The organism is Paenibacillus sp. Y859, from assembly GCF_056786405.1.
Genome location: NZ_JBXCIZ010000001.1, coordinates 288358 through 346028 on the forward strand (window position 1 = coordinate 288358; position 57671 = coordinate 346028).

The 57671-nt window shown below is 42.4% G+C and carries 48 protein-coding genes, 1 pseudogene and 1 other annotated feature (2 of these 50 only partly in view); of the genes and pseudogenes, 7 read left to right on the forward strand and 42 right to left on the reverse strand.

From position 1 onward, the window contains the following. Both AC1TO8_RS01440 and AC1TO8_RS01445 read left to right on the forward strand, forming a co-directional pair. Nucleotides 1-269, forward strand: the 3' end of a protein-coding gene (locus AC1TO8_RS01440; protein ID WP_482053841.1) for a DUF4097 family beta strand repeat-containing protein. Its footprint begins 577 nt before the window's first position; 269 of the gene's 846 nt are visible here — the last part of the coding sequence; its start codon lies beyond the left edge, outside the window; its stop codon occupies nucleotides 267-269. Between the two features lie 136 nt (nucleotides 270-405). Further along, complete coding sequence (locus tag AC1TO8_RS01445) at nucleotides 406-1050, forward strand: FMN-dependent NADH-azoreductase (protein ID WP_482053842.1); 645 nt, start codon at nucleotides 406-408, stop codon at nucleotides 1048-1050. A gap of 137 nt (nucleotides 1051-1187) precedes the next feature. On the opposite strand, the gene AC1TO8_RS01450 is transcribed toward AC1TO8_RS01445, so the two are convergent. After that, nucleotides 1188-1862, reverse strand: coding sequence for an HAD family hydrolase (locus AC1TO8_RS01450; protein ID WP_482053843.1), 675 nt, complete (start codon nucleotides 1860-1862; stop codon nucleotides 1188-1190). 171 nt (nucleotides 1863-2033) lie between these two features. Between AC1TO8_RS01450 and AC1TO8_RS01455 the strand changes: the two genes are divergently transcribed. Further along, nucleotides 2034-3017 carry a YpdA family putative bacillithiol disulfide reductase gene (locus AC1TO8_RS01455; RefSeq protein ID WP_482054473.1) on the forward strand — a complete coding sequence of 328 codons (984 nt, stop codon included), beginning with the start codon at nucleotides 2034-2036 and terminating at the stop codon, nucleotides 3015-3017. A 21-nt stretch (nucleotides 3018-3038) separates the two neighbouring features. Further along, entirely contained in the window at nucleotides 3039-3482 is a 444-nt protein-coding gene (locus AC1TO8_RS01460) for a DUF441 domain-containing protein (RefSeq protein ID WP_482053844.1), read from the forward strand. Nucleotides 3483-3576: 94 nt separating this feature from the next. Here the strand turns inward: AC1TO8_RS01460 and AC1TO8_RS01465 are convergent, their stop codons facing one another. Next, nucleotides 3577-5328: an ABC transporter ATP-binding protein gene (locus tag AC1TO8_RS01465; RefSeq protein ID WP_482053845.1), complete on the reverse strand. Its 1752-nt coding sequence runs from the start codon at nucleotides 5326-5328 to the stop codon at nucleotides 3577-3579. Between the two features lie 142 nt (nucleotides 5329-5470). Then, nucleotides 5471-5770, reverse strand: a complete 300-nt coding sequence (locus AC1TO8_RS01470) for a HesB/YadR/YfhF family protein (RefSeq protein ID WP_482053846.1) — start codon at nucleotides 5768-5770, stop codon at nucleotides 5471-5473. Between the two features lie 494 nt (nucleotides 5771-6264). Between AC1TO8_RS01470 and AC1TO8_RS01475 the strand changes: the two genes are divergently transcribed. The 3 genes from AC1TO8_RS01475 to AC1TO8_RS01485 all read left to right on the forward strand — a co-directional run bounded on the left by AC1TO8_RS01475 (nucleotide 6265) and on the right by AC1TO8_RS01485 (nucleotide 10942). Next, on the forward strand, nucleotides 6265-8022 hold the full coding sequence (locus tag AC1TO8_RS01475) for an ABC transporter ATP-binding protein (RefSeq protein WP_482053847.1): 1758 nt from the start codon (nucleotides 6265-6267) through the stop codon (nucleotides 8020-8022). 48 nt (nucleotides 8023-8070) lie between these two features. Next, nucleotides 8071-10104: an ABC transporter ATP-binding protein gene (locus tag AC1TO8_RS01480; RefSeq protein ID WP_482054474.1), complete on the forward strand. Its 2034-nt coding sequence runs from the start codon at nucleotides 8071-8073 to the stop codon at nucleotides 10102-10104. A gap of 568 nt (nucleotides 10105-10672) precedes the next feature. Continuing rightward, the gene (locus AC1TO8_RS01485; RefSeq protein ID WP_482053848.1) at nucleotides 10673-10942 is read left to right on the forward strand and encodes a hypothetical protein; all 270 of its coding nucleotides are present in this window, start codon (nucleotides 10673-10675) and stop codon (nucleotides 10940-10942) included. 184 nt (nucleotides 10943-11126) lie between these two features. Here AC1TO8_RS01485 and AC1TO8_RS01490 read toward each other — a convergent pair whose 3' ends face one another. The 39 genes and pseudogenes from AC1TO8_RS01490 to AC1TO8_RS01680 form a co-directional block, all read right to left on the reverse strand. Then, nucleotides 11127-17690 (reverse strand): beta strand repeat-containing protein, encoded by a 6564-nt coding sequence (locus AC1TO8_RS01490; protein WP_482053849.1) that lies wholly within the window; start codon nucleotides 17688-17690, stop codon nucleotides 11127-11129. 589 nt (nucleotides 17691-18279) lie between these two features. Beyond that, the gene (locus AC1TO8_RS01495; RefSeq protein ID WP_482053850.1) at nucleotides 18280-18666 is read right to left on the reverse strand and encodes a hypothetical protein; all 387 of its coding nucleotides are present in this window, start codon (nucleotides 18664-18666) and stop codon (nucleotides 18280-18282) included. A 128-nt stretch (nucleotides 18667-18794) separates the two neighbouring features. After that, nucleotides 18795-19097 carry a hypothetical protein gene (locus AC1TO8_RS01500; RefSeq protein WP_482053851.1) on the reverse strand — a complete coding sequence of 101 codons (303 nt, stop codon included), beginning with the start codon at nucleotides 19095-19097 and terminating at the stop codon, nucleotides 18795-18797. Nucleotides 19098-19992: 895 nt separating this feature from the next. Further along, entirely contained in the window at nucleotides 19993-20472 is a 480-nt protein-coding gene (locus AC1TO8_RS01505) for a hypothetical protein (protein WP_482053852.1), read from the reverse strand. A 130-nt stretch (nucleotides 20473-20602) separates the two neighbouring features. Then, nucleotides 20603-22309: an arginine--tRNA ligase gene (argS, locus tag AC1TO8_RS01510; RefSeq protein ID WP_482053853.1), complete on the reverse strand. Its 1707-nt coding sequence runs from the start codon at nucleotides 22307-22309 to the stop codon at nucleotides 20603-20605. Between the two features lie 69 nt (nucleotides 22310-22378). Then, nucleotides 22379-22657, reverse strand: a binding site (T-box leader). Between the two features lie 80 nt (nucleotides 22658-22737). Beyond that, nucleotides 22738-23745, reverse strand: a complete 1008-nt coding sequence (locus AC1TO8_RS01515) for a CobW family GTP-binding protein (protein ID WP_482053854.1) — start codon at nucleotides 23743-23745, stop codon at nucleotides 22738-22740. Nucleotides 23746-23880: 135 nt separating this feature from the next. Next, nucleotides 23881-24837: a copper amine oxidase N-terminal domain-containing protein gene (locus AC1TO8_RS01520; protein ID WP_482053855.1), complete on the reverse strand. Its 957-nt coding sequence runs from the start codon at nucleotides 24835-24837 to the stop codon at nucleotides 23881-23883. Nucleotides 24838-25097: 260 nt separating this feature from the next. After that, nucleotides 25098-26072, reverse strand: a complete 975-nt coding sequence (locus AC1TO8_RS01525) for an acrylyl-CoA reductase family protein (RefSeq protein ID WP_482053856.1) — start codon at nucleotides 26070-26072, stop codon at nucleotides 25098-25100. A 162-nt stretch (nucleotides 26073-26234) separates the two neighbouring features. Continuing rightward, nucleotides 26235-28544, reverse strand: coding sequence for a thiamine pyrophosphate-dependent enzyme (locus AC1TO8_RS01530; RefSeq protein ID WP_482053857.1), 2310 nt, complete (start codon nucleotides 28542-28544; stop codon nucleotides 26235-26237). A 27-nt stretch (nucleotides 28545-28571) separates the two neighbouring features. Further along, nucleotides 28572-29573, reverse strand: a complete 1002-nt coding sequence (locus tag AC1TO8_RS01535) for a 2-oxoacid:acceptor oxidoreductase family protein (RefSeq protein ID WP_482053858.1) — start codon at nucleotides 29571-29573, stop codon at nucleotides 28572-28574. Between the two features lie 440 nt (nucleotides 29574-30013). Further along, nucleotides 30014-31468 (reverse strand): nicotinate phosphoribosyltransferase, encoded by a 1455-nt coding sequence (locus tag AC1TO8_RS01540; protein ID WP_482053859.1) that lies wholly within the window; start codon nucleotides 31466-31468, stop codon nucleotides 30014-30016. 60 nt (nucleotides 31469-31528) lie between these two features. Next, nucleotides 31529-32074 carry a cysteine hydrolase family protein gene (locus AC1TO8_RS01545; RefSeq protein ID WP_482054475.1) on the reverse strand — a complete coding sequence of 182 codons (546 nt, stop codon included), beginning with the start codon at nucleotides 32072-32074 and terminating at the stop codon, nucleotides 31529-31531. Between the two features lie 32 nt (nucleotides 32075-32106). Then, entirely contained in the window at nucleotides 32107-32889 is a 783-nt protein-coding gene (locus AC1TO8_RS01550) for an NUDIX domain-containing protein (protein WP_482053860.1), read from the reverse strand. Nucleotides 32890-32967: 78 nt separating this feature from the next. Continuing rightward, nucleotides 32968-33372: a PaaI family thioesterase gene (locus tag AC1TO8_RS01555; RefSeq protein ID WP_482053861.1), complete on the reverse strand. Its 405-nt coding sequence runs from the start codon at nucleotides 33370-33372 to the stop codon at nucleotides 32968-32970. 196 nt (nucleotides 33373-33568) lie between these two features. Then, nucleotides 33569-33982 carry a YlbF/YmcA family competence regulator gene (locus AC1TO8_RS01560; RefSeq protein ID WP_482054476.1) on the reverse strand — a complete coding sequence of 138 codons (414 nt, stop codon included), beginning with the start codon at nucleotides 33980-33982 and terminating at the stop codon, nucleotides 33569-33571. A 52-nt stretch (nucleotides 33983-34034) separates the two neighbouring features. Continuing rightward, on the reverse strand, nucleotides 34035-35624 hold the full coding sequence (miaB, locus tag AC1TO8_RS01565; RefSeq protein WP_482053862.1) for a tRNA (N6-isopentenyl adenosine(37)-C2)-methylthiotransferase MiaB: 1590 nt from the start codon (nucleotides 35622-35624) through the stop codon (nucleotides 34035-34037). A gap of 83 nt (nucleotides 35625-35707) precedes the next feature. Next, on the reverse strand, nucleotides 35708-35908 hold the full coding sequence (locus tag AC1TO8_RS01570; protein WP_482053863.1) for a hypothetical protein: 201 nt from the start codon (nucleotides 35906-35908) through the stop codon (nucleotides 35708-35710). A gap of 235 nt (nucleotides 35909-36143) precedes the next feature. Further along, on the reverse strand, nucleotides 36144-36716 hold the full coding sequence (pduL, locus tag AC1TO8_RS01575; protein WP_482053864.1) for a phosphate propanoyltransferase: 573 nt from the start codon (nucleotides 36714-36716) through the stop codon (nucleotides 36144-36146). Nucleotides 36717-36907: 191 nt separating this feature from the next. Continuing rightward, the gene (locus AC1TO8_RS01580; protein ID WP_482053865.1) at nucleotides 36908-37861 is read right to left on the reverse strand and encodes a dipeptidase; all 954 of its coding nucleotides are present in this window, start codon (nucleotides 37859-37861) and stop codon (nucleotides 36908-36910) included. Nucleotides 37862-37984: 123 nt separating this feature from the next. Next, entirely contained in the window at nucleotides 37985-38245 is a 261-nt protein-coding gene (locus tag AC1TO8_RS01585) for a stage V sporulation protein S (RefSeq protein WP_068655598.1), read from the reverse strand. A 95-nt stretch (nucleotides 38246-38340) separates the two neighbouring features. Continuing rightward, complete coding sequence (locus tag AC1TO8_RS01590; protein WP_482054477.1) at nucleotides 38341-39135, reverse strand: TIGR00282 family metallophosphoesterase; 795 nt, start codon at nucleotides 39133-39135, stop codon at nucleotides 38341-38343. Between the two features lie 70 nt (nucleotides 39136-39205). After that, nucleotides 39206-40750, reverse strand: coding sequence for a ribonuclease Y (rny, locus tag AC1TO8_RS01595; RefSeq protein ID WP_482053866.1), 1545 nt, complete (start codon nucleotides 40748-40750; stop codon nucleotides 39206-39208). A 311-nt stretch (nucleotides 40751-41061) separates the two neighbouring features. Continuing rightward, a complete protein-coding gene (locus AC1TO8_RS01600; protein ID WP_482053867.1) occupies nucleotides 41062-41796 on the reverse strand; it encodes a regulatory protein RecX in 735 nt (244 codons plus the stop codon). 121 nt (nucleotides 41797-41917) lie between these two features. Beyond that, nucleotides 41918-42979 carry a recombinase RecA gene (gene recA / locus AC1TO8_RS01605; RefSeq protein WP_482053868.1) on the reverse strand — a complete coding sequence of 354 codons (1062 nt, stop codon included), beginning with the start codon at nucleotides 42977-42979 and terminating at the stop codon, nucleotides 41918-41920. Nucleotides 42980-43195: 216 nt separating this feature from the next. Further along, complete coding sequence (locus AC1TO8_RS01610) at nucleotides 43196-44470, reverse strand: competence/damage-inducible protein A (protein ID WP_482053869.1); 1275 nt, start codon at nucleotides 44468-44470, stop codon at nucleotides 43196-43198. A 115-nt stretch (nucleotides 44471-44585) separates the two neighbouring features. Then, nucleotides 44586-45173 (reverse strand): CDP-diacylglycerol--glycerol-3-phosphate 3-phosphatidyltransferase, encoded by a 588-nt coding sequence (gene pgsA, locus AC1TO8_RS01615; RefSeq protein ID WP_482053870.1) that lies wholly within the window; start codon nucleotides 45171-45173, stop codon nucleotides 44586-44588. A gap of 179 nt (nucleotides 45174-45352) precedes the next feature. Continuing rightward, complete coding sequence (locus AC1TO8_RS01620; RefSeq protein WP_482054478.1) at nucleotides 45353-45844, reverse strand: YajQ family cyclic di-GMP-binding protein; 492 nt, start codon at nucleotides 45842-45844, stop codon at nucleotides 45353-45355. A 159-nt stretch (nucleotides 45845-46003) separates the two neighbouring features. Beyond that, a complete protein-coding gene (locus tag AC1TO8_RS01625; RefSeq protein ID WP_482053871.1) occupies nucleotides 46004-46165 on the reverse strand; it encodes a hypothetical protein in 162 nt (53 codons plus the stop codon). Nucleotides 46166-46244: 79 nt separating this feature from the next. Further along, nucleotides 46245-47198, reverse strand: a complete 954-nt coding sequence (locus AC1TO8_RS01630) for a helix-turn-helix domain-containing protein (RefSeq protein WP_482054479.1) — start codon at nucleotides 47196-47198, stop codon at nucleotides 46245-46247. A gap of 95 nt (nucleotides 47199-47293) precedes the next feature. Next, a pseudogene (locus AC1TO8_RS01635) lies at nucleotides 47294-47578 on the reverse strand (DUF3388 domain-containing protein); the annotation flags it as partial. Between the two features lie 212 nt (nucleotides 47579-47790). Then, the gene (locus AC1TO8_RS01640) at nucleotides 47791-48048 is read right to left on the reverse strand and encodes a DUF3243 domain-containing protein (RefSeq protein ID WP_438350202.1); all 258 of its coding nucleotides are present in this window, start codon (nucleotides 48046-48048) and stop codon (nucleotides 47791-47793) included. Nucleotides 48049-48149: 101 nt separating this feature from the next. Continuing rightward, nucleotides 48150-48911 carry an elongation factor P 5-aminopentanone reductase gene (gene ymfI, locus AC1TO8_RS01645; protein WP_482053872.1) on the reverse strand — a complete coding sequence of 254 codons (762 nt, stop codon included), beginning with the start codon at nucleotides 48909-48911 and terminating at the stop codon, nucleotides 48150-48152. Between the two features lie 8 nt (nucleotides 48912-48919). Further along, on the reverse strand, nucleotides 48920-50200 hold the full coding sequence (gene yfmH / locus AC1TO8_RS01650) for an EF-P 5-aminopentanol modification-associated protein YfmH (RefSeq protein ID WP_482053873.1): 1281 nt from the start codon (nucleotides 50198-50200) through the stop codon (nucleotides 48920-48922). A 3-nt stretch (nucleotides 50201-50203) separates the two neighbouring features. Continuing rightward, the gene (gene yfmF, locus AC1TO8_RS01655; RefSeq protein ID WP_482054480.1) at nucleotides 50204-51475 is read right to left on the reverse strand and encodes an EF-P 5-aminopentanol modification-associated protein YfmF; all 1272 of its coding nucleotides are present in this window, start codon (nucleotides 51473-51475) and stop codon (nucleotides 50204-50206) included. A gap of 171 nt (nucleotides 51476-51646) precedes the next feature. After that, nucleotides 51647-52459: a spore cortex-lytic enzyme gene (gene sleB / locus AC1TO8_RS01660; RefSeq protein WP_482053874.1), complete on the reverse strand. Its 813-nt coding sequence runs from the start codon at nucleotides 52457-52459 to the stop codon at nucleotides 51647-51649. 393 nt (nucleotides 52460-52852) lie between these two features. Next, the gene (locus AC1TO8_RS01665) at nucleotides 52853-55516 is read right to left on the reverse strand and encodes an FtsK/SpoIIIE family DNA translocase (protein WP_482053875.1); all 2664 of its coding nucleotides are present in this window, start codon (nucleotides 55514-55516) and stop codon (nucleotides 52853-52855) included. Between the two features lie 73 nt (nucleotides 55517-55589). Continuing rightward, nucleotides 55590-55817, reverse strand: a complete 228-nt coding sequence (locus AC1TO8_RS01670; RefSeq protein ID WP_482053876.1) for a YlzJ-like family protein — start codon at nucleotides 55815-55817, stop codon at nucleotides 55590-55592. Next, nucleotides 55817-56590, reverse strand: coding sequence for a ClpP family protease (locus AC1TO8_RS01675; protein WP_482053877.1), 774 nt, complete (start codon nucleotides 56588-56590; stop codon nucleotides 55817-55819). Before AC1TO8_RS01675 ends, AC1TO8_RS01670 begins: the two co-directional genes overlap by 1 nt. 189 nt (nucleotides 56591-56779) lie before the next feature. Next, on the reverse strand, nucleotides 56780-57671 hold the 3' portion of the coding sequence (locus AC1TO8_RS01680; protein WP_482053878.1) for a ribonuclease J. 788 nt of this gene lie beyond the right edge of the window; 892 of the gene's 1680 nt are visible here — the last part of the coding sequence; its start codon lies beyond the right edge, outside the window — the gene reads right to left on this strand; its stop codon occupies nucleotides 56780-56782.

The following is a 57671-nucleotide window of genomic DNA, read 5'->3' on the forward strand; positions in this document are numbered from 1 at the left end:
TTAAATCAGGAAATATTAATATAACTGATTACTCGGGCATAGGTACATTCAGTGCCCGATCTGGCAATATTAAGTTAACGCAAAAGGGTTCTTCATCATTAGATATCTCAGCTAATTCAGGTAATGTAACGTTAACGGTAGATCCTGATTTCAAAGGTTCCTATGATCTAAATGCTAGATCAGGTAATATTAAATCGCCAGAATCGCTAAGATTGTCTGATGACCTCATCAAGGTTCGTACTTCCTCTGGCAATATCCGAATCGAGTAACTTAAATCTGCGGATCATGCAAGAAACTTTGACAACCTATAAATAGTATAGTACTATATTAAAGAAAGTAAGTAGTATATATAGAGTGGATAGGAATTAAAAAAACCATAAACAGATATAGAGGAGAGTTTACAAAATGAACGTATTAGTAGTTAAAGCAAACAACCGCCCAGCGACAGAGGCCATTTCAAGTAAAATGTATGAAACCTTCATGGCAGGATTAGAAGGGAAAAACGTAAATGTAACAATTTACGATGTTTTTGAAGAAGATACACCTTACTTCGGTCAAGATCTATTCAACGCTTTCGGTAAAGTACAGAACGGTGGCGAATTAACAGACGTTGAATCACGCCTTTTAGCTGCAAAGCAAAAAGCAATGGACGTTATCTCAGCTGCAGACGTAATCGTATTCGCGTTCCCATTATGGAACTTAACAATCCCAGCTAAATTACAAACATTCATCGATTATGTATACGCTGCTGGATTCGCATTCAAATATGACGCTTCAGGTAACATGGTTCAACTCATGACAGATAAGAAGGCAATCTTCTTAAGCGCTCGTGGCGGTTTTTACTCTGCACCCGAAGCAGCTCCAATGGAAATGGCTGTTAACTACATGCGCAACGTATTCGCGGGCGTATTCGGTATGCAAATCATTGATGAAGTTATCATTGAAGGTCACAATGCAGCTCCTGATAAAGCACAAGAGATCATTTCTGCAGGTATGGAAGAAGTTAAAGCTTCTGCACAACGTGTAGTAGATCTAGCTGTTAAAGCTTAATTGTTGTCCTAATCATACGTTATCAAATAGAGACGCCCCTATTTCACAGATTTCACTGGAAATAGGGGCGTTTCTTATTTACCGGAGTTTGATCCTTCTTATCCAGCGTTGTTCAGTGAGTAGAACGCACTTCATGTTCAAATGATCTCCATCAACTCATTCAATTGATCAATCGTCTTCCATGGCTTCATTCCAAGCGAGTCATCCCATAGGTGGTTCCGCCGCAACCAAATCCCACGAATCCCTGCCTGATTGGCTCCCCAAATATCATTTACAGGATGGTCTCCAACAAACACCGTATGCTCTGCTGGCATTTGAAGCTCATCTAATGCCATTTGGTAAATTCGTTGATCTGGTTTCTTCATACCCGCATCTTCAGATACAATCACCGTATGGAATAACTCCCGGAGTTGTAAAACATCTATCTTCTTATACTGATTATGGTGTGGACCATTCGTCATGATCCCCATGCGATAACCACGATACTTACAATATGCCAATACTTCCTCTACATAATCCATTCGACATGCGTGCGTCATATAGTGTTTGTTATAATATGCTTCAATTTCATGTGCTGTAACTGGATCCTTCCAAGGAAGAACCTCCACCATTTCTGCGAAAAAACCTTGTTTATCCCGATATCCATCTGCATCTCTTACTTTAAGATCTATTATTATTTCATCCTGTAGGTGACCATTCAAGTGCCCCAAATGCTCACCTACAAATTGTTCTGTGAATTTACGAAATGTCATATCTCGGTCCATTAATGTATTATCCAAATCAAAAATAACAGCTTTTATATGCAAAACCATTCTCTCCCCTCGCTATCAAAAGCATATCATATACCCCAAACCACTTCTATGTTGTTCACAAACTATGATGACATTCTGTTCGATTCCTTTGAGTTTCTGGCATTCAACTTGCTTTTAGGGTAGGATTATAATGTTTGAACTACACATATCGCTACATTACTAAGGAGGTTCATTATGCAAGACGTCATCATTATTGGAGCTGGTCCCTGCGGGCTGTCGGCAGCGATAGAATGCAACCGCCGTGGACTATCCACACATATTATTGAGAAACACCATATTGTTCGTTCTATATTTCTATATCCTACATATATGCAATTCTTCAGTACAGCTGAAATGCTGGAGATTGGGGATATTCCTTTTACTACACCGAATGATAAACCTTACCGTCACGAGGCCCTATCCTATTATCGTAGGGTAGCCTCTCATTTCGAACTAAATATTACGTCTTATGAGGAAGCTATTTCCATTGAACGACATGAGAATGGATATTTCACAGTTCATACGAAAGACCGACGCGGGCAAGAGAAGCATCATCAAGGGAAGCATGTCGTTATTGCAACAGGTTATTTCGATCATCCTAACTATATTGGTATTCCAGGAGAAGACCTACCCAAAGTAACTCACTATTTCCGCGAGGCTCATCCTTATACAGGTACAAAAGTAGCTATTATTGGGGGAAGTAACTCTGCCGTAGATGCAGCGTTGGAACTCAGCCGTGTAGGTGCTGAAGTGACTGTTGTATATCGTGGAGAGACGATTTCTAACAATATCAAACCTTGGGTTCGCCCCCTATTTGAAGGACTTATTCAGAAAGGCAGCGTTACTCTTCACATGAATTCGAAAGTGACTGAAATTCGAGAAGATGCTGTCGTTATTACAACAAATGATGGAGAGCAATTTATCGTAGATAATCACTTTGTACTTGCGCTAACAGGGTTTCATCCCGACCGGAAGTTACTTGCTTCCTCAGGCGTACAATTAGGTGGAGATATGGAGAAGCCTGTCTTTAACCCTAATACGATGGAAAGTTCAGTGCCTGGACTTTATGTCGCTGGCGTCATTGCATCTGGAAGCAATGCAAACGAAGTATTTATTGAGACGGGTCGTGTGCACGGACGATTAATTGCTGAACATATCCGTCCCACTCACAATTAATATGAAAGTAGGGATCGATTCATGGATGTCACATCACTCATCTTATTGGGAATGGCTGGCTTAGGAATAGTAAGTAACAATACATCCATATCCGTAGCCATGGTCGTCTTGCTTCTGATTCGGGTTACTCGACTTACACAAGTATTTCCTTGGTTAGAGAAATATGGATTAACCATCGGGATTATTATTCTAACTATTGGCGTTATGTCACCTTTGGCTAGCGGAACGATCAGCATCTCTACCATTACTTCATCTTTTCTACACTGGCAATCGCTACTGGCGATATCCATTGGCATTCTAGTCGCTTATCTCGGTGGCCGTGGTGTTACCCTCATGGGTAATAACCCAACCATTGTAGCAGGATTGCTTGTAGGCACTGTATTGGGCGTTGCTCTATTTCGCGGCGTCCCTGTCGGACCGCTTATTGCCGCTGGCATTCTGTCTTTGTTGATTGGTAAAGGCTAGAGCATGATAGAAACTTGTATTTGAACAAAAAAAAAAAGACGCTTTAGCTTATATAAGCTAAAGCGCCTTTTTTTCATATCAATCAACTATTCAGTCAAACATCCAAATGCTGCACGTTATACAATCGAGCATAACTTCCATCCAGCTCCATCAATTCTTGATGACTTCCGCTCTCGGTGATGCTTCCGTTCTCAAGAACAACGATTGTATCTGCATGCGTGATGGTCGACAATCGATGAGCCACAATTAACGTCGTACGGTTCGAAGATAAGGACTGTAAAGACTGCTGAATAAGATGCTCAGATTCCAAATCCAAAGCCGAAGTCGCCTCATCCAGTATCAGAATATCAGGGTCCTTCAGAAAGACACGGGCGATAGCTAAACGTTGCTTCTGCCCACCCGATAATTTAACTCCGCGTTCTCCAACCTCTGTATCATAACCTTTTGGCAAATTCATAATAAACTCATGAGCATTCGCTGCAATCGATGCTGCTACAATATCATCGTATCCCGCATCTGGATTGCCTAATAGAATATTCTCCTTCACAGACCCGCTGAATAAGAAGTTATCTTGAAGTACCATTCCGATTTTACTTCGCAGACTTTCCTGGGTAAGATCCTGAATATTCTGACCATTAACCAATATTCCGCCTTTTTGAATATCGTAGAATCGAGCAATCAAGCTAATCAGTGAAGATTTCCCTCCACCGCTCATCCCAACGAAAGCCACGGTCTCTCCCGCTTTAATATCTAGATTTATATCTTGTAGAACCCAATCATTCTTCTCATTATATTTAAACCATACATGGTCAAAAGTAATCTGTTGAGCCTGACCTTTCAATTTCTTAGCATGTGGGGCATCCACGATATCATAAGGCTCGTCCATCAATTCCATCACTCTTTCTAAAGAGGCAGATGCTTGAGTGAGCACCGTAGATGAACTGATTAAACGTCTCAACGGGGCATACAAACGGTCTAAGTAACCAAAGAATGCTACAAAGGTACCTAATGTCAGATTCCCTTGAATCACTTGGTATCCACCATATCCAATGACCAGAATCGGTGAAATATCCGTTATCGTATTAATGACTGCGAATGTGATCGCATTCCAACGTGTCTGTGCCAAAGCCTTATTAAGAAAGTTACCATTGATACCTTCAAATTTATTCTGATCGTATTTCTCTAGAGTGAAGCTTCGTATAACAGAGATCCCATGAATTCTTTCGTGTAGATAGGATTGAATACCTGCTAATGCTTGTGAACGATCCTTTGTAAGACTTTTCAATCTTTTATAAAGAATCTTTACAGCGATAGCGTACAGGGGTAGCATCGAAATGGCGACTAAAGCCAACATAGGGTCCAGATAGAATATGACAACTAATACGAATACAAGCGTAAACATGTCCAACCATATATTCATCATCCCGACTTCTACAATGTTCTTCGTCTGCTCCACATCGTTAATGAAACGCGATATGACTTCGCCCGCTTTCGTATTCTGATAATACCGAAGCGATAACTTTTGTAAGTGTGAGTACAAACGATTTCGTAAATCAAATAAAACCTTATTCGTAATAAGTTGGGCGAAATACTGACGTAAATACTCAACAGGCCCTCTAATAATAACGAATAGTATTAATGCTCCACCAAGAACCTTCATCAATTGTGACACTTTTTCTTGCATCGAAAGTGGTGAATTTCCTGTCAATAAATCATCGACTACATATTTCATGATCATCGGTAAAGTTAATGGAATACTGAACTTAATCATCCCAATAATCAGCGTAATAATAATTAATTTCATATACGGCTTTATAAATTTAAAATAGGCTTTCCATTGCTCCAATGATTATACTTCCCCTTTCGAAAGGATCACGATATCTCGTTATTATCCCTTCACTTCTCTAATAAAATACAACTTACCATTTAAACACAACCAAAAACTCCTTTCCTTGTCGAAAAGGAGTTCTTTATATAAATTCCAAATACTATTGTTTAATCTCTTCATACACATAGTCAATATCATCATGAGGCTCTACATAATTAACGACTAGATCATAACCTTTAAGGTACCATAAATCCCGCTCTTCCAAATAAAAGCGAATTCCTTCTACATCTTGATATAACGTACCATTAGTCGGTTTCTCTACAGAGATGCCCAGTGAGAATCCTGGATGTAGTCCTCCTCCGGAACTATAACGCGGAAAAAACCTTACGGAATCACCGATGTTTAAATTTAACTCTCTCACATACCAACGCGCTGCATCTGCACTCATTACAATGTTCATGAAATCCAACTCCTTTACGTTCTGTATTCCAATGTGTGTCTCTCTATCATACCTGAAGCCGCATCAAAAATACATACACCCCCTCTACCTCGTAATAAATACGAACAGACACTCTCCTTAAAATAAAAATTGACAAATTTGATGACATGATGATAGAATTCTTGCGATACGAGATCTACAAAAATTTACAAAGGAAGGGTGAGTAACATGTTCAATCAGATGATTAGAGCTTTTCAACACAATACGGCTTATAAACTACAATTGAATATTGGAGTAACCCTGCTGGTGGATTAATTCTAAAGAAGTCATGTGTGCTTCTTAGAATTTCTGAATTAAATATTCTACGTTGGCGGCGGTTGCTCAATCAACCGTACGCATGATAACTTTAGCATTTCAAAAGACATATCGTCCGTTCACGGATGGTATGTCTTTTTTTGTGTCCAACTTGGGTGTTAAATTCATCAGCAGTTTCAACTTGAGAGGAAGTGATTGTTTTGTTTTCTGTTTTAAAAAAGCTAGGTTGGTTTTTCCGCCAAGAAAAAAAGCGCTATATCATTGGTTTAATTACGCTGATCTTATGTGGAGTAGGTGAGTTGTTACCACCTCGTTTACTTGGAAATGCGATTGATGATATCGTTACAGGCTCTATTACAGGTCCTTCACTTTTTCGCTATATCGCATTGATTATTATCATTCTAATTGCTATCTACCTGATCACTTACATATGGATGCATAGATTGTTTGGTGGTGCTAACCTTGTCGAGCGGATTCTCCGTACGCGGTATATGAATCATTTACTTGGTATGACCCCGGCTTTCTTCGAACGAAATCGTACAGGTGATTTGATGGCTAGAGCAACGAACGACCTTCGTTCCGTCGCTTCAACAGCTGGTTTCGGAATATTAGTCATGGCAGATTCAACCGTATATTTATTCGTTATTCTGTTCGCCATGGGATTCCTCATTAGCTGGCAGTTAACGTTAGCAGCGATTATCCCGCTTCCCTTTATCGCTCTTGCGATGAAGATTTATGGAAAAATCGTACATGAACGTTACTCTTTAGCACAGGATGCCTTTGGAGATATGAATGACCAAGTTCTCGAATCTGTTGCCGGAGTGCGCGTTATTCGTGCTTATGTTCAAGAAAGATCAGACCAACAACATTTTCAGAGCATCACGGATGATGTGTATCGCAAAAATATGAGTGTAGCTAAAGTGGATGCCTTTTTTGAGCCTACGATTCGACTGTGTGTCGGTCTAAGCTATGTGATTGGTCTTACTTATGGGATTTATCTTGTGTTCAGAAATCAGATTACCCTTGGGGATCTTGTGTCATTTAATATGTACCTTGGGATGATGATCTGGCCAATGTTCGCCATTGGTGAATTAATTAATATTATGCAACGGGGTAGCGCCTCTCTCGATCGTGTCGATGAAATTCTATCCGTCACACCGGATGTGGATGACGTTGCTCATCCTACGACTGTTGGTGATCCACAGCGTATTGAGCTCCGGGATATTACTTTCCGTTATCCTACTTCAACGGTAGATAATTTGAAGAATATTCAGTTAACACTCCAAAAGGGGCAGACACTTGGCGTAGTTGGACGTACCGGAAGTGGTAAATCCACTTTACTGAAGCAGTTTCTTCATGAATACCCTGCAGGCGACGGAGAGCTTCTTATCTCCGATATCCCTATACAACAAATCGCTAAGCACGAACTTCATAGCTGGATCGGATATGTACCGCAGGAACAAATATTGTTCTCTAGATCTGTACGTGAGAACATTCAATACGGCTTACAAGACGCAAGTGATTCCTTCATTATGGATGCCATCGCAACCGCTGCCTTCGAGAATGATCTGACTACCCTTTCAGATGGTCTAGATACCCTTGTAGGTGAGAAAGGGGTCGCCCTTTCTGGGGGACAGAAGCAACGTGTCGCGTTAGCAAGAGCATTTATTGGAAATCCTGAGATTCTCATTCTAGATGACGCACTTTCTGCCGTTGATGCAAGAACAGAAGCACGAATTATTGAGAATATCAGACTCAAACGCGCTGGCAAAACAACGCTCATATCCACTCACCGCTTATCCGCTGTGGAGCATGCTGACTGGATTGTCGTGCTTGAGGAAGGTAACATTATCGAAGAAGGGACTCACGAAGAGCTGTTAGCTCTAAGGGGTTGGTATCTTGAACAATTTGAACGTCAACAAGTAGAGAACAAACTAGGCACTGAGGAGGTGACTTAATTGAACATAGGAAAACGGTTGTTCCAGTACGCTCTTACGGCTAAAGTAATGTTCATAGCCGCTATATTCACATTATGTACAGGCGTTGCCGCAGAGCTTGCGGGACCTTTTATAGCTAAAGCGATGATCGATGACCATATGCTCGGTATTGAACAGCCATTCTTTGAGACGGATTCGCCTACATCAGAAGGAGCCGTTCTATATGAAGGTCATTATTACAAGCGCGGCGATCGATTCGCCGAGAATGAGAATAAAGGTCAAGAAGTCCGTATTCTCCAGAAAGGTAAGACTTTCTATTTTATCAATCAAGCAGTAGAAGTTGCTAATGGAAAAAGAGTCGTTATCGATGGGCAGATGACCATTTCAAATGGATCTCTAGAGTCCACTTATCCAGTCAAGGCATTAACAGCCGACCAACTTTTCACCTTTTACAAACCAGAAATACCTGGCATTATGAAGCTCGTTGGATTATATCTCTTACTACTATTGGTCACCATCTTCACGGAGTTTGGTAAGACGTACTGGCTACAGTCTTCAGCTAACAAAGTGATTCAGAAATTGCGGACAGATGTATACGCCCATATTCAACGACTTCCAGTCCATTTCTTCGATAACTTACCTGCTGGAAAGGTCGTTTCTAGAATTACCAACGATACCGAAGCTGTAAAAGATTTATTCGTAGCTGTACTTGCCAACTTCAGCTCGGGTATCGTCTATATTACAGGCGTGTATATTGCTCTATTCATACTTGATGTGCGACTTGGGCTTGTATGCCTATTCGTCATTCCGATCTTAATCGTGTGGATTATTCTGTATCGCAAATATGCAACTAAATTCAATACAATCATTCGCTCACGCCTAAGTGAGATCAATGCGATCATCAATGAGTCTATTCAAGGGATGTCCATCATTCGTATATTCCGACGCCAGCAACAAACGAAGGATGAATTCGAGACACTGAATCAAGATTACATGAAATATCAGAACAAAATGCTGAACCTTAATGCATTTACAACCCATAATTTGGTCAATGTATTACGCAGCTTCTCATTTGCCGTATTGCTAGCGTATTTCGGATTCGGCTCACTCAGTGGTACCAATGTTGTATCGCTTGGTGTTCTATATGCCTTCGTTGATGTTCTCGGTCGGTTATTCCAACCCATCACGGGCATGGTGAACCAACTTGCTGCGCTTGATTCTTCTATGGTATCTGCAGGGAGAGTGTTCGAGCTAATGGATGAGCCAGGGGAAGAGGTTACAGATGGTACTATGCCACGCTACAAAGGAAATGTAGAATTCAAGGATGTCTCCTTCGCTTATAAAAAAGATTATGTTCTCAAAAATATTTCCTTTGAAGCGAAGCAAGGTCAGACGGTTGCGCTGGTAGGTCATACTGGTTCAGGGAAAAGTTCCATCATTAATCTATTATTCCGCTTCTATGATCCACAGAAAGGAAGCATAACGATTGATGGTCAGGAAGTGACTGATATCCCTAAACAATGGCTACGCCATCATATGGGAATTGTATTGCAGGATCCTTATCTCTTCACTGGTACGGTTGCATCGAATGTCAGCCTAGGTGACGAGAAAATATCCCGTGAACAAATCGAGAAGGCCTTGTGTGATGTGGGTGCTGAGCGTATACTTGCCCACTTACCTAAAGGATTCGATGAGCCCGTTGTGGAGAAAGGAAGTACATTATCCGCTGGGCAGCGCCAACTGATCTCCTTCGCACGCGCACTTGCATTCGATCCAGCGATCCTTATTCTTGATGAAGCTACCGCCAACATTGATACCGAGACGGAAAGCCTCATTCAGTCGGCCCTTGAGGTCCTGAAGAGAGGTCGCACAACATTCATTATCGCTCACCGTCTCTCTACCATCCGCAGTGCAGACCAGATTCTCGTATTGCACCGTGGAGAGATCGTTGAACGAGGTAGTCATGACGAACTCTTAGCACTTGGCGGTCGTTACTTCCAATTGTATCAACTACAACTGGGAAGCATCTTACCACAACCTACTGGATCTGAGCATGTAGAAGAATCTTCTAGGCAACCTGTTCAATCCGTGCCTAGTATATAAAATAACAGATGACCTGACAACAAGGTATTACTCCTTTTAAAGAATCGCTCTGTTAAAGTTCAATGTTGATATTAGACATAGAAGTAGAAATAGATCTTCCATAAAATAGGGAGTTCTATTTCTATTTCTTAGCTGATTAAACTAACGGTTAGCAATAGGTAAGCGTTTGAAGTGATCTCCAGCTTTTCCCCTGCTCCACACGGAGCGTGCGAGTTTCCCCGCACTCCGCGTTCCCTCTAACGGAACGTACTAGATCATAAGTTCCATGTTACTTAAAGATATAGGATGTTAAATAACCCCAGTATCGTTAAGCTTGCACTGTGGCATCCCTTCTTTATGAAGAGATGTTCCCACATTCTTACCCGACCGGTGCAATTCACGTTTGGAAAATGATCGTTCTTTTCTATTAGTCTGGGGGCGTGCCTTGCTTTCCAAATCCCTTACAACCTAGCTTTTCGCTCTGGACTTAGGTGCTTCCTCAAGGCCAGTGAGCTGGATGCCACCTTAGTTAGGCATAACGTATTTCATAGGGAAAATTTTTACTTTACGCCACTCACCCCATCGTTGGATGGTACATAAGTTTCCATATGTTCTAAATTTAGACCTGTACATTCGGAAGTTCGTCAGTTCCTTCACGGAACAATTCTCACCATATCCAGCTTTTCAGCCGAGCGGCATATCCGTTGGCATACCTTTTCTGTCTGGATGGTTCCAGCCTTCGTTCTGCCGAATCTACCTGTACTTCAAACCCCATGACCTGTTAGTCATGACGCATGCAGGAGTATTGGCGAGATGGTTTCAGGATACATGGTTCCGTCATTCCCATCCTCGGTTGTAAAGTTAGATTTCATTTCATGAAATCTCTGTTTTTCGCGCTGTAAAGCGCTTATACAGAACTTGTCATACTGTCCCGTTAGCTTAACACTAGCATCTAATTCAAATATTCCGTAGATGTTTATCTTTTGAGTTTGAAATTAAATTACCATCTAAATAATATTCAATATGCTGATCATAAAGGGTTTTTAAGGCTGTATTAACGCCCCAGTAAAAGTGATTGCTCCGGTTGCAATCGCCGTACCACCAAGAGTTAATGCGGTTAACGAATACGTAACATTACCCGTTCCAGGGGTTAAATCAACGTGGTCGACACTCGTAGCACCAAATTGGTTATTCGCATTCAAACTTTGATTAATGCTAAAAATAATGGTCACTCCGCGGAGAATTTGTAATTGGAGTATTGTATTACCAATCGTAGCTTGCGAACCAACTATCCCAGTCAACCATATACGACTACTAGCAGGAATGCTAGTCATTGTGATTGTTTTTAATATAGTCGGCACAGCGCCTATTGCTATTGCTGAACTGCCAGTTGTATTTGGAGTATTTTCGGATACCTGAAATTGCTGAAAAATCCCTGTTGCTCCTGTAACTCCTGTTGCACCAGTTGCTCCTGTTGTTCCTGTTGCACCCGTTGCTCCTGTTGCTCCTGTTGCTCCTGTTGTTCCTGTTGCACCCGTTACTCCTGTTGCTCCTGTTGCTCCTGTTGCTCCTGTTGCTCCTGTTGTTCCTGTTGCACCCGTTACTCCTGTTGCTCCTGTTGCTCCTGTTGCTCCTGTTGCTCCTATTGTTCCCGTTGCTCCTGTTGCTCCGGTTGCTCCTGTAACACCAGTGGATCCCGTTGCACCCGTTACTCCTATTTCTCCTGTTGCTCCCGTTGCTCCTATTGCACCAGTTTCACCTGTTGCTCCTGTAACACCAGTGGATCCCGTTGCTCCTGTTGCTCCTGTTACACCCGTTACTCCTGTAACTCCTGTTGCACCACTTACTCCTGTTGCTCCTGTTGTTCCTGTTACACCCGTTACTCCTATTGCACCAGTTTCACCTGTCGCTCCTGTAACACCAGTGGAACCCGTTGCTCCTGTTGCTCCTGTTGCACCACTTACTCCTGTTGCTCCTGTTGCTCCTGTTGCTCCTGTTGCTCCTGTTGCTCCTGTTGCTCCTGTTGCACCACTTACTCCTGTTGCTCCAATTTCACCAGTTGCTCCCGTAGCTCCTGTTGCCCCGGTTACTCCTGCTACTCCTGCTACTCCTGTTGTTCCTGTTGCTCCTGTAACACCAGTTTCACCTGTCGCTCCTGTAACACCAGTGGATCCCGTTGCACCAGTTGCTCCTGTAACTCCTGTAACTCCTGTTGCACCAGTTTCACCTGTCGCTCCTGTTTCTCCTGTTTCTCCTGTTTCTCCTGTTGCACCAGTTGCTCCTGTTGCTCCTGTAACACCAGTGGATCCCGTTGCTCCTGTTGCTCCTGTTGTTCCTGTTGCTCCTGTAACACCAGTGGATCCCGTTGCACCACTTACTCCTGTTGCTCCTGTTGCTCCTGTTTCTCCTGTTGCACCAGTTGCACCAGTTGCTCCTGTTGCACCTGTTACTCCTGTTGCTCCTATTGTTCCCGTTGCTCCTGTAACTCCTGTTGCTCCTGTAACTCCTGTTGCACCAGTTGCTCCTGTTGCTCCTGTCGCTCCTGTCGCTCCTGTTGCTCCCGTTACTCCTATTTCTCCTGTTGCTCCCGTTGCTCCTGTAATTCCTGTTGCACCAGTTGCTCCTGTAACTCCTGTTGCACCGGTTACTCCTGCTACTCCAGTTGTTCCTGTTGCTCCTGTTGCTCCAGTTTCACCTATCGCTCCTGTAACACCAGTGGATCCCGTTGCACCACTTACTCCTGTTGCTCCTGTTGCTCCTGTAACACCAGTGGATCCCGTTGCACCAGTTGCTCCCGTAGATCCTGTTGCTCCGGTTGACCCAGCTGCCCCTGTTGCTCCAATTTCACCAGTTGCTCCCGTAGCTCCTGTTGCCCCGGTTACTCCTGCTACTCCAGTTGTTCCTGTTGTTCCTGTTGCTCCTGTAACACCAGTGGATCCCGTTGCACCACTTACTCCTGTTGCTCCTGTTGCTCCTGTTTCTCCTGTTTCTCCTGTTTCTCCTGTTTCTCCTGTTGCACCAGTTGCTCCTGTTGTTCCTGTTGCACCTGTTACTCCTGTTGCTCCTATTGTTCCCGTTGCTCCTGTTGCTCCAATTTCACCAGTTGCTCCTGTTGCACCGGTTACTCCAGTTGTTCCTGTTGTTCCTGTTGCTCCTGTAACACCAGTTTCACCTGTCGCTCCTGTAACACCAGTGGATCCCGTTGCACCACTTACTCCTGTTGCACCAGTTGCTCCTGTAACTCCTGTAACTCCTGTTGCACCAGTTTCACCAGTTGCTCCCGTAGCTCCTGTTGCCCCGGTTACTCCTGCTACTCCAGTTGCACCAGTGGATCCTGTTGCTCCTGTTGCTCCCATTAATCCCGTTGCACCCGTTACTCCTATTGCTCCTGTTGTTCCTGTTGCACCCGTTACTCCTATTGCACCAGTTTCACCTGTCGCTCCTGTTGCTCCTGTTGCTCCCGTTGCTCCCGTTGCTCCTGTAACTCCTGTTGCTCCTGTAACTCCTGTTGCACCAGTTGCTCCTGTTGTTCCCGTTGCTCCTGTTGCACCACTTACTCCTGCTACTCCAGTTGTTCCTGTTGCTCCTGTAACACCAGTGGATCCCGTTGCTCCTGTTGCTCCTGTAACACCAGTGGATCCCGTTGCTCCTGTTGCACCCGTTACTCCTATTGCACCAGTTTCACCTGTCGCTCCTGTAACACCAGTGGATCCCGTTGCACCACTTACTCCTGTTGCACCCGTTACTCCTGCTACTCCAGTAGCCCCTGTTGCTCCTGTTGCTCCGGTTGTTCCTCTTGTTCCTGTTACACCCGTTACTCCTATTGCACCAGTTTCACCTGTCGCTCCTGTAACACCAGTGGATCCTGTTGCTCCAATTTCACCAGTTGCTCCCGTAGCTCCTGTTGCACCGGTTATTCCTACTACTCCTGTTGCTCCTGTTGCTCCTGTTGCACCCGTTACTCCTGTTTCTCCTGTTTCTCCTGTTTCTCCTGTTGCTCCTGTTGCTCCTGTTGCTCCTGTTGCTCCCGTTGCTCCTGTTGCTCCCGTTGCTCCCGTTGCTCCTGTTGCCCCGGTTACTCCTGCTACTCCAGTTGCACCAGTAGCTCCTGTTGTTCCTGTTGCACCCGTTAATCCTATTGCACCAGTTTCACCTGTTGCTCCTGTTGCACCAGTGGATCCCGATGCTCCTGTTGCTCCTGCAACTCCTGCTACTCCTGTTGCACCTGTTGCTCCTGTTTCTCCTGTAACACCAGTGGATCCCGTTGCTCCCGTTGCTCCCGTTGCTCCTGTTGCTCCTGTTGCCCCGGTTACTCCTGCTACTCCAGTTGCACCAGTAGCTCCTGTTGTTCCTGTTGCACCAGTGGATCCCGTTGCTCCTGTTTCTCCTGTTTCTCCTGTTTCTCCTGTTGCTCCTGTTGCACCTGTTGCTCCCGTAGCTCCTGTTGCCCCGGTTGTTCCTGCTACTCCAGTTGCACCAGTGGATCCTGTTGCTCCTGTTGCTCCTGTTGCACCTGTTGCTCCTGCTACTCCAGTTGTTCCTGTTGTTCCGGTTGCTCCTGTAACACCAGTGGATCCCGTTGCACCAGTTGCTCCCGTAGATCCTGTTGTTCCTTTTGCCCCGGTTACTCCTGCTACTCCAGTTGCACCAGTGGATCCTGTTGCTCCGGTTGCTCCCATTAATCCCGTTGCACCCGTTACTCCTATTTCTCCTATTGCACCAGTTTCACCTGTCGCTCCTGTAACACCAGTGGATCCCGTTGCACCCGTTACTCCTGTAACACCAGTGGATCCCGTTGCTCCTGTAACTCCTGTTGCACCAGTTGCTCCTGTTGCTCCTGTCGCTCCTGTTGCTCCCGTTACTCCCGTTACTCCTATTTCTCCTGTTGCTCCCGTTGCTCCTGTAATTCCTGTTGCACCAGTTGCTCCTGTAACTCCTGTTGCACCAGTTTCACCAGTTTCACCAGTTTCACCAGTTGCTCCTGTAACACCAGTGGATCCCGTTGCTCCTGTAACTCCTGTTGTTCCTGTTGCACCGGTTACTCCTGCTACTCCAGTTGTTCCTGTTGCTCCTGTAACACCAGTGGATCCCGTTGCACCACTTAATCCTGTTGCTCCAATTTCACCAGTTGCTCCCGTAGCTCCTGTTGCCCCGGTTATTCCTGCTACTCCAGTTATTCCTGCTACTCCAGTTGTTCCTGTTGCTCCTGTAACTCCTGTTGCACCAGTTTCACCAGTTGCTCCTGTTGTTCCTGTTGTTCCTGTTGCACCCGTTACTCCTATTGCACCAGTTTCACCTGTCGCTCCTGTAACACCAGTGGATCCTGTTGCACCACTTACTCCTGTTGCTCCTGTTGCACCCGTTACTCCTATTGCACCAGATTCACCTGTCGCTCCTGTAACACCAGTGGATCCCGTTGCACCACTTACTCCTGTTGCACCAGTGGATCCTGTTGCTCCGGTTGACCCAGCTGCCCCTGTTGCTCCTGTTGCTCCTGTTGTTCCTGTTGCTCCCGTAGCTCCTGTTGCCCCGGTTACTCCTGCTACTCCAGTAGCCCCTGTTGCTCCCATTAATCCCGTTGTTCCTGTCGCTCCTGTAACTCCTGTTGCACCAGTTGCTCCTGTTGTTCCTGTTGTTCCTGTTGTTCCTGTTGTTCCTGTTACACCCGTTACTCCTATTGCACCAGTTTCACCTGTCGCTCCTGTTGCTCCTGTCGCTCCTGTTGCTCCTGTTGCTCCCGTTGCTCCCGTTACTCCTATTGCACCAGTTTCACCTGTCGCTCCTGTTGTTCCTATTGTTCCCGTTGCTCCTGTTGCACCACTTACTCCTGTTGCTCCAATTTCACCAGTTGCTCCCGTAGCTCCTGTTGCCCCGGTTACTCCCGCTACTCCAGTTGTTCCTGTTGTTCCTGTTGTTCCTGTTGTTCCTGTTGCCCCGGTTACTCCTACTACTCCAGTTGCACCAGTGGATCCTGTTGCTCCTGTTTCTCCTGTCGCTCCTGTTTCTCCTATTGCTCCTGTTGCTCCTGTTGCTCCTGTAACTCCTGTTGCTCCTGTTGCTCCTGTTGTTCCTGTTGCTCCGGTTGTTCCGGTTGTTCCTGTTGTTCCTGTTGCTCCGGTTACTCCTGCTACTCCAGTTGCACCAGTGGATCCCGTTGCACCCGTTACTCCTATTTCTCCTGTTGCTCCTGTTGCTCCTATTGTTCCCGTAGCTCCTGTTGCCCCGGTTACTCCTGTTACTCCAGTTGTTCCTGTTGTTCCTGTTGCACCCGTTACTCCTGTTGCTCCTGCTACTCCTGCTACTCCTGTTGCACCAGTTGCACCAGTTGCTCCTGTTGCTCCTGTAACACCAGTGGATCCCGTTGCACCACTTACTCCTGTTGCTCCGGTTGACCCAGCTGCCCCTGTTGCTCCTATTTCTCCTGTTGCTCCCGTTGCTCCTGTAATTCCTGTTGCACCAGTTGCTCCTGTTGTTCCTGTTGCACCCGTTACTCCTATTGCACCAGTTTCACCTATCGCTCCTGTAACACCAGTGGATCCCGTTGCACCACTTACTCCTGTTGCTCCAATTTCACCAGTTGCTCCCGTAGCTCCTGTTGCTCCCATTAATCCCGTTGCTCCTGTAATTCCTGTTGCACCCGTTACTCCTGTTGCCCCGGTTGTTCCTGCTACTCCAGTTGCACCAGTGGATCCTGTTGCTCCGGTTGCACCTGTTGCTCCTGCTACTCCAGTTGTTCCTGTTGTTCCGGTTGCTCCTGTAACACCAGTGGATCCCGTTGCACCACTTACTCCTGTTGCTCCGGTTGACCCTGTTGCTCCTGTTGCTCCTGCTACTCCAGTTGTTCCTGTTGTTCCGGTTGCTCCTGTAACACCAGTGGATCCCGTTGCACCACTTACTCCTGTTGCTCCGGTTGACCCTGTTGCTCCTGTTGCTCCTGTTGCCCCGGTTATTCCTGCTACTCCTGTTGCTCCTGTTGCTCCCGTAGCTCCTGTTGCCCCGGTTACTCCTGCTACTCCAGTTGCACCAGTGGATCCTGTTGCTCCGGTTGCTCCCATTAATCCCGTTGCACCCGTTACTCCTATTGCACCAGTTTCACCTGTCGCTCCTGTAACTCCTGTTGCACCAGTTTCACCTGTCGCTCCTGTAACACCAGTGGATCCCGTTGCACCACTTAATCCTGTTGCTCCAATTTCACCAGTTGCTCCCGTAGCTCCTGTTGCCCCGGTTATTCCTGCTACTCCAGTTATTCCTGCTACTCCAGTTGTTCCTGTTGTTCCTGTTGCGCCAATTTCACCACTTGCTCCCGTTTCTCCAGTGGATCCTGTTGATCCCGTTATTCCTGTTGATCCAGTGACTCCGGTGGCTCCCGCAACCCCAATGGCTCCTGTAGCTCCTCTAGATCCTGTTACTCCTGAAGACCCAGTGACTCCCGTTGCTCCTGTTACTCCTGAAGATCCAGTGACTCCCGTTTTACCCTGTAACCCACGAGGTCCCTTTACACTTCTTGGTCCCCTTTTACAACACTTATTTAAGCGCTTCTTTTTCCATTTGCATTTCCATAGTATCTCAGGGCATTTCATATACTTTTTACATGTTTTTTTTTTCAACTTATGACAATGAGGTGTTTTTCTTTTTCCATGCTTTTCTTTATTAAGTTTGGATTTTCGGCATTTGATTTCTTTTTTTGAGAATCGATGTTCTATAGATTTATGTTTTTCTTTTTTACAGGAAACAGTCAACGTTTGTCACCTCCACATAAATAACATATGAGGGTCGACGTAGACAGGTATAGGCGCTCATTCATGAGGAAATTAAAAATGTGGCTTACCGTTACTTCTTATGTCCTATACGTGTTATGTTCTAAATAATATTTACAATTGAGGGTACGTCTTATTTATGTCCGAAACACGTTACAGAAAACATTTCATACGCATCTGCCATCCTCAAAAGTTAGGGTGATCTCGACCCAATTCCACTCGTCTGAAGGACCTTTAACTTCATCACCAAATTTCCAGTAAAGTAATTTCATTCCATGCCCCATTTTACTTTTCTACAGCTAAAGTTTATAAACCAATTTTATCATGGCTTTGTTGAATTAAACTGCATTAAAAACGGCAGTCATGAATACGGCTGCCGTTTCTTCGTGTTTATTGAACTATTGTTACCCGTTAACGCAAAGAAAAACTGTTCCTTGGCTCACTTCTTTACACTTATATACTGACGTTCTTTCCACTCGAACTCATTCTCCAATCGAAATGTGGATAGTTCAATCACGAGATCGAGTTCCTTTTTAGGAGCGTCCGAGAAACTCTCCTGTCCGTACGCCCAGCAGGAATAGAGCTCTAAGTCTTCACCTATTTCCATATTACGGCGCAAATATTCAAATAGCTCTATTAAGCACTTCTTGCTTGTCTGGTATGAAATGAGATGAGACTGTTTAATTTCGTCATTGATCTTGAAGGAACCGCCTTCGGGGTTGACTTGGTAAACAAATGGATGACGGAACATATGCGAGGATTGTCTGGTTATGGGCCCGGTTATATATAAACCGGCTGCATCCTCTTCCGTCTCGTAGACATCCATTAGCTTTTCCCCTGCTCCACACGGAGCGTGCTAGTTTCCCAGCACTCCGCGTTCCCTCTAAAAGAATGTACTAGATCATAAGTTCCTCGTTACTCATAGATTCGGGAAAATCAGACTGGTTCAAGTCCTTATTTATCACCATACTGATTGATCCAGATTTTCATTAAGTTTGTGATAGCTAGTCTATTTATGAGTACTTCAATCGTCTCTTTGTGAGTATGGTGGATGAGTTGAAATACCTCTTTATGGAGAATGCACATGTTATTGAATTTATCGCTTCCGCCGAGATATAATGGCATATAGTGGTGGCAGTAAACGTCAGGTGCAAAAAGGTACATTCCTGTAATTTCGCATTTCCCCATCTTCATGCTGTACCGACTTATCCGATTACCCATGTATTCCACATTCTCGTTCGGGATGCTGGATGCCATCAAAGAAATAATTTCTTGACGTATATCCGGATGAAGCTTTTTTTATATTTGCTGTATGTTGGCGGTGGGTTAGTTGGATGTTCGTATTTCCCGAATACCTACGTGAACACCTGAAATGTTTCCGGGGGAAACATCCTTCGAAAGCATATGCTAGGACCGGCTGAATTCAATCTTCGACGTCGAGTAGTCCTCTTGATATACTTCGTGATCAAAAGATGACTTTTGAACAACCTCTCTAATATTCAGGTCTTTCAAAGTGACTTCATTTCTCTGATGCTGAATACTTTCCTATGTAAGCCTTTAGATGTATTCCGCGTAAATAGCGGGGGAAGGAAGACCCACGAGAACGGAATAAGAGCCTAAACAACACTTACATTAGCAGTAAAGGCTAGATTGTGAGAATTAAGTGCCTAGATGACAGTTGAAATCGGGAGAAACGCGGAAAATTGGGTTTTCCGAATAATTAGATGTTGTTTGGGCAGCTAAAGTGGTGGAAAGAGGAATGGCAATGGATTTAGAGGTCAAATTTGCAACTAACTACGTGATACCCTCGCTATAGCAATAGAAATATAAGATAACAAGTGCGAGTAGTTGCAGAAATCAGTACTTACAGAAAACAATGGATGTTGTATGAAGTAGCGAAGATGACGGAATTATCCTGAAGAAGCGGTAGCGCTCGCCTACAAGCTTTCCGTAGGAAAGCTACTCCGGAAGCATATGCTTTGCCCTAGGATTTCTACCGCTAAGCGGTATACAATCAAGAAATTGGAGGGCAACAGCGACCATAAGGATAATCCGTCATCGCAGCGGCATCCTACACCAATATATGTGGACTTTTTTCAGAGACCCTTTCAGAACAACTCCACCCTATTCAAGCATCCTTGTTCATAAACTATCATTTATCGGAATTAGAAGCATGAGAATCATTATCCAGACCAAGCGTGCGATATAATTCCCGAGAATAACCTTGGAGCTTCTTCTCTAACATTTGTGCTTGATCACTAAATTTCGTAAGCTCACGAATCATACGGGAACGACCTCCAGGACTGAACGTCTCTTGGATTCGTTCTTTGAAGTAATCATGGACAATATAATTACGTTGCTTCCATATTCTTGTCAATTGAATTGTTTCTTCTTTCGTGAAAGGGAAATGATGCTGAATTTCCTGCACTAATTGGCCTAACGAACTACTTAACTTACGTTGATAAATTTCAGTGAAGTCTTCTTCTGTTGGAATCTTGCCCTCTGATAGCTTCATGAGCATCAATAAGTTAACCAGTTGCTGCTCCAAAGATTGTGAAGAATATACGGCAAGTCCAAAATAGGTAAAGACATCTCTTGAATGATCACTATCGAGCAATCTCTCTTTTACCATACTTCCGCTCCATTCACTATCAACACATTTACGCGATGTGCTAGTTGATCTACTTTGCTATTCCTAATGTTAAAGGAATCCGCAAAATCTATCAACATGAGATTGTTAAATGGATCTATTACGTCCCTTTTTACATACGGGCTGGGGTAGCCAAACCAAGAATATGCATTGTTCTTTGTAAAGATTGCCCTGTCAGTGTCGTTAGAGACACTCGAATTTTTCTTACCCCATCTTCTTCACACAGTATTCTTTCCTGGTTGTAGAAGTGATTGAACGCCTGCGCTATATCTAGAACATATCTAGCTAATACGGAAGGTTCATTGTTCTGTATCCCACGTTTCAACTGTACAGGGAACGTAATAAGCAGTTTAAGGAGTGCCCATCCTGAATCACCTAATGCTTCAGCATATTGATCCTGCTGCATTCCTTGAGAATCTTCCGTGTGTACTTGTTCTAACATCATACTTTTAGAAAGAATGCTTTGGGTTCTTGTATATGTGTACTGCAAATAAGGACCTGTCTCCCCTTCGAAATTCAACGCATCATCCAGTGAGAAATCCACTTCGTTAGTCCGATTATTCTTGAGATCCCCAAAAATAACAGCTCCAATTCCTACGTCCTGTGCCACCTTATATTTGTCCGGTAACTCTGGATTCTTCTGTTCAATGACCGTGAGCGCTCTTGCAACAGCTTCATCTAACACATCGTCAAGATACACAATTTTACCGCGACGGGTGGACATCTTCTTACCCTCGAATTTCATTAATCCAAAGTGTACATGACTGCAATCTTGTACCCACTCGGCCCCCATTTTATGCAATACAGCAAATACTTGTTGGAAATGTAACTTCTGTTCTCCCCCGACCACATAAAGAATTTGATCAGCTTTCATGACATGATGGCGATAAAATGCTGTTGCCAAATCGCGTGTAGGATAAATCGTCGTCCCGTCGGATTTCATAATTAAGCAAGGTGGCATCCCCTCATCATCCAATTGAACAACGAGTGCACCATCACTTTTCACTAATAAATTTTTATCTTTTAGCGCTTGAACAACGGCAGCCATTTTATCATTGTAAAAGCTTTCTCCAAGCACATGATCGAACGTAATATTTAGTCTTTTATACATTCTGTTGAACTCCTGCATACTAACTTCGACGAAATATTCCCAAAGTCTATTCGCTTCTTCATCACCAGACTCCAACAGACGGAACCAATTTCTCGCCTCGGGTTCCAATGTTACATCTTGTTGTGCTTCCTCATGAAACTTAACGTATAAACGTAAAGACTCTTGAATTGGATTCTCTTGTAAAGCTTCATCATTACCCCAACGCTTATATGCTGTAATTTGTTTGCCAAATTGCGTGCCCCAATCGCCCAGATGATTGACGCTAACAGGTTCGTATCCTGCGGTTTGATACATTTTATACAAGGCTGCACCAATCATCGTTGATCTAAGATGTCCGATACCAAAAGGTTTCGCAATATTGGGAGATGACATATCAATAACAACCTTTTTTCCCTGACCTATATTAGTTCGAGCATCATCATCTTGCTGCAATCTCTCCATCAAGCCCCCGACATAATAATCTCTGTCGAAAGTTAAATTAACATAGGGTCCAACAGCTTCTGCTTTGATTCCCTTCATTTGGATACGACTCACTAATTGTAAGGCGATCTGCGGCGGTGATTGTCTAAACTGCTTCGCTAATACGTAACATGGAAATGCAATATCACCCATCACTACTGAGGGCGGTGTTTCTAATAAGTTTTCCACTTCTTCTGCTGATAGGGGTACGTGTGGCTGTATTGCCTCTATGGCCCAATTCTTTAACATGATAGTTCATCCTCCATATTCTACTTAAATGACTGTTTATTTCATCAAAAAAAGCCCTCATCTCTATGAATAAGAGACGAGAGCTTTAGTTCCCGTGGTACCACTCTAGTTGAACCCTCAGACAGAGGTGTATTCCTCTCCAGAGTTGTTCCGCTTGATGACCTATAACGAAGATCAATCGGACTATTCTACTGATCATAAAAGAAGTTGTTCAAAAGACGATCTTCATGACGTTGGAATAGCCATCTCCCGGGTGCGCTTCATCAGAGTCCAATATGCCGGCTTTCACCAATTCCGGCTCGCTACAATATCGGTCACTCCCATTACTCTCCCGTTCAAAGACGTTCAATATACCACAGTATACATCGGTCACCGTTAAGTTGCAACACGATATAACTGAATCATTCTCCTTCAAATTCTAATAAGTATTAACCCTTCTGCTCAAGCTCTTCCAAGGCATTCTTCAATTCAGCTTGAGAGAAATGCTCACCTATGAATACAACGACATCGGGTACAACTCCTTGAGGATTAATCTTCAAAAAGTCCGATTCTCTAAATGCATATTGAAATAAAAATCGGCTGGTTGTATCACTAAATGTCATAACTCCTTTTGCGCGATATACTTCACGTGGTAAATGATTCACTAATTTTTCGAAACCCTGACTATCAATTGGACCCGTGAAATAATGCGTATACACCATAACATGATCATGGGAGTGATGTGAGTGATCATGTCCATCATGACTATGGTCATCTCCCTTGCCTTGATCTTCTCCATATGAATTGTCGCTCTTCCACTGTCCAGGTTGAACATCTTGTCCGAACAATGGAACCCAGTCCACATCACAACGTACAGCTGGAATAATCGGGGCATACTCGTTCCAACTAGATATAATAGTCGCTAGCTTCTCTTGATCTTCTTCACTTACACGGTCAACTTTATTAAGGATCAAATAAGATGCACAGCGAATCTGCTCTTGCATAAGGCGATAAGTCTTGCCTTTCTGAATCTCATATAGTTCCAATAAATGTACGGCATCCACGACGGTAATGACGCTCTTTAGATCTATTTTCATATAAAGTGCAGCTTCCGTTACTCCATCCAAGATTTCCATCGGATTCGCAATTCCTGTCGCCTCTATGACGATTACATCCGGTGATTCTTGCTTAATCAGATTCGATATTTCTAGACTTAAATCACCTCGAATGGTACAGCAAATACATCCACTGAGCATTTCAGTCATGGGAACAGTCTCTTCAATCAATGCACCTTCCAAGTTCACATCGCCAATCTCATTCATGATCACAGCAGGTCGCAGCCCCTGCTCCTGCCAATGAGTTACCATGCGCTGCAACAATGTCGTCTTCCCGCTCCCCAGAAATCCAGACAATATATAAATAGGTGTAACCCGATCTGCCACTTGATTCTGATCCATACTTCTTTCTCCTCCAACTCGTTTCCATCTCTATCAGCCGAGTTTACTATATGTGAAGCCCCTCATGCAAGTGGCCATATTTAATCACATTAACTATTCAGAGCACTGCCTTTCTAGCGTCCACAACTCATGCTGCTATTGCACGCTATTCACAACTTCTTTTCGAATTTCATTAGATAACTCTAATGAAATATTTCCCTCTTTCTTGAATACCCCACCACCAATAATATGTTCGAAGCCCAGTTGCGTAATTGTATTGTCTTTATCAATGCTACCACTTATTTCTTTACTGCTATCTCCAAAAATACTATAGTTGTAATATAATAACTTTTTATTCATTGTCATTTCCGTTCCTCTTATATCAAACCATTTATGATCCGCGAAGTTTTGTAGGTTATTTCCTTTTTGAATATGCGCTTGCCAAGTCACTATTGGGAAATCCTCTTTAAATTCATACAATAAAACTGTATCGCCTGTAATCACATAGAAGCGAAGGGCTTCACCCTCAGGGAATATAAACGTGCTATCATAATCTTCAGATACATACTTTATCTCTAATGGCCTTTGCTCATAATGTACAATTGAAGTGTAGGTCTTGTCCATCGCTAGCTTCCGAGCTTCTCGTAGCGAACCTTCATAAAGAATCTTTCGTTCCTTATCGTTTAGAGGTGAACTAATCGTTACTGCCTTGCCATCCCAATCTACCCTATACCCGTATAATTCTGATAGAAATCGTAAAGGGACAAATACTCGATTATTCTCTAATTTAGCAGACACATCTAATGAAATCACACCGGATTGATTGGGCTTCCCATCGACGGAAGCAGTATTCTTACCGATCGTAAGTATGACACTTTCAGCCCATTTACGAATAGTCACCTTGTTGTCCTTTTGATCCCATTCTACTTTGGCACCTAATGCCTCTGACACAACTCGAATGGGAACAAGTACTCTCCCTTGCTCTACTATTGGCGCTAAACTGTTTGGAATTATATCATTGTTTATATATATAGGAATTGAATCAGCGGCATTTGCTATTGAACCAACACTTAACATGCTAACAACTGCAAATGCGGTTAGAATTTTTCTCATGAATTTCTCTCCTTTGCACATTTTATCTCAACTTCAAGTCTGAACTACAACTTAAGCTTATACTCTCATTACCACTTAAACGTTCGTTAGACTCTAAATGTTCCATTTATTTTAACATTATTTATTTTTAAGTAAGCCAAACTGTTTACAGGCAACGATTATTCAACGACAAAAAACAGAGCACGGGAGCTATTACCAGTCCCCACACTCTGCTAGTTTCACTTCCTATTTCCAAAAGCTAACCCGCTACAATAAATGTCCTAATCTAGCTTCACTATGGTACGTCCGACTGCTCCACCTTGCAGTATAGTCTCTAGTACACCAGGTAATTCATTCAATGAAATTTCCGTTATTCCCCCATCAAGTACCTTAACGGGCTTCCACGCTGCGCCTAATTTAGTCCAAATCGCCTGTCTATGTTCCATTGGACAATAGACGGAATCGATACCGAGCAATTGTATTCCTCGTAGTATAAATGGATAGACTGTACTTTCAAAAGAACCACCGCCAGTTAATCCTGAAAGTGCCACTCCTCCACCGTATTGGACTGTCTTCAAAAGCCCTGCTAAATGAGATCCTCCAACAGGATCAACTACACCTGCCCAGCGCTCTTTTGCAAGAACTCCTTTGGTCGGTGCAATAATATCTTCTCGGCTAACGACGGAAGTAGCTCCCAATTGTTGTAACCACTCACTCTGAGTATCTACTTTCCCTGTACTTGCCACAACTTCGAATCCAAGCTGAGCTAGTATATTCACAGCTACACTACCCACACCACCCGTTGCCCCTGTAACTAATACAGGTCCGCGCTCCGGTGTAAGACCATTATGAATAAGACGTTCCACAGACAATGCAGCCGTAAACCCAGCCGTTCCCAGTCCCATCGCCTCTCTTGAATTCAATCCCTTTGGTAACGAGACGAGCCAATCACCACTTACCCTTGCCAAGCGACTATACCCACCGAAACGTGCTTCACCAAGCCCGTATCCTGTACATAGAACAACATCACCTGACTGAAAGCGTGGGTCATTTGACTCAACAACGGTTCCAGCTAGATCAATGCCCGGAATAAAAGGATACGATTTGACTATCCTCCCCTCCGGTGAATTGGCTAAACCATCCTTATAGTTAACACTGGAATACTCTACCTCAACGGTTACGTCACCTTCTGGTAGTTGATCTATATTAAGTGTCTCTACACCACTTCGAAACCCTTGATCATCTTTACGAATCATAAATGCTTGAAAACTGTTCATTTAAGTCATCATTCCCTTCCTTAATTATCTAAATTATTAATCGTATTCACTAGTCTCTTCATTGTAACCTTCTCCAAGCCAGCATTCAAAAAAGACATCTCCCCCGCTAAGGAAAAATGCCTTTTTCATTTCTAAATAAGCTTATAAATAAGGATTCTCATGCTTAGCCTTCAATACATTCCAGCGTCTATTAACCTCATTTTGGAAACTCTCATACGTAGCTTCATTCTCTGGCTTAAGTAAATGGCGTGTTTTCCCCATCCATTTCAGCCATTCGCGAAGCTCAACCTTTTTATTCTTATCTTCTGGATTATAAGTGATGTTTGTACATCCATGTTCTACCTCATACAATGGGAAGAAACAAGTATCTACAGCTTCATTCACAATGATAGCACCCTCATTGTCATTAGATAACCAGTTCAAAGGACATGCAATCAGTATTTTCCCATATACTAATCCTTCGTTCTGCGCGTAGTATTGAGCTTTCGCCGCTTTCTTCACCAAATCTTGAGGGAATGCCTCCGAACCCGTAAATACGTACGGAATATTCGTTGCTGCCATAATTTGAGCTGTATCTTTATGTTGCGTTGTTTTCCCTTGTTGCTCCGTTCCTAGGTTGGATGTGGAAGTACGGTTTCCAATAGGTGTTGAATAGGACTGCTGTGCCCCAGTATTCATATACCCTTCATTATCATACTCGATAATAATCATCTTATGGTTCCGCATTGCTGCACCAATGGCAGGCCCCATACCAATATCCATCCCTCCATCACCTGTGACCATAACAAACGTGAAGTCATCTTGCAAACCTAGATGATCTAATTCACCTCGCCGCTTGCGTTCCCAGAACATTTCTACAACACCTGATAATGTCGCAGCACCATTCTGGAACAGATTGTGGATATACGTCGCTTTATGTGCAGAGTAAGGGAATCCCGTAGTCGTAACCATAGCACACCCTGTATGATACAGTGCAACGATATCCCCTTCAATTCCCTTGAAGAACGTCTCCAGACCCGAGAATATCCCGCACCCTGGACAAGCGCCATGACCCGGAGCTAAGCGTTTCGGCTTCTTCGTAAGCGCGCGTAACGGTGGAATTCGTACACTTAATTTCCCTGTCACTTCATCCTTCTTCACCGTAATTAAGCCTGTCTTCAAGTCTTCGAACCTCATCGGCTTGAGAACACGCTGAGGAGCTTTAGATGCTTCTCCTTCAGTATGACCATAATAATCAAAAGGAACTTCTACCGTCCCCTTCTCCATTGCCTCAATAGCTAACTTGAACAAATGATGCCCGTCCTCGGAGTAGAACTCTTTGCCTCCCAAACCATATATCCGACTGATCACCTGTGTTGTTGTGTTACCATGTGTGAATAGGGCAGCTTTGATCTCAAGCACCATATTTCCGCCATGTGCTCCATATGAATCTGCACGATCACCCACCGTGATTGCCTTAACATGTTGTAATGCTTCAGCAATTTGCTTCTGAGGGAACGGTCGGATCATATTCGGAGCGATTGAACCTGCCTTGATCCCTTGACTACGAAGTTGGTCTACCACATCTTTGATAATTTCAGAAGCCGAATTCATAAGAAATACGGCTACTTCTGCATCCTCCATACGATACATATCTAGCATTTCGTAATTTCGACCTGTTAATTCCTTATATTCACTAGCAATAACCTCAAATACGTCTCCAGCATTGTACATTGCTTGGGATTGCTGATATTTATTATTAATATAATCCGGTTCATTCATATACGGTCCCACCGTAATAGGATTGTCACGATCTAACGTATTGTGGAACCCTTCTGGTGGCTTTTCCCCTACAAACTTATGAACGTCCTTCTGATGCGCCAACACTTGAACACGACGCTTCTGGTGTGACGTGAAGTATCCATCAGAAGCAATCAGCACTGGCAGACGGACATCTTTGTGTTCAGCTAGTTTGAGCGCGATGAGGTTCATATCATAGACAGACTGGGGATCACGACACATCAGGATAGGCCAGCCTGTATTCAATGCGAAATATAGGTCCGAATGATCACCATGAATATTCAACGGACCTGAGACCGATCTGCACACCAGATTCATAACCATTGGAAATCGTGTACCAGACTGCACAGGCATCTGTTCTAACATAAACATATAACCATTTGCACTTGTTGCGTTAAACACGCGACCGCCCGCCGTTGAGGCTCCGAAACATATACCTGCGGAACTGTGTTCACCATCTGACGGGATCAATTTAATATCATGTTGCCCATCCGCTTTCATCAAATCTAAATACTGTGCTACCTCGGTTGAGGGGGAGATTGGAAAATAACCCATCACATGATAATTAATTTGATGTGCAGCATAAGCAGCCATTTCATTCCCAGATTCATAGACATATATTTGCTCGACCTTAGAAGATGTATCTACTTCTTTTTCATCAATAACAGCCATAACAACTTCCCGCCTTTCACCAATCATTTATACTAAGTCAAAAATATGTTTAACGGTCTGAGCATCTGCTACACCGTCTTCTTCAAACATGCTTGAGAGAGCATCCGTTGGACAAGCCTCTATACATTTCAGACAACCTTTACAATACTGATAATCGATCCCTTTAAGGAACATTTGTGGTCTTCCTTTTTTATCAGGCTGTTCTTCCCACACGAAGCATAAGTCCGGACATACCGTATCGCACTGGGCACAATGTATACAATCCTCTAGCACGAAGTGAGGCATCATTCCAGCGCGTGAAATACTCAGGTTCTTCAGTATGCTATTCCCAGGATTCGTAATGAGTCCTCCCATTGGCTGCGTCTCATATCCAAGAACAGATGTATCTGCACGTACAAATTCCGGCATAGACAATCCTTCTTCTAATGGGAATTCCTGAATGATTACTTCGTTAAATCCGCGTTCGAACGTATTCAATGCGGATGCTACACTCTGAGGATATTTCGTCCCAAGGGATTTGCGAATGACGTCTTTCATCGTATCGGGATCAAGAAAAGGACATAATCGAAACATCGCTCCAAGCATCGCCATATTGACTCGATTCTTCTCCGCTAGCGCAATACCTGTTGCATCAATAACAGCAACCGTGCCTCCAAGCATATTCATAGCATTCTTTAATCGCTCAGGTGTCTTCTGAGAATTGATAAGGACTATACTATCTGCATAAATTCCACTAACAACGTTAACCGTTTTAGCTAGAGCTTCATGAAAAACACTCACAACATGTGGTCGTTCTACGGGTGATGTATCACGTATAGGTGTATTCAGATCACAAAAACGAATATGCGCTTTAACATGTGATCCCTTCTTCTCAGAACCATAGGACGAGAAACTCACCCCATTCAGACCAGCACCTTCAACACCAGCCTCAGCCAGCATTTTACCAGCCAAATTTGCCCCAAGGCCTCCAATGGACTCCAGTCTTATTTCAAAGAAACCCAACTCATTTACTTTTGGCAGATGTTCCACCGACATAACCCCTTTCAGGATATCTTCTCTACTGTTATCCTCTCATTTAACGAGTTATTACAAATTTTAGATATGAAAAAAATCATATTTAGATAAATATGATGTATGCGTTTTCACTCCGTGACATGTCGAACAGCGATACATTTTGCCAATTCCTGCGCTTTCCCGAGAAATAATTGAGGACATCCGTATGACTTCAGTGGCTTCTCCACACAAGCAGAAACGGCTATGCCGTCCTTTTTCGAGGACGGTACCCGTCTCTGCCGAAATATAAGAATTAGAGTATCAAGAGTCAATTTCATAATTACGCAACCCGATTTAGCTGCATCGGCGATTATGAAATTGATTCAAGTGAAACTTATACTTTCTTATATTTATAAAAAAAGCATGTCAGAGATCCTGTGGGATCTCTAACATGCTATCGGTTATACCTTATATTATTATATATCTTCTTCTTGCATATGTTGAGCCATGATAGATTTCTTCAATTCCCATACGGTCTCACTAATATTCGTACGATATATTTCCGGATTCATTTTCCGCAAATATTCCGGCCAGAAGAGATTTAGCTGTTCCTTATGGTGGCTGCGAATCATATCAAGCGTCGGTAATTCATATACTTGAACACCATCCACAAATACGGGCTCTAGCATAGGAATAGCTTCATAGTTCCGTATCTTCTTTTGTAGATAAGAATGCTGAGGATTGAATAACTTGATCGGACCGCCATCACGCGGCTGATCCTCTTCTGGGAAACAAATATAATCCGCTAGAGCCTTACCACTTATACGGTCAATAATGCGATATACGTCTTTCTTGCCAGGTGTAGATACCTTCTCAGGGTTAGCCGAGATTTTCAAAGTTGGCTTCATGATGCCACCCACATTACGTTCGACGAGTTTGTACACACCGCCTAATGCTGGTTGATCCGCCGCTGTGATCAGCTGCGTTCCAACGCCCCAAATATCAATCCGTGCTCCCTGTGCTTTAAGGTTAAGAATCGTATTCTCATCTAAATCATTTGAAGCAACAATTTTTACATGAGATAAGCCCGCTTCATCTAACATTTTACGAGCTTGAATCGAAAGATATGCTAAGTCCCCACTATCTAAGCGAATGGCAGACAAGCTCTTCCCAATAGATGCTAAATATTTACCCGTCTGAATCGCATGTGGAATACCACTCTTCAGCGTATCGTAAGTATCTACTAGTAAAGTCACTAAATCAGGCATGACCTTGGCGTAGGCGTCAAAAGACTCTTGCTCACTTTCAAAGCTCTGTACCCACGAATGTGCATGAGTTCCTTTAGTAGGAATGCCAAACTTTTTGCCTGCCAACATATTGGATGTTGCATGAAAACCTCCAACATATGCAGCTCGAGCACCCCATACCGCCGCATCCGCTTCCTGTGCACGGCGTGTACCGAATTCAAGTAAAGTATCCTGACCTGCAACTTGTTTAATTCGCGATGCTTTGGTTGCGATAAGTGTCTGAAAGTTCATGAAATTAAGAAGAGCTGTTTCTACTAATTGCGCCTCCATCATTCTACCTTCAACACGAATCAACGGTTCATCAGGAAATACTAATGTTCCTTCTTTCATAGAATGAATCGTTCCTTCGAAGCGAAACTTACGCAATTCATCCAGAAATGCAGAATCATAATTCTCTTCTTGTTCTGCAAGGTATTGTATATCCTCTTCCGTAAATCGAAGATGGTTAACATATTGAACAATTCGTTCTAAACCTGCAAATACAGCATATCCATTTCCAAATGGAAGCTTTCGGAAATAGGCTTCAAATACGGCTCTATTCTCATGTGTACCTAAGTGCCAATGCGCATACATCATATTAATCTGATATTTATCGGTATGCAGCGCAAGATCTTCCGTATGCATGATGTATTCCCCCTTGTTGTCTTGCAGCTCATCAACTTCATTGTCAGAAGAAAAGCACTACTAATTCGAACTTCTAATTACTTGAGCTCCCAGACTACCTTTAAAATGCTCTAGTGCCCATTCATGTCCGTGCGGATTAAAGCTAGCTACAGCATCCTCAAACACGGTAATTCCATATCCCTTGTTGTATGCATCTACAGCGGTATGAAGAATACAAATGTCCGTACACACACCTACCAAATGAACTTCTGTAATTCCTCGTTCTTTAAGTAATATATCAAGATTCGTCCCACAAAAAGCGCTATATCTACTCTTATCCATCCAATAGATAGATTGTTCGTTTCTGTTATAGACATCCGCCAAATTACCGTACAATTCTCGTCCGTGCGTACCACGAATATTATGTGCTGGGAATAAAGCCGTCTCCGGATGATAAGAATCATTCTTCTCATGAAGATCAACAGCCATTACGACGAAGTCATCTTGATCTACATACTTTTGTGTGAGCGCAACAATAGTGTCTTGAAGATCAATAGCAGGCTGCCCCACTGGAAGATTACCTTCTACGAAATCATAGGTATAATCAATGACGAGTAATGCTTTCATCATTCTCACTCCCCAATCATTACATATTGGTATTACGTATAAATTGATAATAAAGGAACATCATCCATAAACATGTACAATTGTGCGGAACGCTGTGAATATTGATTAGAGCTAAGTTTCTTGCCCGCTTCATCTTTCACTTCTTCCAGTAGACCCTGCCTACTGCGTGTTGAAGTGATTTTCCGAATAAAATTAGGCTCTTTGAACTCTGGCACAACCGTCTGAATCACTTGATACAGTTCACTCAGGGTGAAATGCTTCGGCAAGAACTGCTTAGCAATCGTCGTCTGCAACATCTTCTGCTGAATTCTTATATAGGCGTCTCGAATAATCTCACGATGATCGAATGCTAACTCCAACTCTTCGAGCGCTTCTTGAATTCCGAACATCCCCACTTCTTCCGCATCATCCGCCGCTTGTTTCTGCTCCAGCATCCATTCTTCTACGAGTGCAAAGAAGGCATTGCTAATAATCCAACCACGCGGATCTCTACCTGGCTTACTGTAAACACCCAAATACTCTAGATGTCCGCCGTCCACGCCCGTCTCTTCCTTCAACTCTCGCTTTGCCGCATCATAGATGGATTCACTTTCTCTACAGAACCCACCAGGTAACGCCCATTTACCCGCAAAGGGCCAAGACTTACGACGAATTAACATCACCTTCAGTTCACGAATCGGTAAGGTCTTCGTAACCGTCTTACGTTCCCGCTTCGTTAGTGTAAACATGACAATATCCGCTGGAACTCCATCTGGAGTGCGATATTTCTTAGCATTGTACGTTTCTTGTTTACTATTATCTTCATTCATCGTCATCACCACATAATATTCTATTTGATATTATCATTATGATCCATTAATAGTGTTTGTCAAGTGTTATGACTTGTTTTCACTTTATTTCTTGATGCCTACGACTCTGAAGCTAGCTGTCGATACACATCCTAATGTTCCTTCACTATCATGAACACGTGCTTCAGTCGTTAAGCTACGTCCCGCTTCATGAATAACTATGGCAGTTACAGTGAGGAGTCCTTGCTTCATCGGGGCAACAAAATGTATATTCATATTCGTCGTCACACAAGCATCTACATTTTTGGCAGCTGTTGCAACCATACCCATGGCCTGATCCATCAAGGAGCTAAGCACTCCCCCATGGACTATACCGAGCGAATTCATATGATGCTCCTTAATATCCAATGCAATCTTCACTTCCTTACTATCTCCAGAAATGAATTCACAACCAAGAAATCCCCAGAAGGTATCTTTCCCCTTGGCAATCATGCTGTCTAGTCCCTCCATGCTAATCCTCCTAAATATGTCTATCTATCTATTTTATCCACCAAGTAGAAACGGCTATGCCGCCCTTTTTCAAAAAGCTTATGCTTCCGATGCTAGCGACACTTCATGCCACTTTAAGGCACACGCTCCGCACGACTTATATGTTCTTATCTTTCAGCAAAAAGGCGCGGATAGCTATCCGCAGCCTTGTCCATACTTAACCACAATTCGTTGGAGGAGCATCTGTCCCCACTTCAACATTCACTTTTTCGGATACCGTATCATGAATGACAGAAATGACCAACTGCAGTAAATAATTTATATCACTTTGACTTTGCTGAAATTCCACTACAACGGGTATACCATCGATCTCATCTTGGAGAACTTCAATTTCCGCTTCAATCTTGGCCACCATCTCTTTATTTCTAAAAGATTCAAAAGCAACAATTTCTTTTTGCTTCTTCTTGATGATAGTGATCAATTCTTGTACACGTTCATGGTTATTAATTTTCATTTCTGCTTGTTGGAAATGCTTCACTTCTTCACTACTAGATAACAAGTTTGCTAATTCTTTCGCTTTAATCATAACCTCTTCTTGGATAACCAAGTCTCGCGTATCATAGGTCAACATTCCATGCTCATTAAGCTTGCCTTGTTCTTGTGACACATAGACCACCCCTTATCTATAAATTCACAGCTACAGACTCTGTTACAATCTCGCCTTTAATATACCATGTTTTCACTTCACTTATTTCCACATTCACTAGCGTTCCAATCAAGTCTTTGCCACCTTCAAAGTGAACTAGCCTATTACTACGTGTTCTACCTGCTAGAACCGCCTCATTATTCTTACTTTCACCTTCAACGAGCACTTCCACGATCTTTCCTTGCATCTTCTCAGTGCTCTTACGACTGTTATCCACAATGGCCTGATTAAGACGTTGTAAACGTTCCTTCTTCACTTCCATTGGAATATTATCCTCCATTATAGCTGCAGGTGTCCCTTCTCGGGGAGAATAAATAAAGGTGAAGGCTGAGTCGAATCCAATCTCATTGACCAACGTCATCGTTTCTTCAAATTGCTCATCCGTTTCTCCTGGGAAACCAACAATAATATCCGTCGTTAATCCTACATTGGGAATCGCCTTTTTTATTTTTTGTGCTAACTCCATATAGCGATCACGGGAATATTTACGACTCATTTTCTTCAGAATTTCCGAGCTTCCAGATTGAACAGGTAGATGAATATGCTCTACCAGATTACCGCCTTTGGCAAGCACATGCACCAACTCATCATCGAAGTCTCTTGGGTGAGAAGTTGTGAACCGAACACGTGGAATATCAATCAAACGCATATCATCCATTAGATTAGCGAAGCTATACGTAATATCCGTGAAATCTTTACCGTAAGCATTCACATTCTGTCCAAGCAATGTCACTTCTTTGAATCCTTGGCGTGCAAGATCTCTTACCTCTGCGATAACATCTTCTGGTCGGCGACTACGCTCTTTACCACGGGTGAATGGAACGATGCAATAGGTACAGAACTTATCACAACCATACATAATGTTTACCCATGCTTTCATACCTTCCCGCTTCTTCGGTAGGTTCTCAATAATGTCGCCTTCCTTAGACCATACATCAACAACTAACTCTTTACTGAATAGCGCTTCCTTAATCAAATGCGGCAATCTATGAATATTATGTGTTCCGAAGATCAAATCGACGAAACCATGCTTTTGCAAAATACGATTGACCACATTCTCTTCTTGAGCCATACAACCACAGACACCAAGTAAGAGATCTGGCTTCTCTGTCTTCAGATGCATAAGATGACCGAGTTCACCAAATACTTTATCCTCAGCGTTCTCCCGAATAGCACATGTATTAAGTAAAATAATATCTGCGACCTTCCGATCCTCCGTACTGCGATAACCCATCTCTTCTAAGAGCCCTTTCATGGTCTCTGTATCGTGTTCATTCATTTGGCAGCCAAATGTATAGATAATATAGTGCTTATCCTTACCGATGCCTCTCAGCTCGTCTGGAACAGCATTCCCGTACAACACCTGAACATCTTCTTTACCACGTTGTTTCTCTTGTCTATGATTGGGCTCTGACATTATATTAATTTCTCGACCTCTAATTCGAATTCTCTTCCCAAACTCATCTTCTGATAGCACTTTAGCATCAGAGAAATCAAAGTACTTGGAGTAATCCTTCGAACCCTTGCCGGATTTTAAGTCCGGTGAGTTTTGGTTATCCTTAGTCAATTATTTCACGTCCTCTTATTTATCTTTAATATTCACAATTCACACATATTTATTTATATTTTTTTGAACATATCAATAAGAAATTATACCACAATACCCCGACCTAATCCATCATCACAATGTGCAAGAAAACCTTCCTCTTCAATCACCAAACCAAGACCAACATCACGATCTTCTGCCTCCCTGATCACCGCAGTTGCATAAAGCACATCTAAATTCGGGCGCATTCTCCAAATACTAAATTTAGTTGCACAGAGGGTATCTAATTCGCTGGAAACCTTCATATTTCAGCTTTCCTCCTATTTTAACTGACCTTTATACAACTAAATCACTCCACTCCACGATTCTCCTTAAATTAAGTGACTTTTCTACAACTATCCCATAGACTTATGTCCCCCACCATAGATAGATCCCTTATCGTAAACAACAAAAAAAAGCAGGAGAACAACTCTCCCGCTTCGATCAAACTCATTATTTAGAAATTCGTTGATTATTCAATTCCAACTATATCAATAGCAACTAGTCAATAATTTCTGCTGTATCTCCGTTATTGGCACCTGCAGCGTTAGCTTCATCTGTATCAATATGCATGTCCAAAGCGAAAGAATCAGAAACACGAGCTACGACATTCTCAAGAACCAATCCACGTTCTCCACCTAAACGTACCTTTAGCAATTGCTTATCTTGAATTCCCCAAGCCTGTGCATCAGAAGTGTGAAAATGGATATGACGTGCAGCAACAATTACGCCTTCTTCAAGTGTTACTTCTCCAGCAGGACCTTTAAGTGTTACTCCTGGTGTGCCTTCAATATTGCCAGACTCACGAACAGGTGCTTTTACACCAATAGCGAAAGAGTCTGTACGAGAAATTTCCAATTGTGAGGCTGGACGTGCTGGCCCCAAAATTCTCACTTTATCAAATTGACCTTTAGATCCAATGACAGCTACCGTTTCATTTGCTGCAAATTGCCCTGGTTGCGACAACGGCTTGAACTCGGTTAATTGGTATCCTTGTCCAAATAATACTTCAACATGTTCTTGTGTGAGGTGAATATGTCTTGCAGAAACACCTACTGGTACTGACTTACTCATACAAAATCCACTCCTTATTTTTTCTCTAACATCTCTTTCTACCAACATCAACATCCATTATACAGCTTTTGTGTTCAAAATAAAAAGGAATCACTCTAAATTGTGACCTACATTCGACATCATTTCGGTTTTTGAAACAAGTTTGTCATAATGTTCAAGCTTATTGGGTATGCCTGACCTCTTTCGCTCTGCTATTCAGCCGATTTACTAGATAGATTATTCTCCAAGTAACTTATAGCATTCCCTGATAACCACGAATCAACTTGTTCCTCCGTATAATACTTCAACAGTAACTCAATCAGACTTGGATACTTGCCTGGATGTTCTAAATCTGTGATCCACGTATCAATCCCATCGAAATCAGATCCGAACATCAGATGCTTCTCTGCTCCAAGCTCACACATATGCTCGATGTGCGGAATGATGTCTCTAAGAGTTACTTCACCATTTCCACTCTTAACGAACCAAGGTACAAACGTTAATCCAATTCTCCCATCTATAGAAACCATCGCTCGGATCTGTTCGTCATGCAAATTTCGTACATTTGGACATATAGCATATGCATTAGAATGCGATGCAATGAAAGGTCTCTCCGTTAATTCGGTCAACTCCCAAAACCCTGCCTGTGACAAATGGGACACATCCAGTAGCAATCCAATCTCATTGCATAATTCAATAAGTTGTCTTCCTTTCTTCGTAAACCCTCCATTCCTTTCTTCAAGAACGCCATCTGCTGCCCAATTCGCATAATTCCATGTCAGTCCAAGGAATCTAACCCCTAACTCATATGCAGTTCTAACATTGAACATATTCCCCTCAAGTCCATCTGCTCCCTCAATAGATAGCATTCCCCATGTCTTGGAATTCGCCAATTGGTTCATATCTTCTTTAAAACGGAGCCACTGCATCCCAGTACCCGTTGTAAGAACTTTATTTCGAAATACATCTATGCCTTTCAATATATATTCAAATCGAGGCTGTCCCCACTTTTCCAGTAAGTAAATAGCGAAACATTGAAGAGTAACTCCCCCAGATTGTAATCGTTCATAGGTCACATCCAATTGACTATCATTCATAAAAGTGATCGAAATATCATCTGTCATTTTGCTAAGTACATCACAATGGAAATCTATCACCGATCTCATCTATGTAACAACCCCCTTCCTAACAAAAAAACTGTTTACCTTAGCTAAAGATAAACTTCACCACTTGGGTAAGTTCAACCTTCTATGCAGGTAAACAGAATTAAGGCATATAAAAAAAGAAACTCATCTTGGCTCAACAATTAATTTCATCGCCGTGCGGTCTTCTCCATCAATCACAATATCTGTAAAGGCCGGAATACAGATTAAATCAACTCCACTAGGTGCAACAAATCCCCGGGCAATTGCTACTGCTTTTACAGCTTGGTTCAAAGCACCGGCTCCAATCGCCTGTAGTTCTGCAACTCCGCGTTCACGAAGAACACCAGCAAGAGCTCCCGCAACCGAGTTAGGATTGGACTTAGCTGAAACTTTTAATACATCCATAAGTTGATCCTCCCCTGGGAATGATGATGGCTCATATCCACATACTAATTATTATTCAGGAAAGTAGAAATCATGACTTATTTTTAATAAACGTATTAACTCATTATCCATTCGTCTTCTTGCAAACGAATCTTCTCAATTTTCAGAGCATTTCCTGTAGACTCATCTATTTGGACAAAGACGCCATGGAAATGCCACTTCCCTGTATCTACTACGAAACGTACTGGAAGCTGTGTTTCAAATTTACGAAGTACGGCTCCTCGCTCCATTCCGAGAATCCCTTCTCTCGGCCCAACCATACCTGCATCCGTAAGATAAGCCGTTCCACCTGGAAGAATAGTATCATCATTACTCTGAACATGCGTATGTGTACCCACTACAAGCGACACACGACCATCTAGATTCCATCCCATCGCTATTTTCTCAGAAGTTGCTTCTGCGTGAAAATCGACTAAGATACATTTATGTTGTTTGCGTAGCTCTTCGACAATTTCATCGCTTTTACGAAAAGGGCAATCAATAGCCGGAAGAAACGTACGACCTTGTAAATTAACGATCGCCAGTTCTTTTCCGTTTGCTTTAATAACCGTATATCCACGCCCTGGTGTCCCCGGCGGAAAATTGGCTGGACGTATCATTCTTGGTTCATCGTCAATAAATTCAAATATATCTTTATTGTCCCACGTATGATTTCCCATAGTAATCCCATGAACACCCCAATTATAGAATTCATTCGCAATGGCTTCTGTAATTCCACGACCAGCAGCAGAATTCTCACCATTCGCAATAATAATATGTGGGTTGTATTTCGCTTTCAATACGGGCAACATAGCTTTAAGTGCCTTTCTACCAACTTCACCTACAATATCTCCAATAAATAAAACGTTAATATCATTTCTCCTCCTTCAATACAAACAATATGAAAAGTGGCCCCAATGTGGCCACTTTTCATATTTACTATTATTTGGCGTATTCAACCGCACGAGTTTCTCGAATGACCGTTACCTTAATATGTCCTGGATAATCCAGTTCATTCTCAATCATCTTCGTAATATCACGTGCTAGTCGGAATGATTCCGCATCATCAATTTTCTCAGGGTGAACCATCACGCGCACTTCGCGACCCGCTTGGATCGCAAATGATTTCTCAACACCTTCAAATGACTCAGCGATTTCTTCCAACTTCTCAAGACGCTTAATGTAAGTCTCCAATGTCTCTCTACGCGCTCCCGGTCTGGCAGCTGACAAAGCATCTGCTGCACCAACCAACATAGCGATGACCGAAGTTGCTTCGACATCTCCATGGTGAGAAGCAATACTGTTGATAACCACTGGATGTTCCTTGTATTTCTTCGCTAGTTCCACGCCAATTTCGACATGTGATCCTTCCACTTCATGATCCAGCGCTTTACCGATATCATGTAATAATCCGGCACGTTTCGCCAATACGATGTCTACCCCAAGCTCTCCTGCCATTAATCCTGCTAGATAAGCTACCTCCATCGAGTGCTTCAGAACGTTCTGACCATAGCTTGTACGGAATTTCAACCGACCCATAATCTTAATAAGGTCAGGATGTAATCCATGAACACCTACCTCAAAGGTCGCTTGTTCACCATACTCACGAATCCGTTCATCTACTTCTTTACGAGATTTCTCCACCATTTCCTCAATACGTGCAGGATGAATTCGTCCATCAGCAACCAATTTTTCTAGCGCTGTACGGGCAATTTCACGACGGATTGGATCAAATCCTGAAAGAATAACAGCTTCTGGCGTATCATCGATAATAAGATCAATACCAGTAAGTGTTTCAAGAGCACGAATATTACGACCTTCTCGTCCAATAATTCGTCCCTTCATTTCCTCATTTGGTAGTGTTACAACAGAAACTGTTGTTTCCGCTACATGATCAGCAGCACAGCGCTGGATAGCTAGAGTAATAATCTCACGCGATTTCTTATCTGCTTCTTCCTTGGCTTGGCTCTCAATATCTTTAATCATTTGCGCTGTTTCGTGACGTACCTCATGCTCTACATTGGTTAGAATAATTCCCTTCGCTTCCTCAGTAGTTAAATTTGAGATTCGTTCTAATTCTGTTACTTGACTCATGTAAATCATATCAATTTGTTGTTGAGTTTCTTCAATTCGTTTCTCTTTGTTGGCCACTTGCTCTTCTTTACGTTCTGATGCATCCATTTTTTTATCCAATGATTCTTCTTTTTGCAACAATCTACGTTCTTGCCGTTGAATTTCATTACGGCGTTCACGAGTTTCCTTTTCAGCTTCGGACCGAATTCTATGGACTTCATCCTTAGCTTCTAGTACCGTTTCTTTCTTCACTGCTTCTGCTTCCTTCTTCGCGCTCTCCACGATTTGAACGGCAGCTTCTTCAGCACTGGAAATCTTAGCTTCTGCAATAGACTTTCGAATAAAAAAACCTACGAACCCAAAGATTACGGCTACGAAGAGAACGATCAAGACCCAAATCCAGGTTTCTATCATTCTGTTCACCCTCCTCGTTTGTTCCTCCAAGGAATCCTTGGAATTTTCTACAGTTGTTATTCATTAACTCATGCCATCATACTACGAACCTGCTATTACTTCTAACATACTGTACGTACTAACCATGTACAATGTCCGCCAACCACTGGCGTTAAATTCATTCATAGGAACTAGCAAAATCAATATTTTTCATAGAAAGAACCTCTTTTGGAAGGAAAAAGATTCCCTATGCGAATATAGACTCTTTTTCATTTTAGTATTTGTGAAAAGATATTGTCAAGGGAATGCGTCGTAATCCCATATATTCTTATTTATTCGAATACATAATCATCATCCACATCTTGTAAATCCTCTTCTTGTATCACTACATTCAGCACACGTCTAACTTGCTCACCCGAGAAACCGCGCCGCATCAGATAAGATCCTACCTTGCGTTTCTTATCTAACGTCTCACCTTTGGTCTGACTCCACTTCTTTCTACCAAGAACAAGTGCACTCTCATATTCTTGTTCAGGACTTATCCCTTCAAGCGCTTCCGTAATAAGTGTTTTATCTATACCCTTTTGCCTTAACTCATGTCTCACCCACGCTTTACCCTTCCGCTGGCTCGTAATCCGCTGCTCTGCCCACTGTTGAGCATACAGAGCATCATTTACTAAGCCTTCGCGACTTAATCGCTCTAGCACGTCCCCAATGACCTCAAGCGAGGTTTCCTTCTCTTGAAGTCTCTTCTGTATTTCGTTACGAGTACGTGACTTTCTCTCTAAATATTTCAATGCATGAACATAAGCTATTTGCTTCTCATTAGACAGTACAATTTCTTCTAATTCATGTTTCCAGAAAGTATTCCCTTTCACCATTCTATACTTGATCATAACATCTTCATGAACCGAGAGAACATAAGATCCGAAAGATATTAAGTACCTATATCTCTGCTTCGGTTCACGCTCCACTCCCGTAATGAGCAATTCTTGATCCGCAGGAAAATGGGAAATCGCACTACTTACATCTTCTTCACAATAAACGTCATTATTCAAGTCATCCATGAGTTCACTTACTCACCCTTCCTTAAGAAATTCATCCCCAAACAAACCAAAAGGCACCCCATGTAATTATATTACGGGCGCCCTTCATGTCATAATAACTTAGATCACTACAATACCAAGCCTATTCCATTTCCAACAGTTCTTTCTCTTCCAACTCATCTTCCTCTTTCTCTTTCGCATCTGGAGGAGTCACTACATTCGTTAAATTGCTAGCTTCCCGAATTCTCTTCTCAATAGTGTCTGATATCTCAGAATGATCCTTTAGGAATTGCTTCGCATTCTCTCGACCTTGGCCTAAGCGTTCACCTTCATAGGAGAACCAAGCACCGCTCTTGTTTATGATATCCATATCCACACCGATATCAACAATGCCGCCTTCCTTGGAAATACCTAAACCATACATCATATCAACGTCAGCCTGCTTAAATGGTGGCGCTACCTTGTTCTTAACGACTTTAATCTTAGTGCGATTACCAACAATGTCGTTTCCGTTCTTAATACTCTCTACTCGACGTACATCCAAACGGATCGAGGAATAGAACTTCAAGGCCCGTCCACCCGGAGTCGTCTCAGGATTACCAAACATAACCCCGATCTTCTCGCGCAACTGATTGATAAAGATCGCAGTCGTATTAGATTTACTAATTACCCCTGATAACTTCCGCAAAGCCTGAGACATCAGACGGGCTTGTAAACCCATATGGGAATCGCCCATGTCTCCTTCAATTTCTGCCTTTGGTACTAAGGCCGCAACAGAGTCAATGACAATGATGTCCACTGCACCACTACGCACCAATGCTTCTACAATTTCTAATGCTTGCTCTCCCGTATCTGGTTGCGATAGAAGCAGTTCATCAATATTAACACCTAGATTAGCAGCATATTTAGGATCTAACGCATGTTCCGCATCAATGAAAGCCGCTGTTCCACCAACCTTCTGAGCCTCAGCGATCGCATGTAGAGCTACAGTCGTCTTACCAGAAGATTCTGGACCATACACTTCAATAATACGGCCTTTTGGAAATCCACCCACACCAAGAGCAATATCCAAAGCTAAAGATCCGCTGGAAGTAACCCCCACTTGCATGTGTGTTGATTCACCTAATTTCATAATGGAACCTTTACCGAATTGTTTCTCTATTTGACGAAGCGCTACATCCAGCGCCGCACGACGATCTGACAATTGACTCACATCCTTCAATATTTATAATATTATGATACCTTGTTTTAGAACGTTTGCCAAGCATTTTTTCGAACATACATTCGTTTTTTAATCAGGTCAACACTCCTTCCTTTTTGATACGGGTCCGATACAATAGAAAAAGAACCGTAGCAAAATACGTATTTCGCTACGGTTCTTCCGTTATGAGATTAGTATACTACTACCCATATCAATCATTCAACTGTCTTGCTGAATTTTATCGCTTTGCATAATTTTCAACCACAATCGATACAATAGATTTTTGACCGTACGAATCCGAATAGACTCCCGATTTCCACTTAAACGTAGCTCATGCACCTCTGTCTTCTTCCCACGTTCAGCAAGTGCAATGTATACGAGACCTACCGGTTTGCGCTCAGAGTACCCTGGACCTGCTACCCCAGTAATCGATAAACCAAAATTAGTATCCGCAATCATTCTAACTTGTTCTGCAAGCACTTGTGCTACCTCTGCACTTACAGCACCAGGCGCCTCATCTCCATCCAACAAATCATGAGGAACGTTCAGTAATTTTTCTTTCAACTGATTGGAATAGCATACAATACCACCTAAGAACATCGTCGCACTGCCAGGTACCGATGTAATTCTCTCCATCAAAAGTCCACCAGTACAACTCTCCGCTACACTTAGTGTCATCCTATGATCCGCCATTAGATCAACAATTGCTTTCTCAATAGGTATATCTTCAGTCGCATATAAATGATTAGGAAGTAACGAGCGAATTTGTTCTTCTGTTGCGTCCAACTTGATCTTGGCTTCCTTCTCACTTTGAGCCTTCGTTGAAATCCGCACCGTAACCTCTCCCTCTTTAGCATAAGGAGCAATCGTCGGGTCACTTTGATTCTGAATTAAATCCAATAGTCGTTCCTCTAACGCAGATTCACCAATACCAGCGAACTTTAACATAGTAGAATAAATAGGCATTTCATTCGTAAGAGCATGCCGCAATAACCATGGCTTAGCCTCTTCATGGAACATTGGGGCCATTTCCTTAGGTGGTCCAGGAAGAATAATATAGTACTTACCCTCATGCGATAAGGCATTACCAACAGCAAGTCCTGTAGGGTTAGCAAGGGGTGTACTTCCTTCAACTACCGTCGCCTGCCGCCGATTATTCTCGGTCATATGCGCACCGCGACTATTGAAGAAATTCTCAACATGATCCATAGCAAGCCGGTCTATATGTAATTCTCGTCCTAGTAATGCTGCCAGTGCATCCTTAGTTAGGTCATCTTGTGTAGGACCAATACCACCTGTTAATACAATAATGTCCGCCCGCTGACTCGCCAATGCAATCGATTCTTGTAACCTCGCTAAATTATCACCAACGACGGTTTGAAAATACACATCAATTCCTAATGTAGCTAGTTCTTGCGACAGGTACTGGGCATTTGTATTTACAATCTGTCCCAACAACAATTCTGTTCCTACTGCGATAATCTCTGCCTTCATTTCAGAAAAACCTCCACTTCGTGTCGAATCAGCCTGAACCCTTTACTAAAATTTGAAAGAAAAGACAATAGGATAATATCCTACTGCCCTAATAAAGTACTTATTATATACGCTGTTAGCTGTTAGACAAATTAAGTATCTTTTTATTCTTAACGAAATAATCAATCCCTGAGTATAGTGTGATCAGGCCAGCAGCCCAAGTCGCTATGACGTCAAAAGGAAGGGATATAAAAACAAAAGGAAAATTGTTAATTAGCATAGCTATAATCGCTACGATCTGAACAACTGTTTTAATCTTCCCCCAACTACTAGCTGCAACAACCTTACCCTGGAGCAGAGCAATTTGACGAAGTCCTGTCACTGCAAATTCCCTACTAATAATAATAATGACAATCCAGCTCTCACATTTCCCCATTTGTACTAAAGAAATCAGAATAGCTGCTACAAGCAATTTATCTGCTAATGGATCAAGCAACTTCCCTAGATCTGTTACCAAATTTCTCTTACGTGCGAGATAGCCGTCAATCCCATCGGTGCTGGCAGCAATAATAAAGATGACAACAGCAACCAGTTGGTTAAAGGGCAACTCGTAAGAACGCCACACGATTGGATCTGGATAAAAACTAAAATCAACTAATAAAAATACCATCATAACGGGAATTAGACAAATTCTAGCTACCGTAATACGATTCGGTAAATTCACAGGATGACCTCCCTGTAAACCATATTATAATCCATCAATAATAAATCAGAGTTCAATAGTATACTCTGGACTCTCCCTGTCATTATCCATGCTCCCCCAGTGATATAACCCATTCTTACTTAATGAATCTTTTCCAGTATAATATATGGATTATTCAGTGTCAAAAAGCAGTATTCTTCTTACTTAACGTTCGTAAACTGAAGGTCTAGGGAAAGATCTGCTTTGAGTAATAGTTGCATGATCGCTTGCAAATCATTTTTGCTCTTACCCGTTACACGAATTTGATCTCCTTGGATCAGACTTTTCACTTTTAATTTCGAATCGCGAATCAGAACATTGATCTTTTTGGCGTTATCCTGATCGATACCTTGTTTTAAAGTAAGCTTCTGCCGAACAGTCCCCAAAGAAGCAGGTTCAATTTTACCGTAATCCACATTCTTTAGCGTCAAACCTCGTTTAACCATCTTTGATTGTAAAATATCGATAACCGCATTCAATTTATATTCATCGTCCGATGCAATCACAAGAGCATCTTTATCTAATTTAAGACTACTCTTACTCCCTTTGAAATCGAACCTCGATGCGATCTCCTTCTCTGCTTGGGTGATGGCATTATTCATTTCTTGCAAATCAAATTTGGATACAATGTCAAAAGAATTTTCTGAACTCATCATTCCACGTCCTTTCTAAAACGTTCTATCATAATATATGATTCTATCATTGAAATCTATTTTCACAAGTAGAAACGGCTGTACCGTCTTTTTTCAAAGACGGTACCCGTTTCAGCGAGAACACACATGACAGGAATACTCTTTGTTGAGATACACAAACTATCTACTACTGGAAGGTTGTCGGAACATATCTAGAACCCCCAGTACAATATGGGCAATTCCGAAACCCAAAATACCATAACCCCATGCATTTGGAGTTAAATAATAACCGAGTAAACTCACAATAATACCTAATCCGGTCACAATCCAGCTTACTGTCACAGCAAACACCTCTCTTCAACGGAGATTTTTAGACTACCGCTTTGATAGCCAGTCTTATTATTTCCGTCAAAGATGTTACTTATTCGCCTGTTGTTGTATCCGTATTGGTGGTATCCGTCGTATCTGTCGTATCTATCTCAAGAATAATTCTTGTTGTTGTTTTCCCATCCGTAATAGGCTGACCCGCTACTGTAATAATCGTTGCAGGAGAATAACCCGATTTGATTAGCATATTTTGGTCATCCAATTCTAAACTAAGTACATCACCATCTTTTGTATTACCAAACGACAGTTTCTCTCCGGTAGAATCTTTCCCTCTGTAGACTTCAAGCCAACTCACACCACTTGCCTTAATCTCAACTGGAATCTTCGCACCCTTAGGCCCTGACACTTTAAAAATGGTATTCTTCCCTTGCTTACCATCCTCCGTAACCGTTACTATTTGTGACTCAACCGGAGGAATTTCCTCTACTGGGGGTTCTACCGTTGTATCCTTTTCCCCGTTAACCTCTCCAGTATTATTATCCGGTGTTTGTTCCCCTTCATTTCCCGCTGGATCTACCACAGTATTATCGGGTAACGATGGATCCTTAATGTTGTCAGTTATTTTTTGCCCGGAATCCACTTGCTTATCACTCGGTTTCTCTTCTAGAGAAGATACATATAAATAAATAACGACAATGATTAATATCGGAAAGGTCCACATTAATACAGTTGATAACCATTTCACATTTCGCTCTTTAGGAACTCGATTGCTCGAACGTTTCTGAATTATAGGCTCCATCGTCCCTTCAACCTGAGAGGACATCACTTCCGTATCTCCTTCTAAGAGCTTATCAGGATTAAGACCTACGGTTTCTGCATATGTCTTAATAAAAGCCCGTACATAGAAATTCCCGGGAAGAACTTTATAGTCCCCCGCCTCGATGGCTTCTAAATATCGTTTGCGAATCTTCGTCATTTCCTGTACATCATCTAGACTCATTCCCTTTTCCAGTCTTGCTTCCCTTAATTGTTGACCCAGTTCAGACATACCATCACCTCCTGATTTTATCATTTTATACAATGTTATTTCATTCATCTTCCATCATAGGTATTCGTAAAGGTATCGTAAACGATCTCTTCATCCCAAGCCTTATCATCATCACAATCTCGGTCAATATATCGTCCATGACGTACAGCACACTTATCAACAAGTTTTGAAGGTCTTAGTGCTGAAATTGTTATATTATCCATCTTTTTGAGCATCGATCCCATAAGCTGAATTTTCTCTATATCATCCGTTTCAAGCAACATTCCTCGAGTCTCGCCTTCAACGCCATTAATAGTCAGTATATTAACTTCCAGCATCCCAAGTAAAGATGCAATATCTCCTAATAAACCTGGTCTGTTCTTATGTATCTTGTATTCCATGTACTACTTTTCGACTCCAATTCAACACCTCTTCTAACACGTTCCCCATACATTCGACACGACTTCCTCAACCCCCCATCTTGAGTCCTGATATTTCTAGATCGGTTCCAGTCATGGGTCATGTTAATGATATATAAAAAAAAACCGAAAGGCAAGGTCAACTCTGTAATGATTGTAGAAAAGCTCCCATAATGGGAGCTTTTCTCACAGAACTATGCATTTTTCTTGGCAAGTTTAACCATCAAGCGTGCAATAGTTTGCCGTTCTTCTTTATTTCCAACATCCCACAATTCCTTAAGTGTTCGGTTGGAAGCATTCTGGGGATCGACCTTCTCATCTAGAAAATCGCCAATTTCGTAAGCCAATTTCGAGATGGTGTCTTCACTCATCCCCATCTTTTGAGCCTGTACTACGCGCTCTCCCAAAAACTTTTTCCAACTATCAAAATTTCTGACAACTGTTGATGACATATTAAATCCTCCTTTGCCTGACACATGAGATTTAAAATCAACAGTCATAATATGAGCTTATTTGAACTTCATTATGCGAGAATTTATCGGAAAATTCTGACTTAAGTAACCCATCCCCCATTCGGACTGATGACTTGACCATTAATATATCCCGATTCTGGAAGGGCCAGGAAATAAACAAGTGACGATATTTCATCAGGCTGAGCCAGTCTCCCTGCAGGTATGTCTTCCTCCAGCATTCGAATGTCATTCTCTTGTAAATGATACAGCATAGATGTATCAACTGCTCCAGGAGCCACAGCATTGACTGATATTCCCGATGGTGCTAACTCTTTCGCCAATGCTTTAGTGAAGGCATTCACTCCACCTTTACTTGCTGAGTACAATACCTCACATGATGCTCCTGAAATTCCCCATACCGAAGATATATTAATGATACGCCCCCAGCGTTGCGATATCATATCAGGCATAAAGGCTTGTGTGCATAGAAACATACTCTTCAAGTTGGTTGACATCACATCATCCCAAATCTCCTCTGTCACATCGGAGAGCAATCCGTAATGAGATATTCCCGCATTATTCACCAAAATATCTGGCAACATACCATGACTCTGAAGCTTGTCACGCATTCGAATGATTTCTTCACGACTCTTCAAATCCGCAGCTATCGTTAGAACGTTAGCTCCATGACTCATACAGCGACGCGCGACTTCATTAGCCTCTTCATGGGACTTTCCATAATGAATAACAACATTCATCCCCACAGTAGCGAAGCGCTCCGCTATCGCCGCTCCAATGCCCCTACTAGCTCCTGTAATTAGAACCGTCGTTTCCCCGATCGGCTTGCTCCATTCCGCTCCCATGTTATGACTCAAGGATTAATCACAACCGACACAGCTACTTGGCTCGAATCAATATGCTCATTTAATCGTTCATTAACATCTTTTAATGTAATAGACTCATACACCTGCAAAATGGAGAAAAAGTCACTCCCACGAAATTGATACTTGGTAAACTCGTGAGCGATATTCTCGGGAGAATTCAACATACGTAAATATCCACCCATTTTCTTTTTACGTGACCGCTCGAAATCAGTCTCCGTAAAGCCTTCTTTCACGAGTTGTTCCACTTCTTCTTGAATTCTGCTAAGCAGTAGATCAGGATCCCTCGTGTCTCCACCAATAATGGAAAATCCGTAGTGAGGGGAACTATTATATTCATACCCGAAGCTGTCGGATATAAGCTCCTCATCGTAAAGCTTCTGATATAATTGGGTACTTGAACCAAACAGTAAATCAAGCATCAGTTTAGTCGTCAGATCACGCTTCAGTAAAGCTTCCCCTTCAAGTCCAACATCCTTATCTTTATATCCGAATAAACACTTAGGCATAGAAACAGTTAAGTTATTTACGCGTTTTTTCTCTGCTACCTCCACAGGTTCTTGCTCAAATAGTCGTTCTATCGCACCTTGAGGTTCATATGATTTCTTCGCTTGGTTACTCCTTACAAGTTCAAACACTTCCTCCGGCTCAACCCCACCCACCACGAACAGAAGCATATTGCTTGGATGATAAAAAGCGTTATAACAAGAATATAACGTCTCCTTCGTAATCGTACTAATAGATTCCACCGTACCCGCGATATCAATATGAACGGGGTGAACTTTGAACATGGCTTCGATTAAGCCGAAATAGACACGCCAATCCGCATTATCCTGATACATCCCAATTTCTTGACCGATAATTCCCTTTTCCTTATCCACATTCTGATCTGTGAAATATGGATTTTGTACAAAGTTGATTAACGTCTCCAAATTATCTTGAATATTCTCAGTCGCTGAGAATAGATATACCGTTTGATCGAAACTTGTGAATGCATTCGCAGAAGCACCTTGCGAAGCAAAAGTTGCAAAAATATCTCCTTGCTGTTCCTCAAACATTTTATGTTCTAGGAAATGGGCAATTCCATCAGGGACCGCTACCTCTTCCTGCCCTTCTACACGGAAATGATTATCCACTGATCCATATTTCGTCGCAAATGAGGCATACGTCTTATTAAATCCTGGTTTAGGAAGAACATAAACACGTAGCCCATTATCCATAACTTCGTAGTATAGCGTTTCTTGTAAATGCTCATATTGTATACTGTCCATATACTATTCCTCCTTTTGCCCCGTTAAGAAATAGATGGTATCCAGCTCGAAGGTTGCAGCAGCAGCATGTACATCATCCACTGTAATATTCGCCACCTGTTGAAGAAGTTGTTCGGCTGTGCGATCTTTTCCAGATAACTGCGAATTGAAATCAAATGAAATCATTTCAAATGCAGAGTCATCCATTTCAAGTAATAAATTGCGAATCATAGCTTTCGTTTGCGACATCTCTAGTTCACTGATCTGACCTGTTCGCATTTCCTCCAACTGATTGCGAATAATCGTGACCGCTTTCTCATAATTTTGAACCTCAATGCCCGATTGGATCGTTCCAATTCCTTTATGACCATCGTAACGAGAAGAAGCATAATAAGCTAAGCTTTCCTTCTCACGAACATTCAAGAAGAGTTTCGAATGGGGATATCCACCAAGAATTCCGTTATACACGAGTGCAGAGGCGTAAGCATCATCCCCATAAGTAATCGTTGTACGAAGCCCCATATTCAGTTTCCCTTGATTCACATCCAATTTCTCAACAATCGTTCTAACTTCGCTCACTTCACGAGTCGGCTTGCGCGATTCATACGATATAGGTGCGGAGGAGTCTAAATGAAAATGCTGTTCTACCATCTTCTGTACTTCCTCAATCGTTGTATCTCCGACCACATATAGATCTATACTCGATTCATTCAACCACTTGATGTATGAGTTATAGAGCGATTCTGAAGTTATAGCGTCCAAATCCTTACGCTGTCCGAGCGGATGTAAGCGATATGGCTCATTCCTACACATTTCTTCTAAGCAACGCTCAGCAGCATATCGAATCTTATCATTAACGATAGACTCTAATTTTTTACGAACATTCTCTTTTTCCGCCTGCACGTAAGCATCTCTGAAATGCCCATCTTCTAATACCGGACGTGTAACGACCTCTCCTAGAAATGCAAAGGAGGATTCAAGCAGACTTTCCTCGCTCTGAACAAAAGAATCATTAATTGTATCCATACGAAACTGCACGATCTGATAATCTCCTCTTTTATATACATCGAACCCAAATCCAGCTCCATATAATTGCTCTAACCTTTCACGGAACTGTATAGTCTCTGGATAGGATTCCGTCCCTCGACGTAGTACAAAGGGAGTTAATGCTGTAGAAGTCACAGTCTCTTCGGAAAGCGGGGTACCCACATACAAAGAAATCGCGAACGTTTTGAAACGCTTGGTAGGCATGACATGTATCCGTAGGCGACCTGCACTAGCGTGCTCAAATCTCATTTTATTCAAGGTCCCAATCTCCTTTAATTGATGAATTGTTTATTTAGGTTGAAGCATTGTAATATTATCCATTCTAACCCACATGAAAGTGAAGAAGCAATCGAAGACAAGCCTTCGATTGCCCATTCATCTCGCAGTGGTTGTTCAAAAAGTCACCTTTTGAGCATGCATTTACATGCAGAAAATATGTTCACCAATCGTTTTCACCTGAGGACGTGTCCAAATCCACTTCGAAGTCGCCGTCTTCGGATTAAAGTAATACAAGCATCCTCCTGAAGGATCCCAACCGTTCAGTGCCTGCTGTACAGCCTGTCTTGCCCCTTCATTAGGTTCTAAATATATTTGGCCATCAGCAACTGCTGTAAAGGCTAAAGGCTGAAATATAACGCCTGAGGGGGTATTAGGAAATTCAGATGACCTCACACGATTCAAAATAACAGCTGCAACAGCTACCTGTCCCTCGAATGGTTCACCGCGAGCTTCACCATACACAGCATTGGCCATTATTTTTAGATCATTCTCAGATAGACCCATCGTATTAGAGGTTGACAGTGATGGATCCTTTTTAGGTGTTTCCGATTTTTGGACTTCCGCTGAATTACCTGTATTTTTCGGTACAGTCGGCTTCCAATTCTTCGTCGCATTATAAAGCTTCAGCTTCATTTTAGGCCCAACGATTCCATCCACCTTCAAACCAAACTCATATTGAAACCATTTAACTGATTTCAGTGTATTCGTACCAAAGTTGCTGTCAATCTTGCCAGTGTAATAACCTAGATGCTTAAGCCTGCCTTGCAGCTCATATACATCGTCTCCAGATGAACCATATTGAAAGACATTTGTACTAAAAACAGCTTGAGAAGAAACTTCAGGGTCATTCAAAGTATCCATCTTTGCTTGCGATTTATTTTGTGAAAAGGCGACTACAGAAAATGACAACGTAAGCACCAACCCAATGACGATCCAACTTCTCGGTTTTTTCATATGTTTAGCTCTACCTTTCTTTTGTGTTTTGACAGGTTGCCTGACGTTATTATGACAAGACTTATAGCTTCCTATGCATGTCACACAAAAGTGTAGTAGATCTGACATTGGTGTAATAGATCTGACATTAGTGTAGGATACCGCTACGATGACAGATTGTCCTTCAGATCGCTGTTGCCCATTTCCATTTCCTCTCTCACGAGCACCTCACATTCATGACTCAGTGATGAAGAAAGACTGATGAGAACGGAGTAACTGCATAAAAGACACTTAAATTAGGAGAATAGACAGGAAAGAAAGAAATAAGTGCTTAAATGACAGTTAAAATAGGGAGAATCACAAAGAGCAGAAAGAGCCTCCCACAAGAAAACAAGGAAGACTCTTTTTTTAATTCTAAGAACTAATTCGACTCTGCTCATACTGCTCCATAGATACAAGAACTTCCCTTGGCTTACTTCCTTCGTATGGCCCAATGATTCCCCGTGCTTCCATCGAATCAATAAGTCGGGCTGCGCGAGTGTATCCTACCCGCATTCTGCGCTGTAAAAGAGATACAGACGCTTGTTTGGCTTCAAGTATAATTTGTACAGCTTGATCGTATAGTTCATCAAGCATCTCATCCCCATTGGATGATGGTTCTTCTACTTCAGGTACAAGGGATTCATCATATTCAGCTTGTCCTTGATCACGCGCATAATCAACAATGTTCTCTACTTCTTGGTCTGTTAAATATGCACCTTGAACCCGAATGGGCTTGGATGAACCCATTGGCATAAACAACATATCTCCACGCCCGAGAAGCTTCTCAGCTCCTGCCATATCCAATATCGTTCTAGAATCCACATTAGAAGAAACGCCAAATGCAATTCTCGAAGGAATATTCGCCTTAATGACTCCCGTTATAACGTCTACAGAAGGACGCTGGGTAGCAATAATGAGATGGATACCAGCTGCTCGTGCCATTTGGGCGAGTCGCATAATCGCTTCTTCCACATCATTGGCTGCGACCATCATTAGATCTGCAAGCTCATCAACGATGACAACGATATAAGGTAATACAGCAGGTAAATTATCTTTCATTAACTTGTTATATCCTTCGATATTACGAGTTCCTGATTTGGAGAAAAGTTCATAACGCTTCTCCATTTCGACTACAATCTTCTTCAATGCTAGAGATGCTCGTTTCGGATCTGTCACGACTGGCGCCAACAGATGAGGAATACCATTGTACATGTTCAGCTCGACCATCTTTGGGTCAATCATTAGAAACTTCACTTCATCTGGCTTAGCTTTATAAAGAATACTCGTAATAATTCCATTAATACAGACGGACTTCCCTGATCCCGTAGCACCTGCAACAAGAAGATGCGGCATCTTCGCTAGATTACCAACGATCGTCTGACCTGAAATATCTCTACCGAATGCAATAGTCAACTTGGATTCTGCCTCCTGAAACACAGTCGTCTCCATCACTTCACGCATCGTAACGATAGATACTTCGTTATTAGGAACTTCAATCCCAATCGCTGACTTACCAGGGATTGGAGCTTCCATTCGGATATCCTTAGCAGCAAGTGCCAGCGCTATATCATCGGTTAAGGCCACAATCCGACTAACCTTAACCCCGATATCTGGTTGGATTTCATAGCGGGTAACGGCAGGACCACGAACAACTTCCAACACTTTCGCCCGAACACCAAAGCTCTCTAGAGTTGCTTCAAGCTTACGCGCTGTCTGCATGTAATCATTCTGATCACCAGCCTTCCCAACACTGCTAGGCTTAGCTAATAAACGAAATGGTGGCAATATATACGGCTTTGGAGGGGGTGCCTGAGCAATAGTCTCCGATGCAAGTTCTCCCTCGTTCTCTTTCATCTCACTAGTACCCGAAGCATCCACTACATTTCCAATATTACTGTCTGTATCGCTTGTCGCTTGTTCTCCAGAAACCTCTCCTTGACTCTTCATAACAGCTTCCTTCAGGTCAGCCACTTCCTGACCTGTAAAAGCTTCTTCTAGATCATCTTCCTCGGCAAGCCCTTCCGATACTACATGCTCAAAGAAATCACGAATGATCGGAGTGCTAGTTGGAAGCTCGTCCACGGGTACGACTTGTTCGGAATTCAATACTAGTTCATCCTCTTGATAAGCCGGAGTAGCATCTTTTCCTCGTCTTCCAATACGCTTGTTAGGCTCAACTACCACCATGTCATCGATCGTCTCATCTGAATTATCATCACTGAGGGATCGTTCCTCTTTCGCACTCTTCCCACCAAACAACTGAAAAAACACAGGTGTATTCCGTTTAACTTTCGGAATAATTTCTTCATCGAAATCATCATCTTCATCACCTGGAAGGAGTTGTCTACTTCTATTTGAAATAGACTTTACCTTTAATGGAGCGCCACTCGCTGGTAGCTGCCGCATACTAAATTGCTTATGTACATAGGAACCAGCTTTCATCATCCTAGTTCGAACAATTCGTATCAGATCAACATAGGATAAGTTCGTAATCAACATGAAACTGATAATAAACATAACAATCCTCAATAACTTAGCCCCTATATTTCCAAATAACCAGAAAAGAGCAGTATACTGAATAGCGCCTATGTATCCGCCGCCGACATCTTTATCCTTCATAGAATTTTCAGTCTCAACGGAGGGAGCCAATAGCTCTTCATGCAAGTCAGACTTTGCCTGATCAAAAATGGTGCCGCTACTCAAAATAGAAGTAGGAGCTAATTTCTTTTCAATGCTTGAAATGCTAGCCATCAATGAAAAAGCAAGAACTAAAAGTAGCACGCCACTTTTACGTGAATTCCATTGATTAGGCCACTTTCTATTGATCATCGCCATTAATCCATAATAAATTCCTACAAGTGGAACAACGAAATAAAACTTGCCTAACATGAGTCCAAATATTTTGGATAGAGACCAACCAACTGTAGCTTCACCAGATAATGCGATAACAGATAGCGTAATGAGAATAATCCCATAAATTTCATATTTGAGTACGTTACTAAATATAGCCTTTTTCTTTCTTCTTCTTTTGGCCAAAGAATTCACCCCCGGAACAATATTATACCATAATTCTCCGTGGGCACCTATGTTCTGTTTACCAATTCATAGACTAATTTTGTAATAGCGGAATATAACGAATAATTTGTCCAGGTGAATATTTGGGATTCAAATAATAATCCAACGGGCAACTTATCAATCTAACAATCTGCGCACTGCTATGGTCTATTGGCATCACTTGCATAAGACCATTTCCAATCGCAATATCAACTGTTCTCTCAGGCTCCTTAAAACTCCCTTCCCAGATCACATCCATCGGTATGATCGTATATAAAGTCATTATTGTAACCTCCCTGGCTGTAGCATCTCTTGACGCTCCTTAATGAGTGAATTCAGTTTAGCTAGTGCCAGACCAATCCCACCAACTTCATCCATCAGTCCATACTTCACAGCATCTTTCCCGCCTACTGCCGTTCCAATATCCCGATTCAGTTCACCCGTTCTAAACATCAGTTCTTTAAATCTCTCCTCGGATATTCTAGAATGGGAAGTTACAAATTGAACGACTCTTTCTTGCATTTTCTCCATATATTCAAATGACTGTGGAACTCCTATAACTAGACCATTTAACCGAATCGGGTGTATGGTCATCGTAGCACTTTCAGCAATGATCGAATAACTGGATGCTACTGCAATAGGAACCCCTATACTATGACCACCACCGATCACGACAGTCACTGTTGGCTTTGATAATGAAGATATCATCTCTGCAATGGCAAGTCCTGCCTCAACATCACCCCCAACGGTGTTGAGAACAATAACGACACCTTGAATATCCTCACTTTGTTCTGTAGCAACAAGTTGTGGGATGATATGTTCATATTTAGTCGTTTTGTTCTGTGGGGGTAACATCATATGTCCTTCAATCTGACCAATAATCGTCATGCAAAATATATTCGACTCACCATTAGGGACTGACGTTTGTCCGAGTTGTTGAATGTTATTGACCACCTGAGCATCCGTTTTCACATCCGGTTGTTGATCTGGTACCTCTGTATCTAAACGTATTTGGGGGTTCACTCCACCCGTATCACCATTAAATAACTTTGTCATATTGGGCTCATCTTCCTTTCACCATACGAATCATAACCTTGCCTAGCTAGTATGGGAGAAAAGATACCCTAATTATACTTAGGAAAGCATAAAATGCCCCTATTCCGCAGGGAACCGTCCAATATTACCTGCGGAGTAGGGGCGACTGTGTGCTTACTTACATTATATAGTCGTCTATTAAATTTAAAATTACACTTCCATAATAATGGGAAGAATCATAGGTCTGCGACGTGTTTGTTCATACAAGAAACGTCCCAATGCATCCTTAACACCCGTTTTTAGCGATGCCCATTCATTCACTTTCTCACTCATTAGCTTCTGAAGTGTACTAGATACAATCCGGTTCGCTTCATCTAGGAGACCTTCAGATTCACGTACATATACGAATCCTCTAGAGATAATATCAGGTCCCGACATAATGTTGCCATCCTGTTTACTTAATGTGACAACAACTACTAATATACCATCTTGTGAGAGTAGTTTACGATCGCGAAGAACGATATTACCAACGTCTCCAACACCTAATCCATCAATTAACACGTTTCCTGCCGTTACTTTTCCAGCTCTACGAGCTGAACCATTCACGATTTCAACGATCTCTCCAAGCTCTGTAATAAATATATTCTCAGGTGCAACACCTACAGATTCAGCTAATAATGCGTGACGACGTTGCATACGGAATTCCCCATGAATCGGTAAGAAAAACTTTGGTTTCATCAGATTAAGCATTAATTTCAATTCTTCCTGACTACCATGACCCGAGACGTGAACGCCAGGGTTGGAACCACTATAGATAACATCAGCTCCAAGTTTAAATAACTCATCAATTGTGCGACCTACATATTTCTCATTACCAGGAACTGGAGTAGCAGCAATAATAACTGTATCACCAGGTAGAATATCTACTTTACGATGTGTAGAGCGAGCCATTCGTGTTAGAGCAGACATTGGCTCCCCTTGACTTCCAGTACAAAGAATAACAACTCTATCAGCCGCCATCTTGTTTACTTCTTCAGGTTCAATCAACATACCATCAGGTATAATCAAGTAACCTAGATCTGAAGCAATGGAAACTACATTT

What these genes read in the sequence shown, in the direction of transcription:
- AC1TO8_RS01570 (WP_482053863.1), bottom strand. Translation starts at nt 35,908, where the DNA reads ATGAAGGTTTCCAGCGAATTAGATACCCTCTGTGCAACTAAATTTAGT.
- yfmH (WP_482053873.1), bottom strand. Translation starts at nt 50,200, where the DNA reads ATGGACAGTATACAATATGAGCATTTACAAGAAACGCTATACTACGAA.
- AC1TO8_RS01460 (WP_482053844.1), top strand. Translation starts at nt 3,039, where the DNA reads ATGGATGTCACATCACTCATCTTATTGGGAATGGCTGGCTTAGGAATA.
- AC1TO8_RS01580 (WP_482053865.1), bottom strand. Translation starts at nt 37,861, where the DNA reads ATGAGATCGGTGATAGATTTCCATTGTGATGTACTTAGCAAAATGACA.
- AC1TO8_RS01470 (WP_482053846.1), bottom strand. Translation starts at nt 5,770, where the DNA reads ATGAACATTGTAATGAGTGCAGATGCAGCGCGTTGGTATGTGAGAGAG.
- pduL (WP_482053864.1), bottom strand. Translation starts at nt 36,716, where the DNA reads ATGAGTAAGTCAGTACCAGTAGGTGTTTCTGCAAGACATATTCACCTC.
- AC1TO8_RS01620 (WP_482054478.1), bottom strand. Translation starts at nt 45,844, where the DNA reads ATGAGTTCAGAAAATTCTTTTGACATTGTATCCAAATTTGATTTGCAA.
- AC1TO8_RS01630 (WP_482054479.1), bottom strand. Translation starts at nt 47,198, where the DNA reads ATGTCTGAACTGGGTCAACAATTAAGGGAAGCAAGACTGGAAAAGGGA.
- AC1TO8_RS01550 (WP_482053860.1), bottom strand. Translation starts at nt 32,889, where the DNA reads ATGACGATGAATGAAGATAATAGTAAACAAGAAACGTACAATGCTAAG.
- AC1TO8_RS01485 (WP_482053848.1), top strand. Translation starts at nt 10,673, where the DNA reads ATGGTACATAAGTTTCCATATGTTCTAAATTTAGACCTGTACATTCGG.
- AC1TO8_RS01585 (WP_068655598.1), bottom strand. Translation starts at nt 38,245, where the DNA reads ATGGATGTATTAAAAGTTTCAGCTAAGTCCAATCCTAACTCGGTTGCG.
- AC1TO8_RS01480 (WP_482054474.1), top strand. Translation starts at nt 8,071, where the DNA reads ATGTTCATAGCCGCTATATTCACATTATGTACAGGCGTTGCCGCAGAG.
- ymfI (WP_482053872.1), bottom strand. Translation starts at nt 48,911, where the DNA reads ATGGGAGCGGAATGGAGCAAGCCGATCGGGGAAACGACGGTTCTAATT.
- AC1TO8_RS01600 (WP_482053867.1), bottom strand. Translation starts at nt 41,796, where the DNA reads ATGGATGACTTGAATAATGACGTTTATTGTGAAGAAGATGTAAGTAGT.
- AC1TO8_RS01530 (WP_482053857.1), bottom strand. Translation starts at nt 28,544, where the DNA reads ATGGCTGTTATTGATGAAAAAGAAGTAGATACATCTTCTAAGGTCGAG.
- yfmF (WP_482054480.1), bottom strand. Translation starts at nt 51,475, where the DNA reads ATGAGATTTGAGCACGCTAGTGCAGGTCGCCTACGGATACATGTCATG.
- AC1TO8_RS01640 (WP_438350202.1), bottom strand. Translation starts at nt 48,048, where the DNA reads ATGTCATCAACAGTTGTCAGAAATTTTGATAGTTGGAAAAAGTTTTTG.
- AC1TO8_RS01450 (WP_482053843.1), bottom strand. Translation starts at nt 1,862, where the DNA reads ATGGTTTTGCATATAAAAGCTGTTATTTTTGATTTGGATAATACATTA.
- AC1TO8_RS01500 (WP_482053851.1), bottom strand. Translation starts at nt 19,097, where the DNA reads ATGGCATCCAGCATCCCGAACGAGAATGTGGAATACATGGGTAATCGG.
- rny (WP_482053866.1), bottom strand. Translation starts at nt 40,750, where the DNA reads ATGATAGAAACCTGGATTTGGGTCTTGATCGTTCTCTTCGTAGCCGTA.
- AC1TO8_RS01610 (WP_482053869.1), bottom strand. Translation starts at nt 44,470, where the DNA reads ATGAAGGCAGAGATTATCGCAGTAGGAACAGAATTGTTGTTGGGACAG.
- AC1TO8_RS01545 (WP_482054475.1), bottom strand. Translation starts at nt 32,074, where the DNA reads ATGAAAGCATTACTCGTCATTGATTATACCTATGATTTCGTAGAAGGT.
- AC1TO8_RS01540 (WP_482053859.1), bottom strand. Translation starts at nt 31,468, where the DNA reads ATGCATACGGAAGATCTTGCGCTGCATACCGATAAATATCAGATTAAT.
- AC1TO8_RS01555 (WP_482053861.1), bottom strand. Translation starts at nt 33,372, where the DNA reads ATGGAGGGACTAGACAGCATGATTGCCAAGGGGAAAGATACCTTCTGG.
- AC1TO8_RS01675 (WP_482053877.1), bottom strand. Translation starts at nt 56,590, where the DNA reads ATGACAAAGTTATTTAATGGTGATACGGGTGGAGTGAACCCCCAAATA.
- AC1TO8_RS01560 (WP_482054476.1), bottom strand. Translation starts at nt 33,982, where the DNA reads ATGTTGACCTATGATACGCGAGACTTGGTTATCCAAGAAGAGGTTATG.
- AC1TO8_RS01505 (WP_482053852.1), bottom strand. Translation starts at nt 20,472, where the DNA reads ATGGTAAAAGAGAGATTGCTCGATAGTGATCATTCAAGAGATGTCTTT.
- argS (WP_482053853.1), bottom strand. Translation starts at nt 22,309, where the DNA reads ATGTTAAAGAATTGGGCCATAGAGGCAATACAGCCACACGTACCCCTA.
- AC1TO8_RS01515 (WP_482053854.1), bottom strand. Translation starts at nt 23,745, where the DNA reads ATGGATCAGAATCAAGTGGCAGATCGGGTTACACCTATTTATATATTG.
- AC1TO8_RS01525 (WP_482053856.1), bottom strand. Translation starts at nt 26,072, where the DNA reads ATGATTCGTAAAGATGATCAAGGGTTTCGAAGTGGTGTAGAGACACTT.
- AC1TO8_RS01670 (WP_482053876.1), bottom strand. Translation starts at nt 55,817, where the DNA reads ATGACTTTATATACGATCATACCGATGGATGTGATCTGGGAAGGGAGT.
- AC1TO8_RS01495 (WP_482053850.1), bottom strand. Translation starts at nt 18,666, where the DNA reads ATGGATGTCTACGAGACGGAAGAGGATGCAGCCGGTTTATATATAACC.
- AC1TO8_RS01520 (WP_482053855.1), bottom strand. Translation starts at nt 24,837, where the DNA reads ATGAGAAAAATTCTAACCGCATTTGCAGTTGTTAGCATGTTAAGTGTT.
- AC1TO8_RS01445 (WP_482053842.1), top strand. Translation starts at nt 406, where the DNA reads ATGAACGTATTAGTAGTTAAAGCAAACAACCGCCCAGCGACAGAGGCC.
- sleB (WP_482053874.1), bottom strand. Translation starts at nt 52,459, where the DNA reads ATGAAAAAACCGAGAAGTTGGATCGTCATTGGGTTGGTGCTTACGTTG.